The 53,907-nt window shown below is 41.0% G+C and carries 40 protein-coding genes (1 of these 40 cut by a window edge); 25 read left to right on the top strand and 15 right to left on the bottom strand.

From position 1 onward, the window contains the following. Window positions 1-170: 170 nt before the first annotated feature. On the bottom strand, window positions 171-590 hold the full coding sequence (locus AAW12_RS06090) for a nucleoside-diphosphate kinase (protein WP_046672716.1): 420 nt from the start codon (window positions 588-590) through the stop codon (window positions 171-173). A gap of 285 nt (window positions 591-875) precedes the next feature. Between AAW12_RS06090 and AAW12_RS06085 the strand changes: the two genes are divergently transcribed. From AAW12_RS06085 to galK, 5 genes are all read left to right on the top strand, one after another. Continuing rightward, window positions 876-1,724, top strand: a complete 849-nt coding sequence (locus tag AAW12_RS06085) for a 4-hydroxy-3-methylbut-2-enyl diphosphate reductase (RefSeq protein ID WP_046672715.1) — start codon at window positions 876-878, stop codon at window positions 1,722-1,724. Between the two features lie 81 nt (window positions 1,725-1,805). Further along, the gene (gene hemH, locus AAW12_RS06080; RefSeq protein WP_046672714.1) at window positions 1,806-2,840 is read left to right on the top strand and encodes a ferrochelatase; all 1,035 of its coding nucleotides are present in this window, start codon (window positions 1,806-1,808) and stop codon (window positions 2,838-2,840) included. 12 nt (window positions 2,841-2,852) lie between these two features. Then, entirely contained in the window at window positions 2,853-4,127 is a 1,275-nt protein-coding gene (locus AAW12_RS06075) for a metallophosphoesterase (RefSeq protein ID WP_046672713.1), read from the top strand. Window positions 4,128-4,195: 68 nt separating this feature from the next. Beyond that, window positions 4,196-5,245 (top strand): UDP-glucose--hexose-1-phosphate uridylyltransferase, encoded by a 1,050-nt coding sequence (locus AAW12_RS06070; protein WP_084823094.1) that lies wholly within the window; start codon window positions 4,196-4,198, stop codon window positions 5,243-5,245. 1 nt (window position 5,246) lies between these two features. Continuing rightward, on the top strand, window positions 5,247-6,398 hold the full coding sequence (gene galK / locus AAW12_RS06065) for a galactokinase (protein ID WP_046672712.1): 1,152 nt from the start codon (window positions 5,247-5,249) through the stop codon (window positions 6,396-6,398). Between the two features lie 91 nt (window positions 6,399-6,489). Here the strand turns inward: galK and AAW12_RS06060 are convergent, their stop codons facing one another. From AAW12_RS06060 to AAW12_RS06040, 5 genes are all read right to left on the bottom strand, one after another. After that, the gene (locus AAW12_RS06060) at window positions 6,490-7,680 is read right to left on the bottom strand and encodes a trans-sulfuration enzyme family protein (protein ID WP_046672711.1); all 1,191 of its coding nucleotides are present in this window, start codon (window positions 7,678-7,680) and stop codon (window positions 6,490-6,492) included. A 219-nt stretch (window positions 7,681-7,899) separates the two neighbouring features. Beyond that, window positions 7,900-11,235: a transcription-repair coupling factor gene (mfd, locus tag AAW12_RS06055; protein ID WP_046672710.1), complete on the bottom strand. Its 3,336-nt coding sequence runs from the start codon at window positions 11,233-11,235 to the stop codon at window positions 7,900-7,902. A gap of 292 nt (window positions 11,236-11,527) precedes the next feature. After that, window positions 11,528-12,112 carry a hypothetical protein gene (locus AAW12_RS06050; RefSeq protein WP_046672709.1) on the bottom strand — a complete coding sequence of 195 codons (585 nt, stop codon included), beginning with the start codon at window positions 12,110-12,112 and terminating at the stop codon, window positions 11,528-11,530. Between the two features lie 137 nt (window positions 12,113-12,249). Then, window positions 12,250-13,542: an HAD-IB family phosphatase gene (locus AAW12_RS06045; protein WP_046672708.1), complete on the bottom strand. Its 1,293-nt coding sequence runs from the start codon at window positions 13,540-13,542 to the stop codon at window positions 12,250-12,252. A 109-nt stretch (window positions 13,543-13,651) separates the two neighbouring features. After that, entirely contained in the window at window positions 13,652-14,623 is a 972-nt protein-coding gene (locus tag AAW12_RS06040; RefSeq protein ID WP_046672707.1) for an NAD-dependent epimerase/dehydratase family protein, read from the bottom strand. Window positions 14,624-14,812: 189 nt separating this feature from the next. Between AAW12_RS06040 and AAW12_RS06035 the strand changes: the two genes are divergently transcribed. Then, window positions 14,813-16,000, top strand: a complete 1,188-nt coding sequence (locus AAW12_RS06035) for a formimidoylglutamase (RefSeq protein WP_046672706.1) — start codon at window positions 14,813-14,815, stop codon at window positions 15,998-16,000. Window positions 16,001-16,202: 202 nt separating this feature from the next. Continuing rightward, the gene (gene rmuC / locus AAW12_RS06030; protein WP_046672705.1) at window positions 16,203-17,525 is read left to right on the top strand and encodes a DNA recombination protein RmuC; all 1,323 of its coding nucleotides are present in this window, start codon (window positions 16,203-16,205) and stop codon (window positions 17,523-17,525) included. 106 nt (window positions 17,526-17,631) lie between these two features. Here the strand turns inward: rmuC and AAW12_RS06025 are convergent, their stop codons facing one another. Continuing rightward, complete coding sequence (locus AAW12_RS06025) at window positions 17,632-18,708, bottom strand: DUF4407 domain-containing protein (RefSeq protein WP_046672704.1); 1,077 nt, start codon at window positions 18,706-18,708, stop codon at window positions 17,632-17,634. Between the two features lie 170 nt (window positions 18,709-18,878). Between AAW12_RS06025 and AAW12_RS06020 the strand changes: the two genes are divergently transcribed. Beyond that, window positions 18,879-20,990, top strand: coding sequence for a M3 family metallopeptidase (locus AAW12_RS06020; protein WP_046672703.1), 2,112 nt, complete (start codon window positions 18,879-18,881; stop codon window positions 20,988-20,990). Between the two features lie 126 nt (window positions 20,991-21,116). Beyond that, window positions 21,117-21,437: a hypothetical protein gene (locus AAW12_RS06015; RefSeq protein ID WP_046672702.1), complete on the top strand. Its 321-nt coding sequence runs from the start codon at window positions 21,117-21,119 to the stop codon at window positions 21,435-21,437. A 140-nt stretch (window positions 21,438-21,577) separates the two neighbouring features. Here the strand turns inward: AAW12_RS06015 and AAW12_RS06010 are convergent, their stop codons facing one another. After that, complete coding sequence (locus AAW12_RS06010) at window positions 21,578-22,963, bottom strand: nucleotide sugar dehydrogenase (protein ID WP_046672701.1); 1,386 nt, start codon at window positions 22,961-22,963, stop codon at window positions 21,578-21,580. A gap of 226 nt (window positions 22,964-23,189) precedes the next feature. On the opposite strand from AAW12_RS06010, the gene dnaG reads away from it, so the two are divergent. From dnaG to AAW12_RS05995, 3 genes are read left to right on the top strand one after another with little or no spacing between them, the layout of a single operon-like run. Then, complete coding sequence (gene dnaG, locus AAW12_RS06005) at window positions 23,190-25,193, top strand: DNA primase (protein WP_046672700.1); 2,004 nt, start codon at window positions 23,190-23,192, stop codon at window positions 25,191-25,193. 8 nt (window positions 25,194-25,201) lie between these two features. Then, a complete protein-coding gene (locus tag AAW12_RS06000; protein ID WP_046672699.1) occupies window positions 25,202-25,558 on the top strand; it encodes a YraN family protein in 357 nt (118 codons plus the stop codon). A 30-nt stretch (window positions 25,559-25,588) separates the two neighbouring features. Continuing rightward, a complete protein-coding gene (locus AAW12_RS05995; RefSeq protein ID WP_046672698.1) occupies window positions 25,589-26,617 on the top strand; it encodes a glutaminyl-peptide cyclotransferase in 1,029 nt (342 codons plus the stop codon). A 580-nt stretch (window positions 26,618-27,197) separates the two neighbouring features. Here the strand turns inward: AAW12_RS05995 and AAW12_RS05990 are convergent. Both AAW12_RS05990 and AAW12_RS05985 read right to left on the bottom strand, forming a co-directional pair. After that, window positions 27,198-28,220, bottom strand: a complete 1,023-nt coding sequence (locus AAW12_RS05990) for a Kelch repeat-containing protein (RefSeq protein WP_046672697.1) — start codon at window positions 28,218-28,220, stop codon at window positions 27,198-27,200. 3 nt (window positions 28,221-28,223) lie between these two features. Further along, entirely contained in the window at window positions 28,224-29,600 is a 1,377-nt protein-coding gene (locus AAW12_RS05985; RefSeq protein WP_046672696.1) for a DUF4270 family protein, read from the bottom strand. A 119-nt stretch (window positions 29,601-29,719) separates the two neighbouring features. Between AAW12_RS05985 and AAW12_RS05980 the strand changes: the two genes are divergently transcribed. After that, window positions 29,720-31,156 (top strand): sensor histidine kinase, encoded by a 1,437-nt coding sequence (locus AAW12_RS05980; RefSeq protein WP_046672695.1) that lies wholly within the window; start codon window positions 29,720-29,722, stop codon window positions 31,154-31,156. A gap of 121 nt (window positions 31,157-31,277) precedes the next feature. Further along, window positions 31,278-31,952, top strand: coding sequence for a response regulator transcription factor (locus AAW12_RS05975; RefSeq protein ID WP_046672694.1), 675 nt, complete (start codon window positions 31,278-31,280; stop codon window positions 31,950-31,952). A 61-nt stretch (window positions 31,953-32,013) separates the two neighbouring features. Here the strand turns inward: AAW12_RS05975 and AAW12_RS05970 are convergent, their stop codons facing one another. Next, a complete protein-coding gene (locus tag AAW12_RS05970; RefSeq protein ID WP_053003539.1) occupies window positions 32,014-34,755 on the bottom strand; it encodes an outer membrane beta-barrel protein in 2,742 nt (913 codons plus the stop codon). Between the two features lie 219 nt (window positions 34,756-34,974). On the opposite strand from AAW12_RS05970, the gene AAW12_RS05965 reads away from it, so the two are divergent. Together AAW12_RS05965 and AAW12_RS05960 are read left to right on the top strand one after the other, a co-directional pair. Further along, window positions 34,975-35,517: a TetR/AcrR family transcriptional regulator gene (locus AAW12_RS05965; RefSeq protein WP_046672693.1), complete on the top strand. Its 543-nt coding sequence runs from the start codon at window positions 34,975-34,977 to the stop codon at window positions 35,515-35,517. A gap of 367 nt (window positions 35,518-35,884) precedes the next feature. Next, window positions 35,885-37,591, top strand: a complete 1,707-nt coding sequence (locus AAW12_RS05960; RefSeq protein WP_046672692.1) for a glycoside hydrolase family 3 protein — start codon at window positions 35,885-35,887, stop codon at window positions 37,589-37,591. Between the two features lie 97 nt (window positions 37,592-37,688). Here the strand turns inward: AAW12_RS05960 and AAW12_RS05955 are convergent, their stop codons facing one another. After that, complete coding sequence (locus AAW12_RS05955) at window positions 37,689-39,236, bottom strand: glycoside hydrolase family 10 protein (RefSeq protein WP_046672691.1); 1,548 nt, start codon at window positions 39,234-39,236, stop codon at window positions 37,689-37,691. A 215-nt stretch (window positions 39,237-39,451) separates the two neighbouring features. On the opposite strand from AAW12_RS05955, the gene AAW12_RS05950 reads away from it, so the two are divergent. The 7 genes from AAW12_RS05950 (at window position 39,452) to AAW12_RS05920 (ending at window position 47,712) form a co-directional block, all read left to right on the top strand. Further along, window positions 39,452-40,879, top strand: a complete 1,428-nt coding sequence (locus AAW12_RS05950; protein ID WP_046672722.1) for an L-serine ammonia-lyase — start codon at window positions 39,452-39,454, stop codon at window positions 40,877-40,879. 76 nt (window positions 40,880-40,955) lie between these two features. After that, window positions 40,956-41,768 (top strand): MBL fold metallo-hydrolase, encoded by an 813-nt coding sequence (locus AAW12_RS05945; protein WP_046672690.1) that lies wholly within the window; start codon window positions 40,956-40,958, stop codon window positions 41,766-41,768. A 387-nt stretch (window positions 41,769-42,155) separates the two neighbouring features. Then, window positions 42,156-42,872 (top strand): DUF4198 domain-containing protein, encoded by a 717-nt coding sequence (locus tag AAW12_RS05940; RefSeq protein WP_046672689.1) that lies wholly within the window; start codon window positions 42,156-42,158, stop codon window positions 42,870-42,872. Continuing rightward, window positions 42,811-45,411, top strand: coding sequence for a TonB-dependent receptor (locus tag AAW12_RS05935; RefSeq protein ID WP_231585214.1), 2,601 nt, complete (start codon window positions 42,811-42,813; stop codon window positions 45,409-45,411). Before AAW12_RS05940 ends, AAW12_RS05935 begins: the two co-directional genes overlap by 62 nt. 29 nt (window positions 45,412-45,440) lie before the next feature. Beyond that, window positions 45,441-45,773 carry a hypothetical protein gene (locus AAW12_RS05930; RefSeq protein WP_046672688.1) on the top strand — a complete coding sequence of 111 codons (333 nt, stop codon included), beginning with the start codon at window positions 45,441-45,443 and terminating at the stop codon, window positions 45,771-45,773. Window positions 45,774-45,783: 10 nt separating this feature from the next. Continuing rightward, on the top strand, window positions 45,784-46,062 hold the full coding sequence (locus AAW12_RS05925; RefSeq protein WP_046672687.1) for a hypothetical protein: 279 nt from the start codon (window positions 45,784-45,786) through the stop codon (window positions 46,060-46,062). A gap of 6 nt (window positions 46,063-46,068) precedes the next feature. Next, window positions 46,069-47,712, top strand: a complete 1,644-nt coding sequence (locus AAW12_RS05920) for a PepSY-associated TM helix domain-containing protein (RefSeq protein ID WP_046672686.1) — start codon at window positions 46,069-46,071, stop codon at window positions 47,710-47,712. A 192-nt stretch (window positions 47,713-47,904) separates the two neighbouring features. Here AAW12_RS05920 and AAW12_RS05915 read toward each other — a convergent pair whose 3' ends face one another. Together AAW12_RS05915 and AAW12_RS05910 are read right to left on the bottom strand one after the other, a co-directional pair. Beyond that, window positions 47,905-49,320 carry a PLP-dependent aminotransferase family protein gene (locus AAW12_RS05915; protein WP_046672685.1) on the bottom strand — a complete coding sequence of 472 codons (1,416 nt, stop codon included), beginning with the start codon at window positions 49,318-49,320 and terminating at the stop codon, window positions 47,905-47,907. A gap of 2 nt (window positions 49,321-49,322) precedes the next feature. Further along, window positions 49,323-49,694 carry a hypothetical protein gene (locus AAW12_RS05910; protein WP_046672684.1) on the bottom strand — a complete coding sequence of 124 codons (372 nt, stop codon included), beginning with the start codon at window positions 49,692-49,694 and terminating at the stop codon, window positions 49,323-49,325. Window positions 49,695-49,868: 174 nt separating this feature from the next. On the opposite strand from AAW12_RS05910, the gene AAW12_RS05905 reads away from it, so the two are divergent. Together AAW12_RS05905 and AAW12_RS05900 are read left to right on the top strand one after the other, a co-directional pair. After that, window positions 49,869-51,446: a Na+/H+ antiporter gene (locus tag AAW12_RS05905; protein WP_046672683.1), complete on the top strand. Its 1,578-nt coding sequence runs from the start codon at window positions 49,869-49,871 to the stop codon at window positions 51,444-51,446. Window positions 51,447-51,522: 76 nt separating this feature from the next. Further along, on the top strand, window positions 51,523-52,161 hold the full coding sequence (locus tag AAW12_RS05900) for an NAD-dependent epimerase/dehydratase family protein (protein ID WP_046672682.1): 639 nt from the start codon (window positions 51,523-51,525) through the stop codon (window positions 52,159-52,161). 99 nt (window positions 52,162-52,260) lie between these two features. On the opposite strand, the gene AAW12_RS05895 is transcribed toward AAW12_RS05900, so the two are convergent. Further along, window positions 52,261-53,907: the 3' portion of a HEPN domain-containing protein gene (locus AAW12_RS05895; RefSeq protein ID WP_046672681.1), read on the bottom strand. The gene runs 45 nt beyond the window's last position; the window shows 1,647 of its 1,692 coding nt (coding positions 46-1,692); the start codon falls outside the window, past its right edge; the stop codon is at window positions 52,261-52,263.

The following is a 53,907-nucleotide window of genomic DNA, read 5'->3' as shown; positions in this document are numbered from 1 at the left end:
GGATGAGTATCTCGGTTAAAGAAACTTTTAGCGTATTCCTTCGTACACGCATTAGGGACGATGGTTCAGTGAACGGTTGGAGATTCGTATTAGGATGCAGTCGAAGGGGGCAATACATAAAAAAAGCTCTTTACAGATTGTAGAGCGCTTTTTTTATGTTGTTCTAACGACTAGAATCTTTCAAATTGAGAGAAGAAGAAGTTTCCTTCTATAGCAGCATTCTCATCTGAATCCGATCCATGGATAGCGTTTGCGTCAATAGATTTAGCATATTTGTTACGGATTGTACCTTCAGCTGCATCAGCAGGATTAGTCGCGCCAATCAATGTACGGAAATCTTCAACGGCATTATCTTTTTCCAAGATTGCAGCAACGATAGGACCTGAAGTCATAAAATTTACCAACTCACCATAGAAAGGACGCTCTTTGTGTACTGCATAGAATGCACCAGCTGTCTCTTGAGAAAGTTGGATGTATTTCATTGCAATGATTTTAAAACCACCAGCAATGATATCGTTTAAGATTGCACCGATGTGACCGTTCGCTACTGCGTCAGGTTTGATCATCGTAAAAGTTCTGTTAGTTGCCATTATTTTAATTTTTTTGCAAAATTAGATAAATTGCTTTTCATATGCAATATCATTACGCCTCTATATAGACACAATTATTGATAAGCCGACGGGTTGATGTCACCCTTATCGCTAAATTATTGGTTTTTGTTCACGGATCTATGCCTCTGCTGAAATAGATGTTTCCGTTTGTTCCCAACTGAATGTCTTTCTCTGTATGTAACAAAACTTTGTATCTGGCCGTTTATAGAAAAGTAAAAAAACAATTGATCTAAGTTCAATACGAATATGTAACTTTGTGTTATTATGGCATTAAATCTAACAGTAGACATCGATAAAGATTCAGGCTTTTGCTTTGGAGTGGTATACGCTATTGATATGGCGGAAGAGATTTTAGAGGAAGAGGGGTACCTTTATTGTTTGGGAGATATCGTTCATAATGATGAGGAAGTTGCCCGATTGAAAGCAAAAGGTTTGCGGATTATCGATCATGCCGCTCTGCCGACCTTGAGCAATGAAAAGGTATTGATCCGTGCTCATGGTGAAGCCCCGGAGACTTATCGAGTTGCTTTGGAAAATAACATTACCTTGATAGATGCCTCTTGTCCAGTGGTGCTTAAACTGCAAAACCGTATAAAAACGTCGTTCGACCAAGAGGAGAAAATTTTAATCTTTGGGAAGCATGGACATGCTGAAGTGATCGGTTTGCAGGGGCAGACAAATAATGAAGCTTTGGTTTTTCAGGATATTTCCGAATTGGATCAAGTCGAACTGCCGGCCTCATTTACCCTATACAGCCAGACAACAAAAAGCGTGGATAAATTTTATGCCATCAAAGACGAATTGATCAAGCGAGGCTATGAGGTAAAGGCCAATGATACGATCTGTCGACAAGTTTCTAATCGATACGAAGATCTTGGCGCTTTTGCCAGACAATACGATAAGATCGTTTTTGTATCGGGCAAGAAATCCTCCAATGGAAAGGTGCTGTTTGAAGTTTGTCAAAACGCCAACCCCGCTAGTTATTTTATTTCTGATCCAGCTGATTTAGATGCATCGGTCTTTGCTGAAAACGATCGCATTGGAATCTGTGGCGCTACTTCAACACCAATGTGGTTGATGAAAGACGTAAAAGCAAGTTTAGAAGCATTATAAGTACAATTACCCGTCACAGATATTTCATAATTCCGCGGTTTAGGTCCGGAGTGCACTCTTTTTTGCGTAGCTTTGTAAGCTATGAGCAATAAAGGCAAAAAAGGTATTCTTTTAGTACAATTGGGTACACCTGATAGTCCCACCACTCCAGATGTAAGAAAGTATTTAACGGAGTTCCTAATGGATCCGCGAGTTATTGATATTCCTTATTTTCAACGCACCTTATTGGTCAAGGGAATCATTGCACGTACACGTGCGCCCAAATCGGCAAAAGTATACGAAACGATTTGGGATAAAGAAACAGGATCACCTTTGATGCACTACAGTATTTTGCAACGCGATCTGCTTCAAGAAGCGTTGGGAGAAGAATACCATGTGGAATTAGCGATGCGTTACCAAAACCCATCGATTGAGGCTGCCTTGAAAAATATGGAAGGCCTATTTTTGGAGTCCATTCGTGTCATTCCTTTATTTCCACAGTACGCCTCAGCAACATCGGGCTCAGTCATCGATCGTGTCATGGAGCTTATTCGCAAATGGAATTATCTGCCAGAAATCAGTTTCGTAAGCAATTTCTGTACAGACGATTTAATGGCAGAAACTTATGCGGATCATGCCCGCAGGCACGATTTGGAACGTTTTGACCATTTTGTCTTTAGTTATCATGGCCTTCCTGTGCGGCAGCTTGGAAAAGTAGATCCGACAGGTCAGCTTAAATGCCCCGAATCAGGCTGTGATTCTTGTAAAATGACAGTCAATTCATATTGCTATCTTTCGCAATGTTATGCGACAACACGGACGATAGCTGCCAAGCTCGGGTTGAAAAAAGAACAATATTCGCTCTGCTTTCAATCCCGTTTAGGTAAAGAACCCTGGATACAGCCCTATACCTCCGATTTATTGCATGATCTTGCCGCTAAGGGTTATAAGAAGTTATTAATTTTTAGTCCTGCTTTTGTGGCGGATTGTATCGAGACCATTGATGAAATTGGCGTGGAATATGCTAATGAATTTAAACATTTAGGGGGGGAGGAAGTGTGTTTGGTAGAGAGTCTTAATGATGATCCCAAATGGATCGAATCTTTAAAACAATTGGCGCTTAATGCCAAAAACTAAAATCGATAAAAGATGTTGTTAGTAAACGCGTGTGTATTACTCATATTGGATTTTTATATTTTCTTTGCGCTCCGTGCAACGAAGATTAAATTTCCCAAAACAAAAGTATTTGCTATTCTCTGGTGGTCTTATTCTGTTTTACTGCTATTGGGCGTTTTTATCTCAGCACAATATAGTATTCCTTTAATCGTCCGGTCGGTTATTTTAGTCGCCTTTTTTCTGACAGCCGCATCAAAGATATTTTTCTTTTTGATTTTGTTGATTGATGATATCCGACGTGGGGGTGTATGGTTGAAACGTCTGTTCGCAAAAAAGAGATCTGTTGAGGATTTAGTCGACGATGCCGGAGAACCTTTACCGGAAAATCCAGTGAAAGGGATTAGTCGATCCGAGTTTTTAACAAAAGCTGGTATTCTAGTCGGTGCCTCACCCTTGATACCCCTGAGCTGGGGAATTATTTCAGGAGCCTACGACTATCGTGTAAGGAGAGTACCGTTGTATTTACCAAATTTGCCCAAAGCATTTCATGGAATGACCATCGCGCAGATTTCAGATGTGCACTCTGGATCTTTCTACAATAAAAAGGCTGTCAGCGGTGGTATTGATATGCTTTTAAAGGAAAAAGCAGATGTGACATTTTTCACCGGTGATATCGTGAATGCCCAAGCTTCTGAAATGCGTGGTTATCAAGATATTTTTGCGCGTGTGAAATCTGATTTGGGTGTGTTTTCTACATTAGGTAACCATGATTATGGTGACTATTATTATGGTAAAGAAGATTCTCCTGCAAAGCGTAAGAACCTCAAAGATGTTATCGATGTTCATAAAATCATGGGCTGGGATCTTTTAATGGATGAAAATCGTAAGATTAAGGTCGACGGTGAAGAGCTTTGTATTGTCGGGGTTCAGAATTGGGGGACTGGCCGTTTTCCGAAACATGGTGATATCAAAAAAGCGTTAATGGGTACCGAAGAGCAACCTGTTAAGTTGCTTTTATCGCACGATCCGTCACATTGGCGGGCCCAGGTATTGGATACAGACGTTGATGTGATGTTTGCTGGACATACACATGGTATGCAATTTGGCGTAAGGTCCGAGATGTTGCAATGGAGTCCAGTGCAATATATCTATAAGGAATGGGCGGGGTTATACCGTGCGCAACAGAACAAACGATTATATGTTAATGTGGGCTATGGCTTTTTGGGTTATCCAGGACGTGTTGGAATTCTTCCTGAAATTACCATATTCGAATTGCTGAAAGCGCAGGACCCAAAGTTTAAAGCCTAAAAAATCTCCTTTGACTTTTGAGTTAATATACCTATAATTGTGTATTCTGTACACCAGTTATACATAACATGCAATCAACTTTAAACTTTGGGGACTCTCCCCACACACGTGTTAATATTCTTACCGGGGAAAAAGTACTTGTGTCTCCGCATCGTAGTAAAAGACCATGGCAAGGGCAAGTAGAAGATCTTCCCGGGGATAATAGACCGGAATATGATCCACAATGCTATTTGTGCCCGACAAATAAACGAGCAGACGGTGATATCAATCCAGATTATAAAGAAAGTTTTGTCTTCGTGAACGATTTCTCAGCTTTACTGAAAGATACAAGCCAGCAGGAATTTAATGAAGATGAATTATTTATCGCCGAAACCGAAAAAGGAATCTGTAAAGTAATTGCATTCACACCACGCCACGACCTAACCTTGCCAGAAATGGATCAGGTAGCTATTAAAGCAGTAGTCGATCTTTGGCAGAAAGAGTTTGTTGAACTCTCTCAGGTTGACTGGATCAAATATATTCAGATCTTTGAGAATAAAGGTGCAATCATGGGCTGTAGTAACCCACATCCCCATGGACAGATCTGGTCACAAAATCATTTGCCTGTAGAAATCCAAAAAGAATGCGTTCAGCAACAGCACTATTTCAATAAATATCAACGTACGATCCTGTCAGATTATGTTAAAGCGGAGTTGAGAAAAGAGGAGCGCATTATAGACGAAAATGATTCTTTCGTTTCGCTAGTCCCTTTTTGGGCCGCCTGGCCTTACGAAACGATGATCGTCAGCAAACGATCTATCCAAAACATTGGTGGGTTTGACGAGAAGGAAAAGTCGGATTTTGCCGCTATTCTCAAGTTACTGACGACGCGTTATGACAATCTCTTCAAAACATCTTTCCCCTATTCTGCAGGAATGCATCAGGCCCCAGTAAATGATGGTGACCACCCGGAATGGCACTGGCATATGCACTTCTATCCACCACTGTTACGTTCTGCTACCGTTAAAAAGTTTATGGTTGGTTATGAAATGCTAGCAAATCCACAACGTGATATCACACCGGAGGTTGCCGCAGAACAATTGCGAAATTGTTCGACAGTACATTATAAAGCGAAATAAAATGATAACAAAAGATACAATTGTAAATAAATTTAAAGAACTCTACCAAGAAGAACCTCTTGTCGTTACTTCCCCCGGCCGGATTAATATCATTGGAGAACATACGGATTATAACGATGGATTTGTATTGCCTGCCGCAATTGACAAAGCAATATATGTTGCTGTAAGTAAGCGATCGGATGATAACATTGTGCTTTATGCGGAAGACTACAAGGAACGTCATGAGGTCAAGCTAGCAGCTATTGCTATTTCTGAGAAACATTGGCCAAACTATATTTTGGGGGTTGTTGACCAGTACCTGAAACGTGGGACAACACTGGGGGGCTTCAACCTGTATATCGATGGTGATGTGCCACTGGGTGCTGGATTATCGTCTTCAGCTGCCGTTGAATGTGCCGTTACCTTAGCACTCAGTGAACTGTTCAATTTGCAGGTCGAACAACTTGATATTCCACAGATTGCTCAAAAGGCTGAACATACCTATGCTGGTGTGATGTGTGGTATCATGGATCAGTTTGCTTCAGCCTTCGGTAAAGAGAAAAATGTCATCAAACTGGATTGCCGTACCTTGGGTTTCGAGTATGTTCCGCTTGATCTTAAGGGTTATGAAGTTGTATTATTGAATACAAACGTAAAACATTCATTAGCTTCTACAGCATACAATACGCGTCGTGAACAATGTGAGCAAGCTTCTGCATGGGTGCAGGAGAAGTACCCGGCTGTAAAGAATTTGCGTGATGTAACCATTGCGATGCTTGATGAATTAGTGAAAGATAAAGATGCCGACATTTATGCGAAAGCAAGCTTTGTAGTTCGCGAGAATGAACGCGTAGAGAAATCGTGTGATGCACTACGTTCAGGAGATGTTGTTCAGCTTGGACAGTATATTTTTCAGAGCCATGAGGGATTAAGTAAAGTGTATGAAGTCAGTTGTCCGGAGCTGGATTACTTAGTGGATTACGTCAAACAGTTTCCTGAGGTGATCGGTGCCCGAATGATGGGTGGCGGGTTCGGTGGATGTACAATCAATATCGTAAAAGAAGGCGTACTACCTTCAATTTTGCCAACACTTGAAAAAGAATACAAAGAGAAATTTGATAAAGAACTTTCGGTCATTCAGGTCAGGATTGCCGATGGTACCCGCGTACTTTAATAAAAAATAGGTGTGCAGTAAGGGGAATAACACGTTCATGTTATTCCCCTTATTTTTTTGTATTATGTGATAACGACTTACCATATAAGTCTTAGTTAAGCTGGTCCAATGCCTGTTTTAAGTCGGCGATTAGATCATCGGCATGCTCGATTCCAACAGAGATACGCAACATGCCTAGCGTGATTCCGGAAGCTTCTTTTTGTTCCTTCGTATGATGACCGCCCCACATACTCGCAGGATGTACAATAAGCGACTCGACCCCTCCCAAACTGGCCGCATTGATAAATATATGGAGTCCATTGATGAGTTTCTGTGCATTTAAAAATGCATCCTCTTCATCTTTACCATTGACATCGATGCAAATCATGCCCGAAAAACCGTTCATTTGTTGGGCGGCGAGTTCATGTTGGGGATGATTAGGAAGTCCGGGATAACTCACTTTTTTGATTTTTGGATGTTGATCCAGAAATTCAGCCATCTTTAGCGCATTGGTATTGATCTGTTTGACTCGTAAACTTAATGTTTTTAATCCCCGTAATAATAACCAGGAATCAAGCGGTGCGAGTGATGCGCCCAAAGCGACGGATCGTTTCCATACGCTGGCGATATAGTCCTGCTTACCGCAGACGATACCAGCAGTGAGGTCACTATGTCCACCTAAGTATTTCGTGGCACTGTGGACAACGACGTCTATTCCAAAATCTGTCGGTGTTTGGTTGATAGGAGAGGCGAATGTATTATCGACCATGCTCTGAATCCCATGTTGTTTGGCGAGTTCCCCGATCGCTTTTAGGTCTGTGATATGGAGATTAGGGTTCGATGGAGTCTCTATATAAATCAGCTTGGTATTTGCCTGAATAGCTTCTCCAAATGCTGAAACATCGGTCTGGTCTACAGCAGTAACCGTGATACCGTAATCGGTTAGGAACTCTTTAAAGAAAATAGCTGTTCCGGAATAATGTGCATGTTGGGCGACAATATGATCCCCCGATTTAACGATGGCCAATATGGCTGTACTGATCGCTGCCATACCTGTTGCAAATACCAGTGCATCCTCCGTTTTTTCCAATTTTGCTAGAATGGAGGCGATTTGGCTATTCGTCGGGTTGCCATGACGATGATAAAAATAAGGATGTTTCGGTTCGGTAGCGGCCTTGATATATTCCGCAGGGTCAGGATCCGCAATGTAAGTGGATGTCTGATAGATTGGCGTAGTTACTGCAGATGTCTGGTTGAATTGCTGTCCTTCATGGACGAGTATCGTTTCGGTATTGGTAGCCATGCTAATAATGTTGATTGATGCTTGTATTGCCTTAAGAGTCTATAATTCGATCTTGTCGAATCTTTGACCGTAAGGAACCCTTCGCTCGTTTGAAAGCATTGTTGGTGCTAATAGCGCGAAGACGGTTTATCTTGTATCTCAAATATAAATAAAATCTACTCAATATGTAGATTTTATTTATATCGGGTGCATCAATATCGCTTACAACATTAATACATCTTATAACATTTCTTTCAGAAGACTCAACGCATACCCAATGGTATTCACATTATTTAACGCTAAACGAAGCTGGCCTTTGACTTCTTTGAGGTTGCTGATCTCTGGATGGCTTTGTACAAAGGACAGTACACGACCGAATTGATCCGATTCAAAGTAGCTGGATTTGGGGTTATTGACAAAATAACCTTTCAGTGTATGCTTTTTATACGCTATTTTTTCAAACCCGATCGTTTTGCCAAACCACTGTAAACGGAGTGTATTGAATAATTCAAAGACTTCGCGTGGGATGGGGCCAAATCGATCTTCAAGTTCTTTTTCAAAGGCTGCCAATTGCTGCTCGTTCTCCAATTTGGAGAGTTCAGTATACAGATTATACCGTTCTGTAATATTGGTTACATATTCATCGGGGATCAATACCTCGAGGTCTGTGTCAATCTGCGTAAAGGATACATATTTTCGTTCTTTCTCATCCGCAAATACCGCCGAAAACTCATCCTCTTTTAGCTCCTGAATAGCTTCGTCTAAGATTTTATGATACATTTCGAAACCGATCTCGGCAATAAAGCCCGATTGTTCACCACCCAAGAGATTTCCCGAGCCACGTATATCCAAATCGCGCATGGCAACATTAAATCCAGAGCCCAGTTCCGAAAACTCTTCTATTGCAGAAAGTCGTTTATAGGCTTCCGGTGTTAAGGTCGACAATGGCGGACTCAGTAGATAACAAAAAGCTTTCTTATTGGAGCGGCCCACCCGACCCCGCATTTGGTGCAGGTCGCTCAGGCCAAACATATGGGCATGATTGATAATGATCGTATTCGCATTTGGGATATCAAGCCCCGCTTCAATAATCGTTGTTGCAATTAAGACATCAAAATCGTGATTGATAAACTTGAGCATCACATCCTCAAGTTCATCCCCTTCAAGCTGGCCATGTGCCACACCGACCCGTGCTCCGGGAACCAGCTTGCGAATCAAATTGCCCAGCTGCGGAAGATCTGCAACACGATTGTGGATAAAAAACACCTGCCCGCCACGATCAAGTTCGTAACTGACAGCTTCGCCGATCAATGTTTCATTGAAAACATGCAGTTCGGTCTGTACGGGCTGCCGGTTGGGTGGTGGAGTCGAGATGATACTCAGGTCGCGGGCCCCCATTAATGAGAAGTGCAATGTTCTTGGAATTGGCGTTGCTGTCAATGTCAGCGAGTCTACATTCGCACGCATGACTTTCAATTTTTCCTTTACTGCCACCCCAAACTTTTGTTCCTCATCGATAATCATCAGACCGAGATCTTTGAATTTGACATCTTTGCTAACAAGGCGGTGTGTACCAATGATAATGTCTATTTTTCCTTCAGCGAGCCTGGCTAAGGTATCTTTGATCTGTTTGCTCGTCTTGAAACGGTTGATATAGTCGATCGTGCATGGAAGACCCTTTAGACGCTCCGAAAATGTCCGGTAGTGCTGTAATGCCAGAATAGTAGTCGGTACCAGGACAGCAACTTGTTTACTGTCTGCTACAGCTTTGAAGGCCGCACGGATGGCAACCTCCGTTTTTCCGAAGCCTACATCCCCACAGATCAATCGGTCCATCGGATGTGGCGATTCCATATCTTTTTTCACATCGGCAGTAGCCTTTTCCTGATCGGGTGTATCCTCATAAATAAAGGAGGCCTCCAGCTCATTCTGTAGGTAGCTATCCGGTGAGAACGCATTTCCATGCTGTGCCTTTCGTTTGGCATAAAGCATGATCAAGTCGCGCGCAATGTCCTTGACTTTTTTCTTGGTCGTCTTCTTGAGTTTGTCCCAGGCGTCGGTCCCCAATTTATTCATTTTGGGAACAGTGCCCTCCTTACCGGAATATTTGGAAATACGGTTTAAAGAGTTGATGTTCACATACAACAGGTCATTGTCCGCATAGATCAAGCGGATCATTTCCTGAGACTTACCGTTGACATCTACTTTCTCCAAACCTCCGTAGCGGCCGACACCATGATCAATGTGGGTAATGAAATCGCCCGGTTTAAGATCTCGTAGATCTTTGAGCGTAATTGCCTGTGAGCGCTCGTAAGCCTTCTTACGTTTATATTTATAATAACGGTCAAATATCTGGTGATCCGTGTAACAGGCCAACTTTAAACTGTCGTCTCTAAAACCTTCGCGTAACGCTTTATGAATCGGAATGAAGGTGGCTGATTTATCGAGATCTTCCAGAATCGTATAGATACGTTCGACCTGTTTGGTCGAATCTGAAAAGATCAGATTCTGAATCCGCTGGCTCTCATTCTCCTTGAAATTATGGATTAAGAGATTAAAATCTTTATTGAATGAAGGTTGGGGATGTATATCGAATTTGAACGTTGCTTCAGCTTTATAAAAGAACTGTTTGCCGAATTCGATGATGGGGAACTCAAAAAATAAGGCATTGAGGTTTTTCTCGTCTGTAAATTCATAGGCTGGATTATGCCATTCCGGATTATCCTTTTTCTGCTTATCGGTTAATCCCGCCCATAATTTTTCCGCTTTCTTTAACCCATCTTTCACGATATCTAACGTAAATTGAGCGTCTTTGATCCAGATCGTAGCATCTTTATCTACATATTCCAATAAGGAAATGTGTTGGGATGTCAGGAATTTCGCTTGAACATTTGGTACAATGGTTACTTTGTGGATTTTTTTGACAGACAGTTGGGATTCAATGTCAAATGTACGTATGCTTTCGATATCATCGCCAAAGAATTCAATACGATATGGGAGGTCATTCGAAAAAGAAAAGATGTCTACGATGCCACCGCGTATCGCAAATTGTCCCGGTTCATACACAAAGTCGACACGTTCGAAATCATATTCGATCAAAAATTCGTTGATGAAATCAATACTTAGCGCTGTGTTTTCTGTTATTTCTAACGTGTTTTTATCCAAGTCGTTGCGGTTGATCACTTTCTCAGCAATAGCCTCTGGATAAGTAACAACCATTTTCGGTAATTCCGAAGTATGATTGAGCGAACTTAATGTCTCCGCACGTTGCAATACATTGGCAGAGTCCGTTTGCGTAAAATCAAATGTTTTGCGATAAGACGAAGGGAAAAAAAGAACCTGCTTATCCAACAGGCTTTCCAGGTCACTTAAAAAATAAGAAGCGTCTTCATGAGTCGGTAAGATAAAGACCATTGGACGTTCCTGTAAGTTGTAAGAAGATACGGCTATGAATGCATCCGAAGAACCAATAAGCCCTTTCAACTGAATCTTGGGGTTTTTGGATTGTAAAGCCTTGGTAAGCGACTGAACAGTTTCGCTTTGGCTGTATTTTTCTAATATTTCTTGAATTCCCACGAGCAAAAATTTCGAATAAGTGCGAATTTAACGAAATAGTATCAAGTATCGGGTATGAAGTACTAAATTTTTTGGTAAAAAAATAGTTGACTTGCTCGTTAAGAAGGAGATGACTTTGTGAAGCTCAAAAGCTATAATAGATGAATCTGTGCAGGGGCTTATTTCGCGAGGTAAAAAGTATAGGCAAAAGCGAGCAACACCAATAAGGTGGCCAAGTAAATTAATTTATATTGCTCATAAGCTGTAACATGAAAGGATCCAATTTTAACGCGATTTTTGCTGTTTCTCATAACTAATTTAGGTCGAGGTCAATCTTCTGTTCACTAATATAGCTTTTAAGTGTTGTATTACCAAAAGCATCCAGTGTATTTTGAAAATCTTCCCGATAGTCAAATTGAAAGTCTTCATGAAGTTTACTGTATTTGCCCACCGCATGCTTGATACGCCCTGTTATATATTTATGTAATTTGTGGGCAGCAGACTGATAGGAGGGGTCGAAAAGCCTGTCGTAATCAGCGATGGCTCTCTTTAGGATATAACATCTAAATTCTACTTCACTGATTTTATCCTTGGTGACTTTTTCGTGCTCATTCACTAAACCGCTTGCCTGTTTGATAAGCTTGCTAAGCGAGATAAAATTACTATGTTGTGGCGTATTGCCAATTTGACTCAAACCACTATCGAACAATTGCTCCAGCTGCTTCCGTAGTTTTTCAATACGTCTCTCTAAATCCTCCGCGTCCTCCAACAATTGGAAATGCAATTGCTTGATGAGCATTTTGTCCTTGCTGATCAGGCGTACGAGGAGTTTGTCTTTTTCCTTTTGGGGTAGGTCAAGGACAGCTTTCTTTAGTTCGGCATCTTGATGTAAGGACATAATATGTGTGTTTTAGTGTAAAAAGAGTTATTGAGCGAAAATTCAGGCACACCGTCGGTATGCCTGAATAAATTTCTCGTTTCATAAGCCGGAATTTATGTACGCAATAGCTGCCCCATATTTACCGCCGCATGCTATTAATACAATATTCTGAACTTAATTGTATTGTCGATCTGTTTGAGTTGTTTCAATAGATCTTTATCATATTCACCTTGTATATCGGTTACCGCATAGCCAATGTCGTTTTTGGTCATTAGAAATAGGGCAACGATATTGATGTTATTTTGGGCATAGACCTTATTAATCTGAGCCATAATTCCGGGAACGTTTTGGTGGATATGCAGCAATCTTGTGACCTGTTTTACTTTTGGTAAAATCAGATTTGGGAAGTTGCGACTTAAATAAGTATCACCATTGTTGATAAAATCGGCCATCCGACGCGGAATAAACTCTGAATTTTTCTTTTTATTTTTCTTGTCGTCGAAAACGACAATACCTTTTGCATTGCAGATATCCTTATTGATATGTCCTTTGATATCGCCCAAATATCCGATTGTTTTTAATTTGTCGGCCTGCTGAAGCTGTTCATCACTGATGTCTATATTGTCGCCCAAGAGCAGCATCCCTACATCCTTTACATACTTTTCTTCGAATGTATCTTTTGTGCGGATAGAAAAACCGTCTCTTTTTAAGATATGAGCCGCTATTTCTGGTACATCTCCCACGATCAAACAAAGGATACGATTTTTAGGATAGGAGATGGCACGGGGCAGATCATTTACATATAAGAACTCATCAAAACTAGGTGTGATGAAGTCTGCTTTCTCAGTGACACTTTTGCGTTGGATATTCTCTGTAAATGCAAAGAATTTTTCAATTAATCCCGATTCTTTCAGTTGAAAATCTGAATAACCGTCACCAATGCCAAATAGTCTTCCTTCAATATTCAATTGTTTTAATAATTGCACTTTTCCACCTTCATTTGATAGAGGATTCTCTTCATCAAAACCGATGATATTACCTTCTTCATCAAATCTGAATGTATTGGCATAGATATTTTCAGTCTTGATATGATAGGGTGTAACGACAGGTGTAATAAACTCCTTAAAACCTCCTGAAACGATCCATGCGGTGTCGGCGTGTTTCTTGAAAAATTCACGATTTCGAGAAAAAGAAGTCGAAACCTTTTTCTTAAGATGTGAAACAAGTTTATCGAGATGAGATTTATTGGCATTGAGGAGTTTTACGCGACCAGCCAAAGCCTCTCGGAAAGAGAGTTTACCCTCCATGGCAAGATTGGTGTACCGCTCAATTTCTTGATAGATAGATTCGCGATCCGGATGGTTCTCAAGAGAGATCCGTGCAAGTTCGTCAAGTGCTTCTACTTGTGTAAATGTACTATCAAAATCAATGATGTAATAGTTTTTCATTTTATTAATTTTTTATGAAACGATCATGAGCAATAGCGCTGAATGCTAGTCTCCGATATCGGTAGGTTGCCGATGGTTTCAAGGTTCGGTTGTTTGTTATGTTATAGTTTTACTGTTTGTTATATAAATCTGCAATTTCCTTTAGCGTTTGTTCCAAAGGCCGATAATTGTGGTTTAAAAGTTCTTGGATTTTAGCGTTGGAATACTGCAATTTGGCGCTTGAAGCCGCCGCAGTTTCTTTTGTTAATGGTGTATCCGATTTTTTAAATACGGAAAGCACGCTGGAAACAGTAGAGGCAATTTGTAGTAAGGTCTCGGAAACTTCGATTGTCGGTTTTGGCTTGTTCATTAACACACTTGCCACACTCAACAGATCCTTGTTGCTTATATTGAGATGATTGATAATATAGCGCTCAGCAGTAATATCGTCCCTTTCCATCAATTGAATCATGATCGCAGCAACATCTTCTACGTCAACAACGCCAACGCTTCCTTTTGGGTAAAATCGTAAACCTTTATTGATCATTGAAAAAATAGCTCCAGAGCCTTTGTCGTTGGCCGAAGCACCTAAAATTACGGCGGGGTTGACAATAACTGCATTTAGACCCTCGGTAATGCCACGCCATACCTCCATCTCCGCCTGATACTTTGATAACGAATAGTTGGATGTTAGTGCATTGTGTTCCCAGTGGTCTTTCTCGGATACCGGCAGGTTGTCTCTATTTGTCCCTAAAGCTGCGATCGAGCTGACATGAAGTAGGCGAATGCCCTTTTCAAGGCAAAGATTGACTACATTTGTCGTTCCTTCCACATTCACTTTAAAGAGCGCTTTAGCGTCTTTCTTTTGGTAGGAAACCAATGCTGCACAATGGAACACTTTAGTAACCCCTTCAAGAGCATCTTCTAATTCAAAATAATTGTTGATATCAGCGTCGATCCATTGAATCAACGAAGAAGATAATAACGAGGCAGGAATAGTCGATTGAGCTCTTTTGATGGCAATGACGTCAATTCCTTGGTCTATCAACTGTCTGATTAGTGTAGACCCTAAAAAACCTGTTCCTCCAGTTATTAATATCACTTGATAAAGATACTGTTAAAAATAATGTTTTCAAAAGTTAGTTAATAAATGGATATTTGTGTGAATTGCATCCTGAAAAACCTTCATGCTTTCGCAGGTATTAAACGCCATGAAAGCCGGGTAAATTCTTTCAGTCCAATTAAAACAGTCGTTTTCAGAACAAATAGGAGATTTTACAAATTATAGCTTATGTCATCACTGTCCGTATTCTTTAGCCCGATTTCAATTACAGGTTTTGCTCCTGAGCATGGGTTCTTGAGTTCTCAACTTGGAAACGTTATTCAAGCCTATGAAACTGATTTTCCGAGCTGGGAAAGGGATAAACAGCCTCAATTGGCTATTGTCGGTGTGGAGGAAGATCGTGCATCCATGAATAATAATGGAACGGATAAAGCGCCGGATGCTGTACGAAAACATCTCTATGCACTATATCAGGGCGATTATACGATGAATATCGTTGATTTGGGAAATATTAAAGCAGGTAATACAATTCAAGATACTTATATCGCTTTAAAATCTGTCGTGGAGGAACTGGTCAAAGAGAATATTCTTCCAATTATCATTGGTGGTGGACAGGACCTCACCTATGCACAATATTTGGGGTATCAAAATTTAGAGCGAAAGATCGAGCTGGCAATTATAGATGCGCGTTTTGACCTTGACGAGGAAAATGCCGAAAATGTAATACTGAATTCCCGATCTTATGTAAACCATATTATTTTGCATCAGCCTGACTATTTATTCAATTTAAATGCCATAGCCTATCAAACCTACCTCGTCAGTAAAGAGTCTATCCATATGTATGATAAACTATTTTTTAATGCGACACGAGTCGGTATGATTGCCGGTAAAATGGACCAATCAGAGCCTTTGATCCGGGCGGCAGATTTAATTAGTTTTGATATTGGAGCCATTCGGGCCTCCGAAGCACCTGGAAATGCCAATGCAATGCCCAATGGTTTATTTGGCGATGAAGCTTGTCAACTTGCCCGCTATGCGGGGATGTCGGATAAATGTTCTTCCATCGGTTTTTATGAATTCAATCCAACATTTGATCCAATGGAACAGACGGCGATGTTGGTCTCCCAAATGATTTGGTGCTTTATTGATGGTTATTATAATCGTAAACAAGATACGCCGTTGTATCCCAAATCATCTTATATCATTTATCGCACCACACTGGAAAATGAGGAGCATGAATTGGTCTTTGTGAAAAGTAAAAAATCAGACCGCTGGTGGATTCAAGTGCCTTATTTTGGATCTAAATCAGTCAACGAACGCTATTACCTCGTGCCTTGCCGTTATGAAGACTATCAATTGGCTGTCTCAGGTGAAATGCCCGATCTATGGTGGAAAACACACCAAAAATTGCAATAAAGCTTCGTTGAACGGTACATTGCTCTGATTCTGCTTCGATGGCGAAGCGGATGATGCACCTTGTAAACTGACAACAGACTTTTTATCGGTGCTTTAATAGCGCTGATCCATTGAATTTGGGCGCCTATAGTTTAATTTAATACAATGATGGCTAAACTGACCTGCTCAGGTAAGGATACACCATCTTCAGAAAATACAAATCATGGAAATATTTTTCTTTGCGGGAATCGTATTGTTATTGGTCATTTTGATCGTATTGGTATTAAAAAAGAATACCGATTCGAGTGCTGGTCCTGCATACAATAAAGAGGTTGAAACACTAAAAATTGAGCTTGCCAGATCGCAACAGCGGGAACAAAGTTTGCTGGAAGAACGCCTTATGCTAAAAAATGAATTGGATAAGGAACGGGAGAATCTTCTGGTCGCAGAGCGGTCTTTAGAAAGTACACGTTCATTTTATGAGGCGCAGCTCGATAAATTTCAGGAACAGAAGAATGAAATCGCCGAGATTAAACGGCAGTTCAACAATGAGTTTCAGGTTATTGCCAATAAAATATTGGAAGAGAAGACACAAAAGTTTACAGAGACCAATCATCGTTCCCTGGGGTTGATTTTGGACCCATTGAAGGAAAAAATCAAATTGTTTGAAGAGAAAGTCGATAAAAATTACAATCAGGAGGCAGCGGAAAGAAATTCTTTAAAGGGAGTTGTCCTTCAGCTGGTCGAACAGAGTCTTAAAATTAAAGACGAAGCCAATAGCCTAACCAAGGCATTAAAAGGGGATACCAAAAAGCAGGGCAATTGGGGCGAGGTAATTTTAGAGCGGGTCCTGGAGCGTTCTGGACTGATGCGCGATCGGGAATTTAGATTACAGGTGTCTCTTATGGATGCCGAAGGAAGAAGAATGCAGCCCGACGCGATTATCGACCTTCCTGAAGATAAACACCTGATTGTGGATTCAAAAGTTTCGCTGATTGCGTACGAACGTTGGGTCAACGCCGACACGGATGAGGATCGTGCAATTTTCGCAAAACAACACGTACAGTCTGTGGAAAATCACGTGAAAGAACTTTCCGCAAAAAACTACCACGAGTTGTATGGTATAGAATCGCCAGAATTTGTATTGCTATTTATGCCCATAGAATCGGCTTTGAGTATGTCTGTGGCGCAAAAACCGGATTTGTTTAGTGAGGCTTGGGATCGAAAAGTCGTTATTGTAAGTCCTTCTACATTATTAGCAACCCTGCGTACCATCGCAAGTATCTGGAAACAGGAACGTCAGACCAGGAATGTAATTGAAATAGCAAAGGAAGCAGGAAGCCTTTACGATAAATTTGTGAGCTTTCTGAACGATATGGAGCAGGTGCAGAATCAGTTGGAGCGCGCATTAAAAAGCCATGAAGATGCAACTAAAAAACTTTCTACAGGAGCTGGGAACGTGATTGGAAAAGTAGAAAAATTAAAACGTTTAGGAGCTAAAGCAAATAAACAGATCGATTCCAAATTTTTAGATGAGGAAGATTAACGATGAGGAAGATTAACTAAAACGGACTTGCCGAAAGGTAAGCCCGTTTATAATTTTTAGCTGCGAAATGCAAAACCTGCTTTGCTAACTTATGCTAGCGGTTCTACTAAAGCTCTTTCATGCGCTTATTGATGGAAACATCAACATACGTATCCTTTAAACGGTCTACGGCTTCTTTCTGAACAGTGACATTGGTGTCTGATTCGTAATCATGAATAGTCCTTTGATTTTGGATTTCATTATCATAAGGATCCTTTCCTGCCAAAAGTTTGACGATTACCGGAAGACATTCGAGGAAGACAAAAAGCAACGCGATAAAAAATACAGCATTTGCATTGGACTCGTTGATCTTTCCATTGGCATCGTATCTTAGATTGCCCAGCGCAGAGTTGCGGTCTGCAAAACCAGCGACGTTGACGGCGCTGTCCAAAGAAGCGTTGGATAAGACTTTTTGGTCCAATATCCCTTCAAATTTCTGTTTCTGACGTATCGCGTTTTGTTGGGTCGTTATTTTATTGCGTAAAGTGTCCAAATACCCCTCTTTTTTCTTCAGCTCTTCTTCTTTCATTTTGGCATAAGGGCCATAGCCCATGACGCCGGATGTTTCAGTTGTTTTGTTTCCGAATATCTCGTAATTCAATTTTGTACGGTCATTTTTAATGCTGGATTCCAATGAGTCACGTTCTGTCGTGGTTGCTTTCAAAAGTGCAACTTCATTAGCATATTTCTTATTGAAAGTACTGTTGAGTGTGTCAATTTTAGCGCGTTGGTCGGCAAGAAACCGTACACGGAGGTTTTCCCGGATCTCTTTATCGAAGATCTTCAACTCCAATGGCCTCGAGATAACCAAACCGATCAAGATAGCCAATAAAATTCGAGGAAGAGCCTGCAGAAGTTGCATAAACCCACTTTTGGATTTATTAATACTGAGCACAATATAGCGATCCATGTTAAATATCGCTAAACCCCAAATAATACCAAATACAATAGCCAAAAGCCAGTCAAATGTTCCCCCACTAAAGACGAAATACATGGCATAACCACCCGAAAGGCTGGCAAACAATCCTGTAAAAAAAATAGTAGCACCTATGGCTGTGTACTTACTATGTTCTTCCGGATATTTTTCAAGAGTTTCTTGATGTACCCCCGCACATCTCCAAAAGAAACGGTTAATATCGCTCATTAATATATTTTTACTCAAATTGACAGATTATTTTTAACAAGATTTATGAATAAGTTTTTGTTTTACAATAGGATGACTGTTTTCATGCTCCTTTGCAACGCCTCCCCGTGGAGGCCATGCATTTGCCTAATTTTATTATCTTTGAAAAAAATCAGGAATAATCAGATAATATGAAGAAAAGACAACTTTTGCCCTTCTTTGCGATAGTGGCAACTGCATTTGTTGGTTGTGAGGAAAAAAAAGTGATGACAGATAATCCTCTTTTATTGGCTTACGAAACCCCGTTTAATGTACCACCTTTTGACAAGATCAAAACAGAGCATTTTAGGCCAGCGTTTGATGAAGCAATAAAGGTACACAATCTGGAAATTGACACAATAGTCAACAATTCGGATAAAGCAACATTTCAAAATACGATAGTCGCCTTAGAAAATGCGGGCGGATTACTGAATAATGTATCAACTGTATTTTATAATCTAAATAGCGCCAATACGAATGACAGTATTCAAGCGATAGCGAAAGATCTGGCCCCCATCTTATCGAGCCATTCGGATGAAATCTCGATGAATACCAAATTATTTGATCGTATCAAAACAGTTTGGAGCAGCCGAAATACACTTGGATTGGACGAACAGGATAATAAACTGTTAGAGGAAACCTATAAGAGTTTTGTCCGTTCCGGCGCAAATCTAAAGGACGCGGATAAGGAAAAAATGAAAAAAATTAATGCTGAACTTTCAACATTAACAACGCAATTCGGACAAAATCTGCTTGCTGAAACCAATGCTTATACATTGGTCGTTGATTCCGCGAGCCAATTGGAAGGCTTGCCGGAATCGTTGAAAACAGCAGCAGCTGAGGAAGCCTTAGCAAAAGGAAAGAAAGACAAATGGGTCTTTACCTTACAGAATCCGTCCATTATGCCCTTTCTTCAATATGCAAAAAACCGTGAATTGAGAAAGCAACTTTGGGAAGCCTATCAGCTACGTGGAAATCAAGATAACACCAACGATAACAAGGCAATCATTCAAAAAATTGTTAATCTCCGTCTTCAAAAAGCAAAATTATTGGGTTATTCATCACATGCGGCTTATGTACTCGAGGAATCCATGGCGAAGAATCCGACCAATGTCTATGCACTATTAAATAAACTTTGGACTCCAGCACTTGCTAAAGCAAAAGGTGAAGAGGCTGATATCGCACAGGAAATTAAAGCTGAAGGCGGCAATTTTGCTGTCGCTCCTTACGATTGGAGATATTATACAGAGATTATTCGCAAAAAACGTTTTGCATTGAATGAAGACGAAATTAAACCTTATCTGAGTCTTCCGGCAGTTCGTGAAGGAGCATTCGGTGTTGCCAATAAATTATATGGTTTGACATTCGTAGCCTTAAACAATGTCCCAACTTACCATAAAGATGTAGAAGTGTATGAAGTTAAGGACAAAGACGGTTCACATTTAGGTCTCCTATACGCTGATTTCTTCCCGCGTGAGTCTAAACGAGGGGGTGCATGGATGACTTCCTACCGTAACCAGTCGACAAAAGATGGAAAACGTGTTGCTCCGGTAATTTCCATCGTATGCAATTTCACAAAACCAGTGGGAAAAAATCCTGCCTTGTTGACATTCGATGAAGCGACTACCTTGTTCCATGAGTTTGGACATGCGTTGCATGGTCTTCTTTCCAATGTGAGATACCGTTCAATGGCGGGAACTTCTGTGCCACGTGACTTTGTTGAGCTACCTTCACAAGTGATGGAAAATTGGGCAGCAGATCCAGAAGTGTTAAAAACATATGCTAAGCATTATAAGACAAAAGAAGCGATGCCAGATTCATTGATTCAGAAAATGGAAAAGGCCGGTACCTTTGATCAAGGATTTGCAACCGTTGAATACCTTTCTGCTGCGTTGTTAGACATGGATTATCATGCTACCACAAAAGAAATTTCAAAAGATATTAATGGCTTTGAAAAAACGGCAATGAAAAAAATTGGTATTATTGATGCGATTATTCCGCGCTATAGAAGTACATATTTTCAACATATTTTCGCCGGTGGGTATTCTGCAGGTTATTATGCTTATATCTGGTCTGAAGTATTGGATTCGGATGCTTTTGCAGCTTTCAAGGAAAAATCATTGTACGATCAAGTGACAGCAGATTCTTTCCGTAAGAATATCCTTGAAAAAGGAGGTACAGATGATCCTGCGAAGATGTACCGTACGTTTAGAGGTACAGATCCAGATCCAAAATATCTATTGAAAAAGAGAGGTTTAAACTAATGTTCACTAATCAAAAAAAGGCGATATAGAAATATATCGCCTTTTTTTTGTTCAGGTACTTGTTATTCTAAAAACTATTCTTACATTTGAATGTTATTTATAATGAGTCTAAATAAAAGAGGTGCTATGTGTGACACAAAAATTCTAAGCCAAAGAGGAGATACCCATATTAGTGTTTGCCATAAGTGTCAAACCTACTATATCTGGCAACAAAGTTTTGTATTGACATTTACGAAGAATAAATTCTTCGATTTCTTGAATATTACAAAAAGTAATGGTGATGAACTCTTTTTTAGTACATTTCCAGATGGTGAATTTCGATTGATCATGAAAACACCTTATCCAGATATCGTGTTTTCATTTGACGAGGAACAATGGCAGAATTTCAGAGATGCGCTCCAAGAATCTTATTACATGAATGAGTTTTATGGAATGCTGAATAATTAAGATAAAAAGTCCTGTTGCATCGCTTGTGTTTCATCTCTCTTTCCTTATGCGTTGACAACAGGCACAAACAAAACCCTCAGTTATAGTTGCATACACTTATACAACTATATACTGAGGGTTCTTTTTTACCTATATATTGATTACTCGCCTATCGCGTAATATTTAAAATCAAGGTCTTCAAGTTCCTTACGGTTTAATAGTTTACGGCCATCGAACACAAATGCAGGCTTTTTCATGTACTCCTTGATTTTGGCCCAGTCATAGTTCTTAAATTCATCCCATTCAGTCAATACTGCAATTGCATGTGCGTCATTGCAAGCCTCATAGGCGGTATTGACCACCTTTACCAAGGCCCTGTTTTCTTCCGAAGATCGGGTGTTCAGATAATCGAGGTCGGCATAGATGCGTTCAGCAGAAACTTTAGGATCGTACACCGTGATTTCAGCTTGTTCACTCAATAGATAATCAGCCACATAGATCGCTGCAGATTCACGCGTATCATTCGTGTCTTTTTTGAATGCCCAGCCTAAGAATGCAATCTTTTTGCCCGATACAGTATTATACAATGTTTGGATAATATTGTCCGCAAATCGTTGTTTTTGATAATCATTCATCAAAATCACCTGATCCCAATACTCGGCAACCTCAGTGAGACCGTAACTCCGTGCGATATAAACTAAATTGAGGATATCTTTTTGAAAACAAGAGCCCCCGAAACCTACAGAAGCTTTCAGAAATTTGGATCCAATTCTGGAATCCATACCGATCGCCTTGGAAACTTCATCTACATTCGCGCCTGTTTTCTCGCATAGTGCCGAAATAGAGTTAATGGAGGAGACACGTTGTGCTAAAAAGGCATTTGCGGTTAGTTTTGACAGTTCAGACGACCAAAGGTTTGTTGTGAGAATCTTGTCGCGACTTACCCAATGTGCATAGATATCGACCAATGCAGCAATAGCTTCATCATTCTCTCCACCTATAAGCACGCGGTCTGGATTGATTAAATCCTGTATCGCTGTTCCTTCAGCCAAAAATTCAGGGTTGGAAAGAATATGGAAATTAACACCATTACCTGTGTTATCCAGGATACTTTTTAACGCTGCCGCTGTGCGAACGGGTAAAGTCGATTTTTCAACGACAATTTTGTCGTTTTTGGCAACCGCCGCAATCTGCCGCGCACAAAGTTCAATATACTTTAAGTCCGCAGCCATTCCCTTGCCTTTTCCGTAATTCTTAGTCGGTGTATTGACCGAAATAAAAATCATGTCGGCCTCGTCGATAGCTTTTTCGATATCGGTTGAGAAAAACAAATTACGATTACGCGCTTCTGCAACAATCTCTTGTAAGCCTGGCTCGTACACAGGAAGGTTGTCAAGATTCTCATCATTCCAGGCCGCGATACGGGCTGCATTGACGTCGACGATCGTAATCTCAATATGTGGACATTGTTTTGCAACAACCGACATGGTAGGTCCACCGACATAACCAGCACCGATACAGCATATTTTCTTGATTGTTTTGCTCATTTTGATTATCTTAATCAGCTATAAATTGAAGAACAAACTTAGATAAATTGCTTTTGATATGCAATACAAAGCATAGCATATCAAAACAATTTATTTATAGGAGCTGGCTTATCACTTGTTCTGCTTTCTATTTGCCTCATTGTCCTTATGCAATGCTATTAAAGAAGCCATTTCGTAGTGGAGATGCAAAAGATTTATTCTAATTTTACATTAAAAAAGAAACGTTTTGATAAAGCAAGAAGTTATTGATAAGGTACTGGAAACAGCACGGATAGAAGAGGTGGTGGGAGACTTCGTTGATTTAAAGAAACGGGGAACTTCTTTGATCGGAAATTGTCCTTTTCACCATGAAAAGACACCCTCCTTCCACGTTTCTGTTTCGAAGGGTATCTATAAGTGTTTTGGTTGTGGTGTCGGTGGGGATTCCCTTAAATTCGTCATGGAACTGGAAAAGTTCTCTTACCCGGAAGCCATTCGTTATTTAGCCGATAAATATTCCATTCAAATTGAAGAAGTCGAGCGTTCTCCAGCCCAGCTTGCCGCGCAGGATAAACGGGAAAGTCTATATGTGCTAAGCGCTTGGGCCAGTAAATTCTTCGCCGAGCAACTTTGGAAAACTGAAATGGGACAGGTCATCGGGCTCAACTATTTCAAGGAGCGCGGCTACCGTGAGGATATCATCAAAAAATTTGAATTGGGTTATTCGCCTGAGGAATGGACGGCATTGGTCGATAAAGCACAGGTAGCTGGTTTTCACCCAGATTATTTGGCCGCGAGTGGTTTGGCTATTGAACGCGATGATAAATCTTTATATGATCGTTTCCGTGGCCGAGTCATGTTTCCGATTCATAACCTGACAGGACGTGTCATTGGCTTTGGTGGTCGGACACTAAAGACTGATAAAAAAGTTGCCAAATATGTAAACTCTCCCGAAAGCGAAATCTACCATAAATCCGATGTGCTGTATGGATTGAATTTTGCCAAGAAGGCAATTATGGAAGAGGATAATTGCTACTTGGTAGAGGGGTATGCAGATGTTCTTTCGGTACATCAAGCTGGAGTCGAAAATGTTGTTTCCTCCTCGGGAACTTCGTTGACAACAGGTCAGATCAAGCTTATTTCCAGATTCACAAAAAATGTGACCATACTTTATGATGGGGATGAAGCAGGGATCAAAGCCTCCCTACGCGGTACAGATATGCTGCTCGAAGAAGGCTTAAACGTTAAGGTACTGCTTTTTCCCGACGGTAATGATCCCGACTCTTACGTGCAAAAGTTTGGTGCCACGGCTTTTAAAGATTATGTCAAATCCAATCAGCAGGACTTCATTTTCTACAAAACGAATATTTTGCTTCGCGATGCCAATAACGATCCCATAAAAAGGGCCGAGGTTATTCGCGATGTGGTCGAAAGTATTGCATTGATTCCCGATGAAATTAAGGTTTCTGTTTTTATCCGGGAATGTAGCAGCCTTTTGGATATCGAAGAGCGTATCTTGTTGACTGAACTCAACAAGATTAGGCTCAATAGAGCAAAGAAGGCGGATAAGGATGCTGCTCGTAAACCTCAGAGTCCGCCGCCAAATACAGGGATGCCCCCTTTCGGAATGGACGGGCCACCGCCGGATTTCTTTATGACAGATGATGAAAGGGGGGGATTACCTCCCATAGAGTCTGTAGAACAGCCGGCACAGCTGACTTCGGAAATTCTCCAAGAACGTGAGATCGTCCGTATTTTAATCAACTATGGTGATTATCTGGCAACCTGGGAAGGTGACGGTGATATTCCAGTTGCAGGATTGCTATTGGGAAATATCAGCGACATTGAATTTAAGGATAAAGCTGCGGCTTATATTTTAAACGTCTATAGAGAAGCTGCGGAAAAATACGAAATTCCAGATACGAAACAATTCTATTCAAATTCTGACCCTGCTATAGCAGATTTGGCGATCAATTGCGTTGCCAGTAAATATTCGCTCAGCGAAAATTGGAATGACGATAAGCGTAAAATTTATGTAACGCAAGAATACGAACATCTAAAACAACTTGTCGTTACAGCGATCTATCGGATCAAGAAACGTAAGATCGAAGCAGAAATGCATCATATTCGCGAAGAAATGAAACATGAACAAGATGTGGCCAACCTGGAAGTCCTTATTTTTAAATATCAGAAATTAAAAGAAGCCGAACGCCTATTAGGCGGCTTTCTGGGCAACACTATTGTAAAGTAATCTTTGATATGGCAAAGCATCTTGAAACGGGCGAATGGGGCGAGCAGATGGCTATGGAATACCTCGTCAAGATAGGCTATAAAATAGTGTTAAGAAATTGGCGATTTAAGAATTTAGAAGTAGATTTGATTGTCGTGGACAAGGATACCTTGGTATTTGTTGAAGTAAAAACACGATCGGGAACGGATTTCGGCGAACCCTACGAATTTGTAGACCGCAAAAAACAGCGTCTATTGATTCGTGCAGCTCAGGCTTATATTCTTAAAACAGGTTATGTCGGTGAAGTCAGATTTGATGTTGTCGCAATAACAAAATCTCCCAAAACAGCGCTCAATCATATCAAAGATGCGTTTTGGGACAGTTAAGAATACGTACTTATAAATAACTATACATAGATGAGAAAAATCACTTATTTTATGGCAATTGCAGCGCTAGCTTTTGCTTCTTGTAAGTCAAAAAAATCAAGTTTGGAATTTGCATCTCCTGGAGCAAATCAAGCTGTTTTAAAAGGTGCTCAGGTCCAATTGAAATTGAAATTTGAATCCGTATCAATGGACTCTGTGGCTTATTTTGTAGATGATAAACATGTTGGGTCATCAACTGACACAACGGCAATTACAGTTGATACCAAAGACATGGCCTATGGTACACGTAATATTTCCGCCCTGGTATACAATGCTGGAAAACCCGATTCTGTTTCAAGTACATTTTATGTTGTACCTGAAAATGCGAAGAACTATGGTTTTGAGGTGGTCAACAAATACCCGCACGATACTACAGCTTTTACACAAGGGCTACAGTTTGCGGATGGTATTCTCTACGAATCCAATGGCCGTTATGGAGAGTCCAACTTGAGAAAGGTCGATCTAAAAACAGGCAAAGTACTCCAAGAGATCAAATTTGATGAAAAGACTTTTGCCGAAGGAATGACATTGGTTGGTAATAAGTTATTTATGTTGACTTGGCAACAGGGAGAAGGATATGTCTTTGATAAAAACTCTTTTGTCAAGGAAAGTTCCTTTAAATATGAAAATAGTAAAGAAGGATGGGGCTTGACTTACGATGGACAGCATTTGATAAAGTCTGACGGCTCCAATAAATTATTCTTTTTAGATGCAACAACCGGTAAGGAGCTAAATGCTATCGGAGTTTACGATGAAGCTGGACCGGTAGATGAACTTAATGAACTGGAATATATAGATGGCAAAGTCTACGCAAATGTCTATCAAAAGGATGTTATTGTTATTATCAATCCTCAAACAGGAGCGGTAGAAGGACGGATTAATCTTGTTGGTATCTATGAGCATACTTCCGCTTATGACAATGAATTGAATGGAATTGCTTACGATCAAGCTGGAAAACGTCTTTTTATAACAGGGAAGTTATGGAATACATTATTTGAGATCAAGACAGTTGAAAAATAAATGAACGTCAGGTCTTGATCCTTTTTCCTGAGGTCGACACAATTGTAAGTTTGTATAAAATTAGAAGGGGGTATCCAAAAGATTGGAAGGCCCCTTTTTCGTGCAACTTAATCCGTACTTCCCTCACGCATTATTTTGGAGGTTCAGTTCTCAAAGGGTTTGATTTGGCTTTTGCGAACCTTCCTTTTTATTGCACCCACTCTCCTTTGAAGTAGGGATGTTATAGCGTGAAACTTTCAATTCGACCTTTTGTATACGGCGCTACAGCCGATTACTTTTTAATACTGTATAGAGCGTATTATTATGTGAGCAGATCTCTCGGAACGTCGCTCGAATAAAGAAGAGCAGGAGTTGCCCCTTCTATATGTACAGCAGGGGTGAATTAGTCTAGAATAGCCTAGGTTGGCTGATGAAGAGATCACAGTAACTGAATGCCCCAAACCTTACACGATTTCAATAGCATTAACGACGGCCGTAGAGAACTGAAAATCCTTTTGAACCGGTAGAAAAAAATAGGAAGCAAAAAAAAAGGAATGAAGTTTGAAACTCCATTCCTTTTTTTATATTGATTTAATTTCGATTAATAAATCGGAGTAAACATCCAAGTATCGTCAAAACGAGATGAACCGTTAAGTCCAGTCGTGATGTAACCGTTGTTTCCTACAGCGAAACCAACAGCATCTTGGCGTGCTGAACCAGCGAAAGCGCCGTTATCATTTGTCCAGTAGTCACCAGAAATATTATATTTCCATGTACTATTGATTACTGCATTTTTGTAACCGCCAACAACGAATGGTGTACCATTGATCGCGAACGCAGAGGCATTTGAACGAGTCAAATCGTAGGTATATGAATTATCAGCTCTATTGATATCGTTCAATTTAGTCCATTTGCTACCATCAAATTTATAGAAATCTTTTGGGTAAGAACCGTTAGAAATACCACCACCTACATAGGCTACATTATTGACAACAAAAGAGAAAGCTGCTTTTCTTTTCGCTGAAAAAGGAGCATCACTGATTGCTTGCCAAGTATTAGCAGCAGGATCATATTTGTAGAACTCATTGGTATTTGTTGTTCCACCACTAACTACAGTTTCACCGGTTCCAACATAAGCCGCACCGTTTAAAGTAAAAGCTACTGCATTAGACAAAGCAATAGGAAGTGGAGCAATGCTTGACCAAGCACCTTTTCCGCCGTTAGCTGTAGGGTCAAATTTGTAGAAATCTGTTAGGTTGTTTGTTCCGTCATTTCCACCACCAACATAACCGACATTACCAATGGAAAAGCCGATGGCACCGTTTCTCTCAACACCTGTGAAAGGTGCTTTTTCAGCCCAAGTATCTGATGCTGCGTCATACGCATACGTGTCTTTCACGCGGAATGGTTTACCACCAGCGTTACTTGCTAGACCAGTAGTGACATATGCAACGTTATTTATCAAAAAGCTAGCAGCAGATGAAGTTTGTGGCCCTTTAAAAGCAGCTTTTGCAAACCATTCATCTGATTTGGTTGTGCTGTCGTCACTTTTTTTACAAGAAGAGATAGTTGTAACTGTAAATACAAAAGCTAATAAAACGAGTAGCCAATTTTTCTTGTTCATAAATTATTGAAATTTAGTATAAAGGATGTTTAATTTAATTTTCGGATCATTCTCATTATCTTTTGCCAATATTAACCTGTCTCCAGTTGAAAACAAACTCGATGTCGGTAAAGATAGATATAATGAAGTGTTTTTGTATGCTGTTGTTTTAATTTTTGTCAAATATTCAATCAGATTGAATGTATATTTTCCATTGGAACCAAAATCATCGCCAGGAACTAATGTAGGTGCTTGCACACTTCTAGAATCAGTCGCATAGGGTGTTAATAACATACTAATTGGGTTCCCGTTTGGACTGGCAATCATCAAAATTACATTCTTGGGTTGCGCAAAATTTGTTTTGGCTCCATTTTCTACCTCGATGATCAGTTCAGCTTTATTAATCGCAATGGATGGATTGTTCACCAATTCCAATAACGTTGGAAACTCAATTTTTGCTACAACACCAGTTGAGCCTTCTAAAAACACATTTCCATCAGTTTGTTGACTCGCAATTTGAGGGTTTTTTAAGGTCATCGGTGCAAACTTTGTTGCAGAGCGATCCGCTTCAATGTGATTATACTGGTAAGCTTTGTTATCAATCGAAAAATATTGTTTGCCAACGGATTTTGTACCTTCATTATTCAGGAATGAATAATGAACCTGTAAAAATACGGTGTCCTTGAATCCAATTACTGCCGTATTGCCATTATCAGGAACAAGGGCCAATCCTTTGAAATACTCCTGGAAACTTGTGCTATTCTGAATCCGGTTATCATTATTTTTGATCATCGTAAACAGCTCATTGCTAATGCTGTTGTTGAATCTAAAAAATAAGGAATCTGCCGATTGTATACGCGGTCTAAAGGAAAGTTGTGCCAATGGTGTATTTTCATAGGCAAACTTTTGTTTACTGAATATCGCTGCAGAAGTGACAAAAACAGGGCGTTCATCAACTGGCTTGGTTAAATCAATCTGAGTTTGTGTAATTTCTTCTGTGACACGATGAACCGATATCTTTTGTACTTTCGTTGTATCACCGTAAGAGTACTTGTTTGGCGTCAATACCAGAGTCACCGAATCCAAAACCGCATCATCAGGTATAGAAGCATTGCTTATCGTTCCCACGCCTAAGCGCATATAAGCGGTAGACGTCATGCTACCCGTAACAGCATTGCTATTCTTTCCGACAAGCATTGTTCCAGTAGAAGAAGTCGGAATATCATCCAATTGATAAGTCGAAACTTTGGCGGAAACCGTATCAATTGGTACTAAACCGATTGTTTCATCTCTTGAACTATCCAATGAGAGCGAAATGTCTTTATTACAACCGACGAAAGCGGCCAATGTAAAAAGTGGAAGTAAAAATTGAATACTACGTCTCTTAAAGTCTTTAATCATATTAATTTTTGAATAGTGCAAAAGTAATCAATGCGAACTGTTAATCAGTGTTATATTTTGTTAAATATGGTTAATTACCACAGCGATTGCAAATCTAGTAATTTAAATTTGTTTTAGTTATGGGTAGAAGATTTAAATTACTGATCAGTTTGATCGTTTTAATAGGGGCAGGAATTACTGTAGTCCTCGGGTTTTGGCTCTATGGAAGTTACACTAATCGTCGTGACCTGTTTCTTTCTACCGCTGAGCGTTCGCTTTTCAATGCTGTTCAGGAGGCATATCAAGCGCGCAATGGTGACCGCCCACTCAATGGGCCTGAAGCGGATCGAAAACGTCTTCTCCAGGATGTAAAACGAGAGCTTTCAAGCTTACTACCTGCTGATCAACTCGATAAAGCTTTGCAACGCGTAGGCGCAGAACAACCCAAATTTGAACGATATGATCGCGAAAACCACATGCGGCGGGAGAAAATATTCCCCAAAGACCGTGAAGGGCAGGGCGCTATTATTCCACCCTTTCTGTTCCGCGATTTTGAGATGGATAAAGCCAATCTGGATCTGATTGAAAGGAAGTTTAAAGAATCGCTAAACAATAAAAACATTGCAGTACCTTTTGAAATGGCTATTGTCACGATTCCACATGATCAAATCAAAGATGTGCGACGCAAATACCGTGAAGCAAATCTAGCTTGGACGAGACCCATGATGGTTAACCCAATGAAAAATGAATTTCTTGTTATCAAGTTTCAGGAGGATTGGAAGTATTTGCTGTATAGCTTAAGTTGGCAGCTGTTGATCTCACTGCTTTTGATTGGGCTGCTGCTCGGGACATTCTTTTATTTGATGAAAACCATTCTCAACCAAAATAAGATGGCCGAGCTGCGTAAAAATTTTGTCGATAACATGACGCATGAACTCAAAACACCTGTTTCCACTGTGATGGCAGCTATAGAAGCGATACAATTGTATGGTGTACAGAATGACCGGGAAAAGATGAATCGTTATCTGAATATCTCCAAAAAAGAACTGGAGCATCTGTCCAATATGATTGAAAAAGTGCTTCAGATGGATATTGATGCAACGAGAGGGATTGTGTTGCAGCGTTCTGATTTCGATCTTGTCGCCATGGTGAAAGGCGCGATTGAGGTTGCTCAGTTAAATAAAACAAAGCAAGTGACCTTTAATTTAATTGCCGTTCCAAGTGAAATAAGAATCAATGGCGATGAAGCCCACTTAAAAAATGTGATCAATAATTTACTGGAAAACGCGATAAAATATGCTGGACAGCACGTTTATATCGAGGTAGAAGTGAAGGAAATGAAAGAAAATGTCCATATTCGTATTACAGATAATGGTAACGGAATATCCGCAGAATACCATAATCAAATCTTTGATATGTTCTTTCGGGTTCCTTCCGGTAATCTGCACGATGTGAAGGGTTTTGGCTTGGGGCTTGCTTATGTCAAGCAGGTTGTAAAAAGGCATGAGGGCAAGATTACAGTGGACAGTGAGCTGGAAAAAGGGAGTACCTTTAGGATCCGGCTGCCTTATGAATAATAGTCTTATGTGTTTGCCGGAAAGCACATAGCGTAGCGTATCGGAATTGATCCGGTCGCCTTATCCTGAAGAAACCTTTTACAGCGAACCAGAGTATTTTTTTTGATTGAACCACGATGCTATGATTGAAATTTTATATGTAGAAGATGAGCCAAGTCTTGGGATGATCGTTGCCGATAGCCTGGAGGCGAATGGATTTAATGTTACCCATTGTAGTAATGGTCACGAAGCCATGGAAGCATTTACAGCCGCACGGCCAGACATTTTGGTGGTCGATGTCATGATGCCCGTGATGGACGGCTTTACATTGGCAACAAAAATACGCGAGTCCGATACGCAGGTACCCATTATCTTCTTGACAGCCAAAGTGCAGACGGAGGATGTGGTGCGGGGATTTCGTTTGGGCGGAGACGATTACGTCAAAAAACCATTTAAGATCGAAGAATTGGTTGTGCGGATAGAATCCTTATTAAAAAACAGCCCCAAAATGTTATTCGGCCAAAGGCTGATGATTGGAGACTATAGTCTCGATAGTTTAAAACATCAATTGACCTATCAAGGTGAGGTGCTTAAGCTGTCTTTCCGTGAAAGTGAACTGCTGCGGAAGTTATACGAACAAAAAGATAAGGTCATTCCACGCGAGGATATCATGCGTGCCTATTGGAGCCATGATAAGTATTTTACAGGACGAAGTTTGGATGTATTTATCAGCCGGATACGAAAGTATCTCAGCCAAGATAACCGAATCAAGATAACCAATGTCAGAGGGGTAGGGTACATGCTTACTGTGGATTGATTGATTGATTGATTGATTGATTGATGATGTGTTCCATGTGGAGTGGCAATGATGGCGCATATTAACGACGGGTTTTTATCTCTCCTTTTCCGCCAAGCCCCCGAATGTGGTAGGTAAAACTTAATATGGCGTAGCGTGTTATTGCATTGGATTGGGATACACGTACCCAAAGATCATTGACCTGCTGATTGATGTTTTTATTGTCATTAAATAGATCAAATACCGTAAGATTGATCTCGGCATTCCTGCGTTTGAACAATTTCTTGCCGATAGAGACATTCCACAATAAACTTGTTGTACTGGGTGAGTTCAGGATGCTGCCATTGTATAGGTAGTTAAACGTTGAATTGAGTGTCCAGGTCTTTAGTAAAGTCAACGCGATCGAATTACCTAGGGTATGTTTATAAACCGAATAATTCGATTTTTCGCTGGCTGAGTTCTTGGAGAAGGCGATGTTTCCATTGTAATCCAGTCCGATGATGACATCCTTGCTGAATGCCGTGTTTACACCGACCCGCTGACTCAGGCCGTACGTTTGCGCATTGACCTTTTCGAGATTCAATAAAGTGTAATTCTGGTTGAAATAGAGGTTATTATTTAGGTTGAAGTTAAGTTTCAACAGTTCAGAACGGTATCCAAGGCTATTTTGCCATTTGAGGTTATAAACACCATTGAAATTTTCGGGCCTTATATATTGCCCCCCTGGGCCGAGGACGATGTCCTCAGTGATCGCGAATGCTGAATCTGTGGTAAAAATGGTATTAGAGATTTTATGTTCAATAAAATCTGCTGTAAAGTCAGAAGTGAAACTTCTGCCCGAGGCTTTATTGATTGATCTAAACTGTACCACAAGGTTGTGATCATATTCTTGCTTAAGATCTGGATTTCCGGAGCTAATGCGCAGTGGATTTTGATTGTCTATAAAATCTTGCAATTGCTCGATGGAAGGGGTGTTTGTCTTTGCATTATACCGAAACTCGACCCGAGTATCCTTATTGAAATTATATTGGAAGTTGAGGTTAGGTAGTAGGCTATTGAAGCGGCTTTTTGTGGTCAGTATATTCGGAAACAATTTATCATTGACCTGTGAAGCCGTCTGATAATCTAAACCAATCTGAAATCTTATGCTATCCTTTTTGTTAAATAAGTAGGAAACCCCACCACTATGGTAAACAAAATCATTCCGGAATTCATTGGAAAGACGATTTTTTAATTCCCCTAGCTGGCCTGTTTCGGCCAGAAATTCATAGGTCCTGCGGTCCGAATAGCGTGCCGTATTCCGAAACGTATAATTCCCTTGCAACCGGGAATATGTACCGAGCATCTCGGTGTAAGCTATCTTTGAGCGAAGACCATTAGTGTCACCATTCGAGTAATTCCTGTTGTTGACGGTGTCGACTCGATTAAATAATCCATCTTTATAATACGAGTTTAGTGCAAAATTTGTTGCATGACTCTTGTTGCTGCTAAATGAACCACTGATATTAAAACTGATCGTTCGACCAGGTTTGTTGAGTCTCCGCATGTAAGTGAGGTCTCCGCCCCAGTTGAAATTTTCCCCAAAACTGTTGTTCCTTCGATCTGAACTATTAAGCATCTCGGCAAGATTTAATAATGTATTTCCTTTAGAGCTGCTGTTTCTATCGTTACGCTGATAGGAAAAATTAGGCTGAAAGTCCAGTTTTTGAATCGAATCTATCTTCCAGTTTGCGCGGATTGCTAACGCATGATTGTTGCTGTATGTGCTGTTTAATTGATCCTGATTGTTGATTTGGTTGGCCCGATTGCCTGCCGTATATTCTGTTTTACTTTGGCTGAGGATAGTATTGTCCGTATAGTTGTAGGTATAATTTGCATTGAAGTCCATTTGGTCATTGAAAAAACGATCCAAATAGTTGAAGCCAGTGTTGAAGCGTGTCGTTACGCCCTGCCCGGTACGCCCTCTGGTGTTGCCGCGGGGTGCAAAACCATTGGGCTGGTTGACGTTGTTGGTATTTATGTCGATAGCATACTGACGTTTGGGATTCATTTTGGTCACCTGGGTATTTATGGCATATTTCTGGTCGGGACCTACTCCCCCGGAGAGCTTGCCAAAATAGGATTTTCTTTTATCGGGCTTGGTGACAATATTGATTACTTTCATGCGCTTCCCGTCGTCAAAACCACTAAATTTAGCCTGCTCGGTTTTGTCATCTATAATTTGAATCTTGGCAATAACATCGGCCGGAAGATTTTTGAGGGCCACCTTAGGATCTGTACTAAAAAACTCCCGGCCATCAATAATAATCTTATTGACAGGCTCGCCCTGAGCCTTTACATTGCCGTCTTCATCAATTTCAACACCAGGAATCTGTTTAACCAACTCGTCCGCATCTGCAAAATCCTGTGTGACGTATTTCTTGGTGTCAAACTCCAGCGTATCTCCTTTAACCTGTATACTGCTCGAAGAAATGTTAATTTCATCCAGTACAATCTCGGCATTAGTGAGTTTAAACGTTAGATCGATTGTCTGGCCCATTAGTTTTACGCGCCGAAGATCCATGGAGTAGCCCATCGGCTGTGTGCTGACCAGATAATCTCCATTGGGGAGGCTGCTGCTGCTAAACCTGCCTAAAATGTCTGTTGGGACCTGAACTTTACTGGAATCTTTTACTGCGATAATGGTGATGCTTGCACCTTTAATAGGTTGCGAAGTCGTATGATCAAGCAACTTGCCCGTAATATACTGTTGGGCGTACGCGGTTTTCCCCAATAACGATAAGCAAATAAAAAAGAGCAAAATGGTCCAAAGCTTGATCTTCATCGGTCGAGGTGAAAATATGTTCTAATGTGTTGTTGACGGTTATATAATTTTATTTCCCAAAAATAGGGCACTATTTGTTACGAATTATTATCATTTTAGTTACAATAAACCCAAGTGAATGGAAAGATTAGATATATTTGCAGTAGAATTATAAAATCAACTGAACAGGACCGTATAACGATCTAGTGACAATACGGATACAGATTAAAAAAATAAGAGATGAAAGAAAGTGTTTTGAGTAGAAAAGAGCGTATTATGAAAGAAGCATTGTTGCTTTTCTCAGAGCAAGGCTATACGAATACCTCTACCAAAACGATTGCCCAAAATGCGGGAGTCTCCGAAGCATTAATCTTCAAACATTTTGGGAATAAAGACGCCCTGTTGGTTTATTTGATTAAATCCGGTTATCGTAAGGTTCTTACACATCACCGCGGCATGATGACCTATCGTGAGCCAAAAGAATTTCTGCGCACGATGATCAATCTACCAGGCAAGCTAGTCAGTGCAGAGCCCATATTTTGGAGATTGCAGGAGCGTCTGTCTCATCACCCTTTTTCCAAACAGCAGCACGAACAATTTATGAAACCTGTTCAGCCTATTATCCACCGTGCTTTTAAAGAACTGGGGTATGAGAGTCCCGAGTTTGAAACAGAATTCCTATTACTGATCATAGATACCCTATGGAAAAAAGAGGCTATTGGAGAACTCGAAAATACCATGGAGCTGACCCTCTTCTTGGAGAAAAAGTATAACCTGATATAGTCTTTATTGCCAAGTAATTGCATTTTTCTAGACCTGTTTCAGTAGGCATAGTATTGCTATATTGTGCACAAAAGTTTACCGCCTCACAATTGCGCAGGACAATAGCGTCCAATATATCGCTGCCGAGGTAATTCCATGTATGGTCGCGTCACAGCTTGGGATGATACTGTTTATCGTATTATCGCCGCATAGCATTCCTGTTATTGTTGCTTCCAGTAATCGAGTGGGTATATTTCAAAGCTTCGTATCCTAGTGTATTGCTGTTTTATGCGTTTTTATATGAAATTGTTGCAAAAACAATTTCATATTGTCCGAAATAATAACGTCCTTAGTATTTCTATTTTAAATACATTATACAAACTAATTTATGTTCAAAAAACTCGGTCTGGGAATATTGGCATTAGTCGGCACAATTTCTTTTTTGAAAGCTCAGGACAAAAAAGATTTTGTGAAATACATCAACTCCCAGCATGCATGGGTCGATGCGGTATTCAATACGTTGACGCCAAAAGAAAAAGTCGCACAGCTATTTTTGGTTAGGGCACACACCAATTTAGGACAGAAATATATTGACTCCGTAGCTCAGGTTATACAGGATCAACATTTGGGCGGTCTCGTTGTTTTTCAGGGTGGTCCTGTCCGCCATGTCGATATGTTCAATCGGTATCAATCCCTGTCCAAGGTCCCTTTGATGGTGACATTTGATGGCGAGTGGGGATTAGGCATGCGTATGCCGGATTCTACGTTGTCGTTCCCTTATCAGATGACTTTAGGAGCCGTTCAGGATAATCAGCTGATCTATCGCATGGGACGTGAGGTTGCTTTAGACTTCCAACGTATAGGTATGCATTTCAATTTTGCCCCCGATGTGGATATCAACAATAACCCTAAAAATCCCGTCATCGGTATTCGCTCCTTCGGTGATAATAAATATAATGTAACCCAGAAAGCTAAGGCGTATATGGACGGTATGGTGGATGGTGGTATCCTGGCTTCCATTAAACACTTCCCGGGGCATGGCGATACAGATGTGGATTCTCATTATGATCTGCCGCAACTACCTTTCGACAAAAAACGTTTGGATACCCTGGAGTTGTATCCGTTCAAAGAGCTTATCAAAGCTGGCGCTCCTGCTGTTATGGTGGCCCACATGAACATTCCGAGTTTAGATGACACACCTAATATGCCGTCTTCCATCTCTAAAAAGGTTGTAACCGATCTTTTGCGCAACGAACTTGGCTTTAAAGGACTAACAGTCACTGACGCAATGGATATGAAAGGTGTAAAGAAGTTTTTTCCAAATGGAGAAGCCGACGTACAGGCAATTATTGCGGGGCATGATTTACTTGAAGTGTCCGAGAATAGCAAGCGTGCGATCGATTTGATTGTAAAAGCTATTGAAGAAGGACGTATCGCGCAGGCTGATATTGATGCGCGTGTAAAACGAGTGCTTGCCGCTAAGCTCTGGCTTGGTTTAGATAAATATCAGTCGACTTCACAACAGAATCTATACCATGATTTGCATCGCGCCTCAGCAGTTCAGCTTATTGACGAGCTGTCTAATGCAGCGATCACCGCTTTGAACTCAACAGAAAAATTAAAATCCTTCAAAAAGGATTTACCTACGGCTATTATCAACATTGGTATTACAGCCAATCAGACTTTCCAAAATGAATTGGCTAGTGCGCTCACAAATGAAACGCAATATTTCATCACGGATAGCACAAGTAAGGAAGATATCAAGCGCCTTACCAAAGAAATCAAGAAGAACAAACAATTTATTATTGCCGTACACGATACGAGACTTCGTCCACGTCCGACCATGGTATTAAATAAAGATGTTCAGGGCCTGATGAAGAAATTTGCGAAAAAATCAATCCTGACTTTATTTACCAATGCCTATGCTGTGGATGGATTTGAAGCATCGAAAAAAGCAAAAACAATTTTGCTGGCCTATCAAAATGATGCCTTCATGCAGAAAGCGGCGGTGAAAACTATTTTAGGGCAAAATACGCCGAAAGGAAAACTCCCTGTCACGATCAACAAAAAATTTAAATACGGACAGGGGAAATAACGTATTTTAAAATCACACTAACACGGTACCTCTTCCAAAAATGGCCTCGCTGCAATTGCAAAGCCATTTTTCGGAAGAGGTATTTTTTTAGCAGCACTTAAATCTCTTCATTGGCGGTCCTGCTATCGGAGGGCTTACTTTCATTTTTCATGCGATCAATCGCTGTCACAACATACTTATACTGTTGATGTTGTTTGATATCGTCATCGGTATATTGAAGTTTATCTCCGTCAAAAGTGATAAAAATGATTTTCCCAGGATCCTTGAGACTTACTTTTTCGTTAAGGTTGAACCGATAGATCACGTAGCCATAAGCCGACTCCCCATCAGTGGCCGCATCCGGTTTTTGCCAAAATAAGGTGTTCATTTTACCATTGGATGAATTTTTCACCAGCAGGCCAAAAGGTGCATTGGGTGGGATACTATCTAACCAAGGCATGGTAGGGGGTAAAGCCGGTGTACGGTACAGGTCATTTCGCATGGAATCCTGCAGTCCAACAAGATTGTCCGTAAGTGATTTGGAACTGAAATAAATACTTCCCGCCACATCGTGCTCCTCCCTTAAGTGGCGTACCTGTCTGGGGATCTGACTGCGGTCTGTCCAGCCGATTTTATTTTCGGTAACACGATAAGCTCCATGCCCGACATAAAAGTGACGGCCATAGGTGTGTTTCTGCCACCAGTCAACCAAGATCTCATAGGCTGCTGCGCGATTTTTGAAAGGAAAGTAGATCTGTGGATTGATATAATCGATCCAACCTTCCTGCATCCATTTGACACCGTCAGCATACAGTTCCCGGTAAGCACTCAGACCACGGGTATCTGACCCGGCACTGTTATTTTCTTTGTTGTCCCATACCCCACAAGGACTAATGCCATATTTGACATATGGTTTTATCTTTTTGATGGCAACGCCAAGATCGTGCACCAGCAAGTTGACATTGTTGCGGCGCCAGTCGTCAATTTTCTCAATCCCATTATTATATTGACCAAAGGTAATCTGATCCGGTACCGGTGTATTTCTGCTATCGGGATAGGGATAAAAATAATCATCGAAATGAATGCCATCTACATCGTAGTTTTTGACCACATCCATGATGACATCAATAATATATTTGCGAACTTCCGGAATACCTGGGTTGAAAAGCTTCTTGCCAGCATAGGTGAAGAACCATTCCGGGTGACGCTTAGTAATATGGTCATCCGAAAAATGAGCCGGATTTAATGTTGTCGAAGCACGGTACGGATTGAACCAGGCATGTAGTTCCATCCCTCTTTTGTGAGCCTCGGTAATGGCAAATTCCAGAGGATCATAGAATGGCGATGGAGGCAGGCCTTGTTTTCCGGTTAGATATCTACTCCATGGTTCTCTGCCCTTCGCGTAAAATGCGTCGGCAGCCGGACGTACCTGCAAAATAATGGCATTCAGTCCCGCGCTGCGGTGCTGGTCCAGTAAATCAATAAACTCCTGTTTTTGCTGTGCGACATTATTGCCCGCTTTGACAGAGGGCCAGTCAATATTACCTATGGTTGCAACCCACACGCCGCGAAACTCCCGCTTAGGTAGTTGCTGGGAATACGTTCTAATCGAAAATAAACAGATAACAATGGTAAAAAAAGAATATAAATATGTTTTTCCCGTCATTCTATAAATTATAGCCAACAAAGATAGGGAAGCATTTCTTACTTTTTCCCTAAAAAATGTAAGATGTTTGTTGGATACTTGTTAAAAGAACCTGAGCTTGGTTTTCAAATTGATAATAATGCAAATACAAGTAACATTGTACTTTATTTGTGCTAATTTAGATGCGGTTTTCACAAAAGCAATGGCTTGATCGGCTGACCGCAATAAAAAAGATTATGAGCAAAGAACAAATATCCGTTTTTGACATGTTTAAGATTGGTATAGGACCCTCGAGTTCGCATACCTTGGGACCTTGGCGTGCAGCCCAGCAATTTACAGCTGTTCTCAGGTCAAAAGGTGTCTTGCATGAAGTCGAACAAGTCAAAATCCTGCTGTATGGTTCTTTGGCCAAAACCGGTGCTGGGCACGGTACCGATATTGCTGTGCTCCTAGGACTAAGTGGAGATGATCCGGTTACCTTTGATGTCAATAGCGTGATGCCCAAGGTCGAGCATATTAAGACTGTCGGTGAACTGGAAATTGCTGGCGAACGGACGATTCCTTTTTCCTATCCGGAAGACCTCTTGTTTCTATATGCGGAAAGTTTACCTTTTCACCCCAACGCAGTGACCTTTCAGGCATTCCTATCGAATGGGAAGGCAATGACCGAAACCTATTATTCGATAGGGGGTGGTTTTGTGGTGCAGGAAAATGATAAGGAAGGTGTTTTGTCTGAAGTGGACCTTCCGTTTCCTGTCGATACTGCACAGGAACTCTTGCATTGGACGATGAAAACGGGGCTGAAAATCTCTGAGCTGGTCCTTGAAAATGAATGTGCATGGCGTGAGGAAAGTGAAACCGTGGCAGGCGTATTGAATATTTATAAAACAATACATGAATGTATCTACCGGGGCTGTCATACCGGCGGGACATTACCCGGAGGATTGAATGTCGAACGTAGGGCAGCCAAGCTAAATAAGAAATTAATGCAGGGCCGAACCTACCAAGATTACGAGTCCTGGGTAGCGGCCATCCGCGAGGGCGGCCAAAACTTTCAATATATTCTGGATTGGGTAAGTTGTTTTGCACTTGCCGTAAATGAGGAGAACGCCTCTTTCGGACGTGTGGTTACAGCTCCTACCAATGGAGCTTCAGGCGTTATCCCAGCGGTGTTGCAATATTACATTACTTTCCACGACGGAATGCTTGAAAATAAAATTATCCAATTTATTCTTACCGCATCCGAGATCGGATCGATATTTAAGAAAAATGCAACCATTTCAGCCGCAATGGGCGGTTGTCAGGCCGAGATTGGCGTTTCATCAGCGATGGCAGCCGGTGCGCTGACAGAAGTGCTGGGCGGATCACAGCGCCAGGTGCTGATGGCTGCTGAAATTGCCATGGAACATCACCTCGGATTAACATGTGATCCAATCGGTGGACTGGTGCAGATTCCTTGCATCGAACGCAACACAATGGGAGCCATTAAAGCCATTACTGCGGCACAATTAGCACTGCAATCGAATCCGGATAAAGCAAAAGTAAGTTTGGATACGGTGGTTAAAACCATGTGGGAGACTGCTTTAGATATGAATGCCAAATATAAGGAAACAGCAGATGGTGGATTGGCCGTCAATATTCCATTGAGTTTGCCGGAATGTTAATGACTGCCGAAGTTTTCTCGTTTTTCGTATCTTTGACGCGGTAAAATAGATCTATTCTTATAAAGAGCATAAACGAATGAAATATTGTGCAATCGCCTCCGGAAGTAATGGGAACTGTTATTATGTCGCTAAAGATGATTCTGCTATCTTGATAGATGCTGGAATCAACAGCAAGCATATACACCTGCGGATGTACAATCTGGGTATTTTACCGACTCAGATCAAAGCAATTTTCATTACCCATGAACATTCTGATCATATTAGGGGCCTATCTGTATTTGCCAAAAAATATAATTTACCGGTTTATATTACCAAGGGAAGTTACGATGGCACCCGTTTGCATCTTCCATCCCATTTGGTCCATATCATTTCTCCTGATGAGGTTGTTGAAATTGGAGGACTTAAGGTGTACGGTATTCCCAAATATCACGATGCCAAAGAACCATGCAGCTTTCTTGTCTCAGATGGAACATACAATATCGGTGTCCTGACAGATATTGGACGACCTTGCGAAAATGTGCAGCATGTTATTCAACATTCGGATGTATTGCTCCTGGAATCAAATTATGACGAGGAGATGTTGCGTACAGGACGCTATTCGTATTTTCTGAAAAATCGCATCAGCAGTGGTTGGGGACACCTGTCAAATCGCGTTGCCGTCGAATTGTTTAACGCCTATAAAACCGACCGTCTGAAACATCTTATCCTCACTCACCTCTCCGGCGAAAATAATACAGTCGATCTGGTGCAGCAAACTTTCGAACCACATTGCGAACGTATCCAGCTGCATGTCGCGACACGTTACCAGGAAACAGAATTATTCGACCTGAAACTTGTGCTGGAAAACCATGTGGCATCTTTTTCAATCCTTTCCGCACTCTCTTCCTAACTAACAACGCTCTTTTTGTTCGCTGTATTTCTTCAGTTAAAGCGTAAGAATACTGTAAAATGAAAAAATTAGTTGTTTTAAAAAGATTTCCTGTTATATTTGCTTTGTTTTTAATCAGTCTAAATAATATCTTTTATACTTATTTGGACACAAGAAACAAAAACACCATGTAATAGACGGCAATCTATCACATGGCGTTAATCTACATACAGCGGCAACTGCATGTAGATGACTGAAACAGCACGCTGTGTCAGTTACTCCCGATATACGATATGGAAGAACTTGCAAGATAACGAATTTTATTATTTTATTCGTTGTTAAGCATATGCAACACCTGCAAATTCTCCCATAATAAGTTGAAGAAAACTAAACATCAATCAACATATTATGAAAATTTTAATTTCATTTTTCACATTTCTTACGGTATTACTGTGTAGTCATACTAGTCATGCCCATGCCCTTTGGATTGAATCATCTTCTTATGGAACGTTAAACCAATCCCATGAAGTCAAGGTATATTACGGCGAGTTTGCAACGAATGAAAGAGATCAGGTCGACAAATGGTACTCCGACGTGAAGGACTTCTCATTAATGTTACATGCCCCGGGACAGGAACCCGTCAAGCTTCAATTGACGAATCAAGGCGATCACTTTAGCGGTTCATTCCAACCTACAGCAGCCGGAACCTATTTCCTATCCATTGTTAAAGCACCTAAAGATCTAGGCGGTAAAACGAAATATGAATTTTCTTCCTTAGTGCCTGTTATCGTAGGAAAGTCTGCAACACTCGATTATAAAAATGTAAAAAGCCCATTGCAAATTGAGTTGCTTGGTGCGGCTAACGCAAAAAAGCGGCAACGTATACAAGCAAAGATCACCAGCTTCGGCAAAGCTGTTCCACAGGCCAAAGTTTCTGTTTTTTCGACTACCGGTTGGGGAAAAGAGTTTGTTGCGGACGAGCATGGCATCCTGACATTTGACGCAATATGGGCTGGTCCATACGTCTTGGAAGCAAGTACGTTTGCTGAAACTGCAGGTGAACATGAAGGGAAAGCCTATGCTTCGGCATGGCAGGGAAGTACAACTTTCATTACCGTCAAATAATCGCAGCTATAGCGCAGACAGCATAAGGATCTATCTGAAACGATGGAAACACCAATGGGTCCTTACAAAAAAAGAATATCTAAGCGGTATCTACTATAACAACATCTACCATACTACATTCATGAATAAAACTTTATCCTTTCTAGCTATTCCTATGATTAGTTCGGTGTTTTCTGTTGCACAGGCGCAGACGAACAAAGTCATTGAAGGAATTCTTATCAATGAAAAATCCGAACCTATCACAGGGGCGACAGTAAAATTAAGCAATACGGGTGTGACCACCAGCACAGATAGTGAGGGGCATTTCGCTTTTCATAAGCTTTCATCCAAAACCTATCATATCGAGATTAAAGCGATCGGTTACGGTAAGCATACGATGGAAGTGAACGTAACAGATGAAACGACAAACCTTGGTCCCATCATCTTGAAAGACCAATCGCAAGCTATCGACGAAGTTGCGGTTTATGGTAAATACTATGAGCATTATAAGTTTGACAGTATCTCCGGATCGTTACGCCTTAAAACACCAATCCTAGAGCTGCCTCAAAATATACAGGTTATTTCTTCCGATTTAATGGCAGATCAACAGGTTTTCGACATTGTTGATGGTATTACGCGTAATGTTAGTGGTGCAACACGTCAGGGCCATTGGGACAACCAATATGCCAATATCCGTATGCGTGGCTCTAAGATCCCCGCGTTCCGTAATGGGATGAACATCGAAGCTTCTTGGGGGCCTACAGCCGAAGATGCAAGTATGATCGAACGGATCGAATTTGTAAAAGGACCCGCCGGTTTCATGCTTGCCAATGGCGAACCTGGCGGCTTTTATAATGTGGTAACGAAAAAACCTACCGGAAATACCAAGGGATCTGTTACCCTGAATACAGGGAGCTTCAGTACCTATCGCGCTGCCGTTGACTTGGATGGTAAATTGCGCAAAGATGGCAAACTGCTTTACCGTCTGAATGTGGCCGGACAACAAAAAGATTTTTTTACAAAATATAATTACAGTAACCGGCTTGTTATAGCGCCAGTGGTTACCTATAAAGTAGATTCTTTGACGAACTTAACATTTGAATACACCTACCAAGGGTCTACCTACCTGTCAAATGGTAATTATACGTTCTCACCCAAAGGATTTGCCGATCCGGGTATTGCCAATGACTTCTTCTATGGTGATCCCTCCATGGAGCCCGGAAAGCTAAAAGACCATAGTGCTTATATTTACCTGGACCGCAAACTAAACGAAAACTGGAAATTGCATGCACAGATGGCCTATTTCAATTTTGATATGAAAGCCACCAGTACATGGCTGAATTACATGAAAGCCAATGGCGATATGCCACGTTATTACAGTATTGCCGACGAACATGGTGAAAATAGTTTTGGTCAGGTTTCTTTAAACGGAGAAGAATATACCGGAAGCGTTCGTCATCGGATTTTGGTGGGAGCCGACTATGGTAATAAGAAGTTCTGGGGCGATTTTAGAACGATTTTAGATTCGATTCCTTCAGCTCCGCTCAACGTCTATGATCCTAAATACGGTATTCCAGGCAGTGTATTCCCTACGCTGGATCGTTCGCAGAGTGTAAAGGTCCGTGCGGGCGGTAGCAACTACGTGACTTCAACAAACTATATGTCATTCTACGCGCACGATGAATTGGCGTTCCTGGAAGAGAAATTGCGTTTATCGCTTGGCTTACGCTATACAATTAATGAGACCATAGGAAAAACGTCTGTAGCTGACAGAACCGATAAAGCATTTACGCCGAGGGTAGGGTTGAGCTATTCGATCGATAAATCCATGAGTGTATATGGCTTGTTTGATCAATCTTTTGTTCCTGTCGCTGGTACCGACTGGGAAGGTAATGCTTTCAAACCAATACGCGGAAATGATTTAGAAGCAGGTGTTAAGAAAGAGTGGATGGGTGGAAAATGGATCTCCACGTTAAGTGCCTACACTATTGCCCGTAAAAATGCGCTGGTAGCTGACCCCGATCCGAGCCACGTCGTTAATGGTGTGTCATTCCAGACCCAATTGGGAGAAACCAGAAGCAAGGGTATCGAATTTGATGTCACCGGTGAAATTATTAAGGGGCTGAATGTGAATGCAAATTATGCCTTGACAGATTCGAAGATCTCCAAAGATACCAAAGAAGAAAATATAGGTAATATCACTCCGAATACGGCCAAACATACAGCCAATGCATTTGTATCCTATCGTATTCAGGATGGGAAAGTGCGTGGACTTGGCTTTATGGGAAGTGTTCAGGGAATGTTTGACCGCGCAGTTGGGACAACAAAAGAAAGTAATTTCAAAAATTATCTGCGTACCGATGCAGGCATCAGCTATCAAAAAGGGAAGTATGCCATTTCGGTCGTAATCAATAATGTGTTGGACAACCGCAAATTGCTGACTGCTGGATCGATCTCCAAAGCAAGTGCGGCCGTTCAGAAGCTCGGTGGTGTGGATTATTATTCCTATATCGTCGAAGCCAGACGTAATTTTCGCATGGGAGTGACCTATAAATTTTAACGGACCGATCGAGATAAATTATAGAATCGATGTATAGTACACTGTTAATCGTTATACTTTTGGGGAGCTATCTTTTTTACAATACAAGTAAAAAGGTGAAGTTTGGCCCTAGACCACAATGGCTCGAAAAATTGTGCGCACAAACGAAGTTTGTGCGCACATTGAGCATGCTACTGTTGATCTTTCCATTTATAGCTGTTCTTTATCTGCAAGGCTTTGGAGCAGGTTTTTTTGCTTTTTTTGCCTATTTCATGTGCATGATGTGTCTTGTGGTCTTATTAAATCCTTATCGCTATTTCAAATTATACCCAATTATGGGATTGTATGTATTTAGCCTTTGTGTTGAATTATTGATTTCTTAACCGATTAAATATGCCTGCTAATAAAAAATACCTCAGTACGCCCTTTCAGCGATTCCTGAAAATTACAGCCGGATTTATCGGTGGTTATGTCGTCATGATCTCTTTCCACGTTTTGGTCACTCATATTTTTGAGAAAAAGGATGTTGTTGCCACGGCTTGCTTCACGGGCTATCTTCTATGGGCAGTACTGCTCTTGTTGGCCTTTCTTGCTAAGAGCGGATGGAAAATATGGGGGATATATTTAGTGTTGGCTGTCCTTTTCTCCCTGCCCTATTTCTTCAAACTGTAAGTCATCATGAATAACCGAAATTATAATATTTACTTCAATACACATACCATTAGCGGCATTATCATCTGCGCCATCCTCTATGTGATATTTTTTGCGGGATCATTTGCATTTTTTAGAAACGAAATCGCTGCCTGGCAGAATAACACGTCGTATAAGACCTATCGCGAAGATCATAAAAACGTTGATCATTTGCTCGACTCACTCAGAGGACAAACAAATTTGCATGGACGCGATATTACCTTTTATATGCACCGGGAAGGGAGTTCAGCCTATGTGGGCTTGAGTGCATCCAACGATAGTATACTCAATAAAGAAAACCTGGCGAAGATCACGCCTGAACAAAAAGCTGCAAAAAAGAATAGCCGCAGAAGGGGTGGAGATGATGATTCAAAGAACTTTACCTATAATTTTGCCAATAAAAAGGCTGGAGACTATGTGCAGAATTACGATATGGGCGAGTTTTTATTTCGTTTGCATTTCTTGGCCCAGCTCAATCAGGTGCCGATTCGGGTAGGCATAGCGCCATTTGGTTATCTTATTGCAGGTATTACCGCTTTTATTTTTCTGTTTGCCCTTATTACCGGGTTATTGCTGCATTGGGATAAGATCGTCTCAAATTTCTTTGTGTTCAGACCCTTTAGTAAATGGAAAACGGTATGGACCGATATGCACACCGCATTGGGCGTCATTGGTTTTCCGTTTCAATTTATCTTCGCGGTAACAGGTACGTTCTTGATCATCAATTCAGTACTCGCTTTGCCGCTGAGCAAGTTGTTGTATGATGGTGATCAGCAAAAAATGTATCAGGATATCGGTGTGAGTGCCGCAACCGATTTTCCCTATACCTATAAACCTTTAAAGAAAGCGATTGCGATCGCTCCATTTTTAGATCTGGCAAAACACAAATGGCCGGAAGCCGATTTTCAGCGTATTACGACCAAAAACTACGCAGACTCCAACATGCACGTTGTTATGGAACTGGAGCCGCATTTTAACAAAAGCTTTGCTGGATCTGGGTTGCTGTCTGTGCGAGCTGCCGATAATAAAGTTGTTGCCGAAAAATCACCGGTTGACGATGCTAGCTATGCAGATGGGGTACGCAGCATTATATACCGGTTGCATTATGGCGATTATGGCGGTTACCCGCTTAAGATGGTGTACTTTATTTTGGGAGTTATGGGCTGTCTGGTTATTATTTCGGGTATATTGATCTGGTTAGTAGCGCGTGACAAAAACAACGTAATTCCACGAAAACGAAAATTCAATTTCTGGGCGGCCAATATTTTCACGGCAATATGTCTGACGATGTTACCTGTCACAGCATTGACTTTTATTGCTATTAAATTGAGTCCAGCGGTCAATCAGGATTTTATATACCGCGTTTATTTCTATAGCTGGCTCCTATTTTCACTGTATTACATTATCCGGAGAAGCATACGCAGAACCAATCGCGAAACATTGCTGGTTGGAAGCATATTGGCATTTTTTATTCCACTTGCCAATGGTTTTATGACTGGTAACTGGATCTGGGATACCTTCCGCAATGGACAGCGGGATATTTTCGTCGTCGACTTTTTATGGCTGATGATCGGTATAATTGGTGTAATCGCCTATAACAAGACTAAAAAATTCTTTGAGACTATACGTTAACAAAGATTCTTTTCTCTCTGCGAAGTGAATATACTTCGTTTTTTAATTCCAAGGGTGCTCACAAGGTGCCCTTGGAACGTTTATAGGGTACGGCTTAAATACCTCTAAGGTCAGATCCTGGTAGATAACGCCTCATGGCGCAGAGCAATTCTTATCCAAGGATACCATACTGATGATCGCGGAAATTTCCTCTTACAATACAGCCTTAAAAAATCGGCCGAGGCGCATCAGATCCTGTGCTGTCTTTTCGTTCCAGTCCACAGCATAGTTAAGCCGAATACAGTTCTTAAACTGATCGTGCTGTGTAAACATCCTTCCCGGTGCAAAACTCAACTTTTGCCTAAGCGCATAATCGTAGAGCACCGTTGAGTCTATCTTTTTGTCCAGCTCTAACCAAAGTACAAAGCCACCTTCGGGCTGCGACATTTTGGTATTTTCCGGAAAATGGGCCTCAATGCTATTTCTGAAATTGACATAATTGCTGTACAGTTTTTTTCTGAAGCTATTGAGGTGATGGTCGTACCGGCCGATCTGTAAGAATTTGGAAACAGCTTCCTGGTAAATTGCAGGCTGCGAAATCGTTTGTATGAGCTTTTGTTTTAGGATCTTATCCTTGTATTGCCCGGGCTCAACCCAACCGAGCCGAAAACTTGGGGCTAATACTTTGGTAAACGATCCACACCACATCACCAGTCCCTCCTCGTCAAAATATTTGCATGGTTTGGGCCGTGACGAACCGAAATAGATGTTTCCATATAGGTCGTCTTCAATCAATGGAATATGGTGGTGTGCGAGCAGTTTGACAAGCTCTTTCTTGTGCTCCTCAGGCATGAGTGCGCCCAATGGATTGCTAAAGTTGGTGACAAAACAACAGACATCAATTTTATGAATAACTTTTTTCAGGGCATCCAATTCAATTCCCGTAATAGGGTGGGTCGGAATCTCGATGGTTTTGAGGCCCAGTAGTTGAAAAGCCTGAATAAAGCCAAAGTAAAGGGGGCTTTCTACCGCTATGGTGTCACCGGATTTAGTGACGGCACGAAGGCAGCTGTAGATGGCATTCATGGCGCCCGACGTGATAATAAGATCCTCGTCACTTATTTTTCCCTCAAGTACCAATGACCATTTGGCAATTTCTTTCCGTAAGCTCGGACTTCCCTGTACCTGTCCATATTGATCACCGTAATCATGCAGCTCATGAACCGACTCTATAATGCATCGATTGAGTTTCTGAATCGGAAGTAATGATGCACTGGGCAAACCCAGTGAAAAGCGTGTAATTTCCTTGTCTTCCAGGGAGTGGAAAACTTTATCGATCAATGCCGCGGGATCTTGTTTCTTTTCGTCGATTTTGAAGGTAGAAATGGACGGGATAGCCATCCGACGAAGCCCGGATCGGCTAACGAAATAGCCTGATTTGGGGCGTGATTCAATGAGCGATCGACTCTCTAGTTCCATATAGGCACTTTTTGCCGTATTTAAACTTACATTGTATAATTTCTGAGCGCTGCGGACAGAAGGTAAACGATCGCCATAGACCAAGGAACCATTTTTGATCTGGTTCTCGACAATATTGGCTATTTTTTTATATAACAGTTGCTGTTCCATCCTTATGCTAATTTACTGTTTCTGTTTTGATTTAACCAGTTATTATATCGGCGGATTCCTTTTATGAGCGATTCTTCCGAACCAAATAGGTCCATCAACTGCTGCTTAAAGAAGGATTGCGCTTTGTCCATAAATACGTTGGAAAGCATATCCGAAATAGGACCGTCGTAGGTCATTTCGACCGACAGTAAATTCTTTTTGCAGAGTATTACAGACGAAAAGGCTTTTAATTGATTGCCTTGGTCGAGCACCAGGAAAGGCATGCTTATGCGTGCTGTATCTACCTGCTTTTTGTTTTGTATTTCTTTGATAAGCGCTAAATCAGAAAGATCCACTTGTCTGATCAGATACGGTTGATGTGCAGTTGTCGCCATAAGAATAAATCTTTTTGCTAATTTAAGAAGGGTACAGGATGCTGTTTAGGTACAGAGTGCCGTCAAAATAGGGGTACAGAAAAAAATTAGGTTGTCCGGTGATTTTTGTAATTTCCATTTGAGATCTTTACATTAAGAAAAGGATATCTCCGGATCTATAAATTATGAAGTAGTATGCACAGCTTATTTCCTTTATTTATCGCAATGATTGCGATCATCGTATTGATCGAAATGTGGGCGACCAAACTACGGGTAGCCTATCCCATTCTCTTGGTTCTGGCGGGGCTATTCATTAGTTTTATTCCCACTTTGCCCGTAGTGACGATTGATCCGGATGTCATCTTTCTCATTTTTCTACCGCCCTTGCTTTGCGAGGCTTCTTGGTCAATTTCGTTTAAGGAGATGAAGAAATGGTGGCGTATTATCGGGAGTTTTGCCTTCTTGGTTGTATTCTTTACGGCACTTTCTGTCGCGGTGGTTGCCAATTATTATATACCGGGCTTTACACTAGCGTTGGGCTTCCTGCTGGGAGGTATTGTGTCACCGCCAGATGCTGTCAGCACAGGAGCGATTATGAAATTTGTGAAAGTTCCCAAAGCTACTTCTGCGATCCTGGAAGGCGAAAGCCTATTAAATGATGCTTCTTCCTTGATCATTGTACGTTTTGCTCTTATTGCTGTTGGGACAGGTCAATTTGTATGGGGACAAGCTGCGGTATCCTTTATCTGGATGCTGGTCGGTGGTGTGGGTATTGGCCTCTTATTGGGTTGGTTTTTTATACAGGCACACAAGCGTCTACCGACAGATGCGCCCTCGGATATTGCACTTACCTTGATTGAACCTTACTTTATGTATTGGATCGCAGAGCAATTCCATAGTTCAGGTGTATTGGCTGTCGTTGCCGGTGGCCTTTTGATGTCCGGTCAGCGGCTGACATTTCTCAATAGTACGAGCCGGGTGCGGGGGCTGAGTGTCTGGGAGAGTTTTGTGTTTATCCTGAACGGTATCGTATTTTTTATTATTGGATTAGATCTTCCGGAGATTGTTGCGGGTTTGCGGTCCAATGGAACGTCGCTGTTGGAAGCCATCGGGTACGGTCTTTTGGTAACGGCAGTATTGATCCTTGCCCGTATTATCAGCTCGTATGCAGCCATGATTGCTACCCTTATTTTTCGCCCGGGTGTGGCGCCAAGATCGAGATCTACTAAACAGCGTTTTCTAATGCCTCTTTTGTTGGGCTGGACCGGCATGCGTGGTGTGGTGTCACTGGCAGCAGCATTATCCATTCCTGTCGTTATGAATGGTGTGGCTATTCCGCAGCGAAACCTGATCTTATTCATCACCTTTGTCGTGATCTTATCCACGCTCTTGATACAAGGGCTTACTTTACCCTACTTAATCAAAAGGACTAGGCTGTTCGAAACATTTGAAGAAGAGCCCGAAGGGCAGGTCCGTAGTCGCATGAAGCAAGGGTTGAAACATCATGTTTACCAATTTCTAAAAGATAAACATGAGAAAGAGCTGCACAATCGTGATGTTATGGACCGCATTCTGAAACATTGGGAAGAAAAGGTGAATGCGGCCGATGATTCGTGGATGAACGAAAAGACAAAAGTGATATTTATGGAGCTTTTGGATGTGCAACGGGAATATCTTCAGAAGCTAAACTGCGAGTCGACCATTGATGAGGGGATTGTTCGTTCACAGTTATATCAACTAGACTTGGAAGAAGAGCGGTTGCGGCGGATTTAGTCATTGGGTTGTATAAATGCCTCAGGGCAATAATGTATTTTTAATTAAAGGTTCCGATGAGGAGCTATGCTGAAATATGAAGGTAATTATAACAGGAGCTACCGGAATGGTTGGCGAAGGCGTTTTGCTGGAATGCCTACAAAATGAAAAGGTAACAGCCGTGCTGAGCATTTCCCGCCGGACGGCTGCCATTCAGCATCCAAAATTAAAGGAACTTTTGGTAGAAGACTTTACTAAACTTTCGCTATTTAGAGATGCGATTGCGGGCTATGATGCCTGCTTCTACTGTGCTGGCGTGAGTTCTGTGGGAATGAAAGAAGACAAGTACCGGTATATTACTTATGATACAACACTAGCTTTTGCAAAGTCCCTGTTGGAAATCAATTCGGAGATCAGTTTTATTTATGTTTCTGGAGGAAGCACCGATAGTACGGAGCAAGGCAAAGTGATGTGGGCTAGGGTGAAGGGTAAAACAGAGAATGATCTTGCCAAATTGCCGTTCAAAAAGGAGTATAACTTTAGACCAGGAGCAATGACGACTGTTGCAGGGCAAAAGCATGCCAATCCCTTTGCTTTTGTGGCCAAAATAATCAAATTTTTTGCCCCTTCAGCAGTACTTTCCCTACATGAAGTCGGACGTGCCATGATACATGCCGTGGAACGCGATGACGTTAAGAATATATTGGAAATTAAAGATATTCGGGCCCTTGCTTGACCGCTTTGTTAAATATTTATATAGCAATCGGAATAATCCCGATTATTTGCAAATTATTTGACATAATTATAATTGGTTTATTCCTTCATAATCGGCCTTCTATTCAACTTGTTCGACCAGCTGTTGGCTAGAAATTTTCTCGAAATAGCTCTCCATCTCTTGGTTACACCTTTCTATAAACGTTTTTGTGCGTTTTTGCAATTCTATAATTGTTAGTGGATTTCCTTTATAATTTGCATTATATCTAAATTCCTGCTGTGCTTCCGTAATGTTTTTGAAGGCGTTAAGCTGATCTTGATGATCCAAGCAAAAAATGAAGTAGGCATCAGGAACTAACAATTTGCAGAGTTGCATGAGGAAAGTAAGGTTGACCCGTTGCGGTTTGTATTGAAGTACGGTATTGATTACACCAAGACAAACTTGTTCCAGCGCTTGAGATAGCATAAAATATACGGCCTCGATGCTTATTGCCGAGCAGTCTTCCTCATAAGGCAAGTATAATGTGCGCGCATTATTATAGCGCGTGTTCCATTGTTGACGTACATAATCTAGATTTAGCTGTGGGGCAACGATGCTTTCCAGATCGATATTGGCCATGGATGTATTTTGCAACCAGATGTCACCTGCTTTCAGGAGTGAAAGAAAAAAGGGATGACCCTTTGAAAACTGTTTGCTGAAAACGGCTGAGTTTTCCAGGGTCAGCGTGAGCGACACATTGTTGGGGAGCATATCCGCAATGAGTTGTGATAAATTATTGAGTTCGCCATTTAAAGTCTCATAAGCAACAAAAATATAGTAGGAATGGGTGATATGGTCCTTTTTGGTTCTTTGGAGCGCATTATGGTATCTGTGATAATCAGAGTCATAACCAAAACAAGCAACCAAAGCAGGTGTACAATAACATTCAATTGCATTAAGAATAAGATCCTGATAGTTGGAGTTACAATAGGTTTGTTTGTATATATCATCGTTTGTTTTGTAATTTTCAATCTCTTTATTGCAACTCGGGAGAATGGTAAGTTTTACCTTAATTTCTTCATAGAGAAGATTGGAATAATCGTATATCCAGTTTAATGTATTGATCGCAATCTGATAGGCTGTTTCTAATACATCTTCATCGATAAAATAATCAAAGTGATATCGATAGTCGATGTAAGCCTTGTTAATTTTCTCCAAAGCTTGTTTTTTTTCGTTATTATCGGCTAGTGTGCCGAGGCGATCGTCGAAAGCTCTGAGATAGTTTATATGGTTTTTTAAGGAATGGGACTTCTTATCCTCAACAACAAGAATATTTTCGGCTGTTCGAAATGCAAGTTCTAAAGCTTGATGTAGCATGAATGCTGCGTGTGCATAATTTTTATGCTCAAAATAGAAATTGTAGCCATCAATAAAAGATCGAATCTTGCTCTTTTCCTTTTCAATATATGTCCGTGTTTTTTCGATGACTTCGTCACTTTTATTATTTGGTAAGATAAGGGGAATCTCTTGCACAGGATTCTGATAAATGCGGTTTTCAGGTTGGCAAATAAGATAGGCCCGGCCTAAACCTTGATCCACTTTTTGTTGTATTTCGTGCGTGAAGTTCACATTGATATATACATTGGGATAGGAGCCAACAGTTTTGTTTATCAGACTGTTGGCATCGGAAAATCGAATTCCGGCATTTGACGTAAGATTGACCTGTAGCATCTGATGCTTTTTACCAGCGTGGTCAAAAGTCCATTGATAGATTTCATCGACAGCAAC

The organism is Sphingobacterium sp. Ag1, assembly GCF_000988325.1.
Lineage (GTDB): Bacteria > Bacteroidota > Bacteroidia > Sphingobacteriales > Sphingobacteriaceae > Sphingobacterium.
This window is presented reverse-complemented; position numbering and strand designations above follow the sequence as displayed.

Bases quoted from the DNA above. Each gene is read 5' to 3' on its own strand.
- AAW12_RS06085 (WP_046672715.1), top strand. From the start codon at position 876: ATGGCATTAAATCTAACAGTAGACATCGATAAAGATTCAGGCTTTTGC.
- AAW12_RS06010 (WP_046672701.1), bottom strand. From the start codon at position 22,963: ATGAGCAAAACAATCAAGAAAATATGCTGTATCGGTGCTGGTTATGTC.
- AAW12_RS05990 (WP_046672697.1), bottom strand. From the start codon at position 28,220: ATGAACAAGAAAAATTGGCTACTCGTTTTATTAGCTTTTGTATTTACA.
- AAW12_RS06020 (WP_046672703.1), top strand. From the start codon at position 18,879: ATGAAGAAAAGACAACTTTTGCCCTTCTTTGCGATAGTGGCAACTGCA.
- AAW12_RS06015 (WP_046672702.1), top strand. From the start codon at position 21,117: ATGTGTGACACAAAAATTCTAAGCCAAAGAGGAGATACCCATATTAGT.
- AAW12_RS05975 (WP_046672694.1), top strand. From the start codon at position 31,278: ATGATTGAAATTTTATATGTAGAAGATGAGCCAAGTCTTGGGATGATC.
- AAW12_RS05985 (WP_046672696.1), bottom strand. From the start codon at position 29,600: ATGATTAAAGACTTTAAGAGACGTAGTATTCAATTTTTACTTCCACTT.
- AAW12_RS06090 (WP_046672716.1), bottom strand. From the start codon at position 590: ATGGCAACTAACAGAACTTTTACGATGATCAAACCTGACGCAGTAGCG.
- galK (WP_046672712.1), top strand. From the start codon at position 5,247: ATGATAACAAAAGATACAATTGTAAATAAATTTAAAGAACTCTACCAA.
- AAW12_RS06035 (WP_046672706.1), top strand. From the start codon at position 14,813: ATGTCATCACTGTCCGTATTCTTTAGCCCGATTTCAATTACAGGTTTT.
- AAW12_RS05955 (WP_046672691.1), bottom strand. From the start codon at position 39,236: ATGACGGGAAAAACATATTTATATTCTTTTTTTACCATTGTTATCTGT.
- AAW12_RS05995 (WP_046672698.1), top strand. From the start codon at position 25,589: ATGAGAAAAATCACTTATTTTATGGCAATTGCAGCGCTAGCTTTTGCT.
- AAW12_RS05940 (WP_046672689.1), top strand. From the start codon at position 42,156: ATGAAAATTTTAATTTCATTTTTCACATTTCTTACGGTATTACTGTGT.
- AAW12_RS06075 (WP_046672713.1), top strand. From the start codon at position 2,853: ATGTTGTTAGTAAACGCGTGTGTATTACTCATATTGGATTTTTATATT.
- AAW12_RS05925 (WP_046672687.1), top strand. From the start codon at position 45,784: ATGCCTGCTAATAAAAAATACCTCAGTACGCCCTTTCAGCGATTCCTG.
- AAW12_RS05970 (WP_053003539.1), bottom strand. From the start codon at position 34,755: ATGAAGATCAAGCTTTGGACCATTTTGCTCTTTTTTATTTGCTTATCG.
- AAW12_RS05960 (WP_046672692.1), top strand. From the start codon at position 35,885: ATGTTCAAAAAACTCGGTCTGGGAATATTGGCATTAGTCGGCACAATT.
- AAW12_RS05965 (WP_046672693.1), top strand. From the start codon at position 34,975: ATGAAAGAAAGTGTTTTGAGTAGAAAAGAGCGTATTATGAAAGAAGCA.
- hemH (WP_046672714.1), top strand. From the start codon at position 1,806: ATGAGCAATAAAGGCAAAAAAGGTATTCTTTTAGTACAATTGGGTACA.
- AAW12_RS05910 (WP_046672684.1), bottom strand. From the start codon at position 49,694: ATGGCGACAACTGCACATCAACCGTATCTGATCAGACAAGTGGATCTT.
- rmuC (WP_046672705.1), top strand. From the start codon at position 16,203: ATGGAAATATTTTTCTTTGCGGGAATCGTATTGTTATTGGTCATTTTG.
- AAW12_RS05920 (WP_046672686.1), top strand. From the start codon at position 46,069: ATGAATAACCGAAATTATAATATTTACTTCAATACACATACCATTAGC.
- AAW12_RS06000 (WP_046672699.1), top strand. From the start codon at position 25,202: ATGGCAAAGCATCTTGAAACGGGCGAATGGGGCGAGCAGATGGCTATG.
- AAW12_RS05950 (WP_046672722.1), top strand. From the start codon at position 39,452: ATGAGCAAAGAACAAATATCCGTTTTTGACATGTTTAAGATTGGTATA.
- AAW12_RS06070 (WP_084823094.1), top strand. From the start codon at position 4,196: ATGCAATCAACTTTAAACTTTGGGGACTCTCCCCACACACGTGTTAAT.
- AAW12_RS06060 (WP_046672711.1), bottom strand. From the start codon at position 7,680: ATGGCTACCAATACCGAAACGATACTCGTCCATGAAGGACAGCAATTC.
- AAW12_RS05930 (WP_046672688.1), top strand. From the start codon at position 45,441: ATGTATAGTACACTGTTAATCGTTATACTTTTGGGGAGCTATCTTTTT.
- AAW12_RS05915 (WP_046672685.1), bottom strand. From the start codon at position 49,320: ATGGAACAGCAACTGTTATATAAAAAAATAGCCAATATTGTCGAGAAC.
- AAW12_RS06050 (WP_046672709.1), bottom strand. From the start codon at position 12,112: ATGTCCTTACATCAAGATGCCGAACTAAAGAAAGCTGTCCTTGACCTA.
- AAW12_RS05905 (WP_046672683.1), top strand. From the start codon at position 49,869: ATGCACAGCTTATTTCCTTTATTTATCGCAATGATTGCGATCATCGTA.
- AAW12_RS05935 (WP_231585214.1), top strand. From the start codon at position 42,811: ATGAAGGGAAAGCCTATGCTTCGGCATGGCAGGGAAGTACAACTTTCA.
- AAW12_RS06045 (WP_046672708.1), bottom strand. From the start codon at position 13,542: ATGAAAAACTATTACATCATTGATTTTGATAGTACATTTACACAAGTA.
- AAW12_RS05980 (WP_046672695.1), top strand. From the start codon at position 29,720: ATGGGTAGAAGATTTAAATTACTGATCAGTTTGATCGTTTTAATAGGG.
- AAW12_RS05945 (WP_046672690.1), top strand. From the start codon at position 40,956: ATGAAATATTGTGCAATCGCCTCCGGAAGTAATGGGAACTGTTATTAT.
- AAW12_RS05900 (WP_046672682.1), top strand. From the start codon at position 51,523: ATGAAGGTAATTATAACAGGAGCTACCGGAATGGTTGGCGAAGGCGTT.
- AAW12_RS06025 (WP_046672704.1), bottom strand. From the start codon at position 18,708: ATGAGCGATATTAACCGTTTCTTTTGGAGATGTGCGGGGGTACATCAA.